Annotated in this window: 54 protein-coding genes and 1 pseudogene (2 of these 55 only partly in view); 28 read left to right on the top strand and 27 right to left on the bottom strand. The window is 71.7% G+C overall.

Going from position 1 to position 55,311, the window contains the following annotated elements:
• The 4 genes from ACNNMR_RS02735 to ACNNMR_RS02720 all read right to left on the bottom strand — a co-directional run.
• Positions 1-153: the 5' portion of a response regulator gene (locus ACNNMR_RS02735; RefSeq protein ID WP_419992863.1), read on the bottom strand. It extends 591 nt beyond the left edge of the window; only the first 153 of its 744 coding nucleotides appear in the window; it begins with the start codon at positions 151-153; its stop codon lies beyond the left edge, outside the window.
• Between the two features lie 133 nt (positions 154-286).
• The gene (locus ACNNMR_RS02730; protein WP_419992862.1) at positions 287-706 is read right to left on the bottom strand and encodes an SRPBCC family protein; all 420 of its coding nucleotides are present in this window, start codon (positions 704-706) and stop codon (positions 287-289) included.
• Positions 707-723: 17 nt separating this feature from the next.
• Entirely contained in the window at positions 724-1,110 is a 387-nt protein-coding gene (locus ACNNMR_RS02725; RefSeq protein WP_419992861.1) for an RNA-binding S4 domain-containing protein, read from the bottom strand.
• Between the two features lie 66 nt (positions 1,111-1,176).
• Complete coding sequence (locus ACNNMR_RS02720; protein ID WP_419992860.1) at positions 1,177-2,577, bottom strand: arylsulfatase; 1,401 nt, start codon at positions 2,575-2,577, stop codon at positions 1,177-1,179.
• 209 nt (positions 2,578-2,786) lie between these two features.
• On the opposite strand from ACNNMR_RS02720, the gene ACNNMR_RS02715 reads away from it, so the two are divergent.
• A complete protein-coding gene (locus ACNNMR_RS02715; protein WP_419992859.1) occupies positions 2,787-3,752 on the top strand; it encodes an alpha/beta hydrolase family esterase in 966 nt (321 codons plus the stop codon).
• Positions 3,749-5,113, top strand: coding sequence for a tannase/feruloyl esterase family alpha/beta hydrolase (locus ACNNMR_RS02710; RefSeq protein WP_419992858.1), 1,365 nt, complete (start codon positions 3,749-3,751; stop codon positions 5,111-5,113). The genes ACNNMR_RS02715 and ACNNMR_RS02710 overlap by 4 nt, the downstream gene beginning before the upstream one ends.
• On the opposite strand, the pseudogene ACNNMR_RS02705 reads toward ACNNMR_RS02710, so the two are convergent.
• Positions 5,097-6,074, bottom strand: a pseudogene (locus tag ACNNMR_RS02705) (chitinase); the annotation flags it as partial. The gene ACNNMR_RS02710 and the pseudogene ACNNMR_RS02705 sit on opposite strands and share 17 nt — an antisense overlap.
• Before the next feature lie 215 nt (positions 6,075-6,289).
• Here ACNNMR_RS02705 and ACNNMR_RS02700 point away from each other — a divergent pair.
• Together ACNNMR_RS02700 and ACNNMR_RS02695 are read left to right on the top strand one after the other, a co-directional pair.
• Positions 6,290-6,583 (top strand): YiaA/YiaB family inner membrane protein, encoded by a 294-nt coding sequence (locus ACNNMR_RS02700; protein WP_419992857.1) that lies wholly within the window; start codon positions 6,290-6,292, stop codon positions 6,581-6,583.
• Between the two features lie 37 nt (positions 6,584-6,620).
• Positions 6,621-7,379, top strand: a complete 759-nt coding sequence (locus ACNNMR_RS02695; RefSeq protein WP_419992856.1) for an ankyrin repeat domain-containing protein — start codon at positions 6,621-6,623, stop codon at positions 7,377-7,379.
• Here the strand turns inward: ACNNMR_RS02695 and ACNNMR_RS02690 are convergent.
• From ACNNMR_RS02690 to ACNNMR_RS02675, 4 genes are all read right to left on the bottom strand, one after another.
• On the bottom strand, positions 7,357-8,808 hold the full coding sequence (locus tag ACNNMR_RS02690; RefSeq protein ID WP_419992855.1) for an amino acid permease: 1,452 nt from the start codon (positions 8,806-8,808) through the stop codon (positions 7,357-7,359). The genes ACNNMR_RS02695 and ACNNMR_RS02690 overlap by 23 nt on opposite strands.
• An 87-nt stretch (positions 8,809-8,895) precedes the next feature.
• Positions 8,896-11,217 (bottom strand): alpha-L-fucosidase, encoded by a 2,322-nt coding sequence (locus tag ACNNMR_RS02685; protein ID WP_420000243.1) that lies wholly within the window; start codon positions 11,215-11,217, stop codon positions 8,896-8,898.
• Positions 11,218-11,364: 147 nt separating this feature from the next.
• A complete protein-coding gene (locus ACNNMR_RS02680) occupies positions 11,365-12,321 on the bottom strand; it encodes an acyl-CoA dehydrogenase family protein (protein WP_419992854.1) in 957 nt (318 codons plus the stop codon).
• The gene (locus ACNNMR_RS02675; RefSeq protein WP_419992853.1) at positions 12,321-13,490 is read right to left on the bottom strand and encodes an acyl-CoA dehydrogenase family protein; all 1,170 of its coding nucleotides are present in this window, start codon (positions 13,488-13,490) and stop codon (positions 12,321-12,323) included. The genes ACNNMR_RS02680 and ACNNMR_RS02675 overlap by 1 nt, the downstream gene beginning before the upstream one ends.
• Positions 13,491-13,547: 57 nt before the next feature.
• Here ACNNMR_RS02675 and ACNNMR_RS02670 point away from each other — a divergent pair, with 57 nt between their 5' ends.
• Genes ACNNMR_RS02670 through ACNNMR_RS02660 form a run of 3 tightly spaced genes read left to right on the top strand, consistent with a single transcriptional unit; the run spans position 13,548 to position 16,145 of the window.
• Positions 13,548-14,333, top strand: coding sequence for an SDR family oxidoreductase (locus tag ACNNMR_RS02670; protein WP_419992852.1), 786 nt, complete (start codon positions 13,548-13,550; stop codon positions 14,331-14,333).
• 39 nt (positions 14,334-14,372) lie between these two features.
• Positions 14,373-14,963 (top strand): TetR/AcrR family transcriptional regulator, encoded by a 591-nt coding sequence (locus ACNNMR_RS02665; protein ID WP_420000242.1) that lies wholly within the window; start codon positions 14,373-14,375, stop codon positions 14,961-14,963.
• 24 nt (positions 14,964-14,987) lie between these two features.
• Complete coding sequence (locus ACNNMR_RS02660; protein ID WP_419992851.1) at positions 14,988-16,145, top strand: acetyl-CoA C-acetyltransferase; 1,158 nt, start codon at positions 14,988-14,990, stop codon at positions 16,143-16,145.
• On the opposite strand, the gene ACNNMR_RS02655 is transcribed toward ACNNMR_RS02660, so the two are convergent.
• Both ACNNMR_RS02655 and ACNNMR_RS02650 read right to left on the bottom strand, forming a co-directional pair.
• Positions 16,129-17,910, bottom strand: a complete 1,782-nt coding sequence (locus ACNNMR_RS02655; protein ID WP_419992850.1) for an exo-alpha-sialidase — start codon at positions 17,908-17,910, stop codon at positions 16,129-16,131. The two genes, ACNNMR_RS02660 and ACNNMR_RS02655, sit on opposite strands and share 17 nt — an antisense overlap.
• Positions 17,911-18,000: 90 nt before the next feature.
• On the bottom strand, positions 18,001-19,326 hold the full coding sequence (locus ACNNMR_RS02650) for a deoxyguanosinetriphosphate triphosphohydrolase family protein (RefSeq protein WP_419992849.1): 1,326 nt from the start codon (positions 19,324-19,326) through the stop codon (positions 18,001-18,003).
• A 68-nt stretch (positions 19,327-19,394) separates the two neighbouring features.
• Here ACNNMR_RS02650 and ACNNMR_RS02645 point away from each other — a divergent pair, with 68 nt between their 5' ends.
• The gene (locus ACNNMR_RS02645) at positions 19,395-20,180 is read left to right on the top strand and encodes an SDR family oxidoreductase (protein WP_419992848.1); all 786 of its coding nucleotides are present in this window, start codon (positions 19,395-19,397) and stop codon (positions 20,178-20,180) included.
• Here the strand turns inward: ACNNMR_RS02645 and ACNNMR_RS02640 are convergent.
• Genes ACNNMR_RS02640 through ACNNMR_RS02625 form a run of 4 tightly spaced genes read right to left on the bottom strand, consistent with a single transcriptional unit; the run spans position 20,167 to position 23,573 of the window.
• Positions 20,167-21,225, bottom strand: coding sequence for an NAD(P)H-dependent flavin oxidoreductase (locus ACNNMR_RS02640; protein WP_420000241.1), 1,059 nt, complete (start codon positions 21,223-21,225; stop codon positions 20,167-20,169). The genes ACNNMR_RS02645 and ACNNMR_RS02640 overlap by 14 nt on opposite strands.
• Before the next feature lie 10 nt (positions 21,226-21,235).
• On the bottom strand, positions 21,236-21,979 hold the full coding sequence (locus tag ACNNMR_RS02635; protein ID WP_419992847.1) for a CoA-transferase subunit beta: 744 nt from the start codon (positions 21,977-21,979) through the stop codon (positions 21,236-21,238).
• On the bottom strand, positions 21,976-22,827 hold the full coding sequence (locus ACNNMR_RS02630) for a CoA transferase subunit A (RefSeq protein WP_419992846.1): 852 nt from the start codon (positions 22,825-22,827) through the stop codon (positions 21,976-21,978). The genes ACNNMR_RS02635 and ACNNMR_RS02630 overlap by 4 nt, the downstream gene beginning before the upstream one ends.
• Positions 22,824-23,573, bottom strand: a complete 750-nt coding sequence (locus ACNNMR_RS02625; protein ID WP_419992845.1) for an enoyl-CoA hydratase family protein — start codon at positions 23,571-23,573, stop codon at positions 22,824-22,826. Before ACNNMR_RS02625 ends, ACNNMR_RS02630 begins: the two co-directional genes overlap by 4 nt.
• Positions 23,574-23,628: 55 nt before the next feature.
• On the opposite strand from ACNNMR_RS02625, the gene ACNNMR_RS02620 reads away from it, so the two are divergent.
• The 3 genes from ACNNMR_RS02620 (at position 23,629) to ACNNMR_RS02610 (ending at position 26,648) form a co-directional block, all read left to right on the top strand.
• A complete protein-coding gene (locus ACNNMR_RS02620) occupies positions 23,629-24,381 on the top strand; it encodes an SDR family oxidoreductase (RefSeq protein WP_419992844.1) in 753 nt (250 codons plus the stop codon).
• Position 24,382: 1 nt separating this feature from the next.
• Positions 24,383-25,300 (top strand): SDR family oxidoreductase, encoded by a 918-nt coding sequence (locus ACNNMR_RS02615; RefSeq protein ID WP_419992843.1) that lies wholly within the window; start codon positions 24,383-24,385, stop codon positions 25,298-25,300.
• Positions 25,301-25,439: 139 nt separating this feature from the next.
• Positions 25,440-26,648: a cytochrome P450 family protein gene (locus ACNNMR_RS02610; RefSeq protein ID WP_419992842.1), complete on the top strand. Its 1,209-nt coding sequence runs from the start codon at positions 25,440-25,442 to the stop codon at positions 26,646-26,648.
• A gap of 168 nt (positions 26,649-26,816) precedes the next feature.
• On the opposite strand, the gene ACNNMR_RS02605 is transcribed toward ACNNMR_RS02610, so the two are convergent.
• Entirely contained in the window at positions 26,817-27,416 is a 600-nt protein-coding gene (locus ACNNMR_RS02605) for a ScbR family autoregulator-binding transcription factor (protein ID WP_420000240.1), read from the bottom strand.
• 293 nt (positions 27,417-27,709) lie between these two features.
• Between ACNNMR_RS02605 and ACNNMR_RS02600 the strand changes: the two genes are divergently transcribed.
• The 3 genes from ACNNMR_RS02600 (at position 27,710) to ACNNMR_RS02590 (ending at position 30,272) form a co-directional block, all read left to right on the top strand.
• Positions 27,710-28,726 carry a ScbA/BarX family gamma-butyrolactone biosynthesis protein gene (locus tag ACNNMR_RS02600; RefSeq protein ID WP_419992841.1) on the top strand — a complete coding sequence of 339 codons (1,017 nt, stop codon included), beginning with the start codon at positions 27,710-27,712 and terminating at the stop codon, positions 28,724-28,726.
• Between the two features lie 22 nt (positions 28,727-28,748).
• Positions 28,749-29,435, top strand: coding sequence for an HAD family phosphatase (locus ACNNMR_RS02595; RefSeq protein WP_419992840.1), 687 nt, complete (start codon positions 28,749-28,751; stop codon positions 29,433-29,435).
• Positions 29,436-29,519: 84 nt separating this feature from the next.
• Positions 29,520-30,272 carry an SDR family NAD(P)-dependent oxidoreductase gene (locus tag ACNNMR_RS02590; protein ID WP_419992839.1) on the top strand — a complete coding sequence of 251 codons (753 nt, stop codon included), beginning with the start codon at positions 29,520-29,522 and terminating at the stop codon, positions 30,270-30,272.
• Here the strand turns inward: ACNNMR_RS02590 and ACNNMR_RS02585 are convergent.
• Positions 30,266-30,880 (bottom strand): TetR family transcriptional regulator, encoded by a 615-nt coding sequence (locus ACNNMR_RS02585; RefSeq protein ID WP_419992838.1) that lies wholly within the window; start codon positions 30,878-30,880, stop codon positions 30,266-30,268. The genes ACNNMR_RS02590 and ACNNMR_RS02585 overlap by 7 nt on opposite strands.
• Before the next feature lie 235 nt (positions 30,881-31,115).
• On the opposite strand from ACNNMR_RS02585, the gene ACNNMR_RS02580 reads away from it, so the two are divergent.
• The 10 genes from ACNNMR_RS02580 (at position 31,116) to ACNNMR_RS02535 (ending at position 40,934) form a co-directional block, all read left to right on the top strand.
• Positions 31,116-32,300, top strand: a complete 1,185-nt coding sequence (locus tag ACNNMR_RS02580; protein WP_419992837.1) for an IS701 family transposase — start codon at positions 31,116-31,118, stop codon at positions 32,298-32,300.
• Between the two features lie 189 nt (positions 32,301-32,489).
• Positions 32,490-33,407 (top strand): helix-turn-helix transcriptional regulator, encoded by a 918-nt coding sequence (locus ACNNMR_RS02575; protein ID WP_419992836.1) that lies wholly within the window; start codon positions 32,490-32,492, stop codon positions 33,405-33,407.
• Positions 33,408-33,415: 8 nt separating this feature from the next.
• Entirely contained in the window at positions 33,416-34,855 is a 1,440-nt protein-coding gene (locus ACNNMR_RS02570; protein ID WP_419992835.1) for an MFS transporter, read from the top strand.
• A 101-nt stretch (positions 34,856-34,956) separates the two neighbouring features.
• Entirely contained in the window at positions 34,957-35,808 is an 852-nt protein-coding gene (locus tag ACNNMR_RS02565) for an MBL fold metallo-hydrolase (RefSeq protein WP_419992834.1), read from the top strand.
• A 164-nt stretch (positions 35,809-35,972) separates the two neighbouring features.
• Complete coding sequence (locus tag ACNNMR_RS02560; RefSeq protein WP_419992833.1) at positions 35,973-36,755, top strand: HAD family hydrolase; 783 nt, start codon at positions 35,973-35,975, stop codon at positions 36,753-36,755.
• A complete protein-coding gene (locus ACNNMR_RS02555; RefSeq protein WP_419992832.1) occupies positions 36,752-38,098 on the top strand; it encodes a class I adenylate-forming enzyme family protein in 1,347 nt (448 codons plus the stop codon). Before ACNNMR_RS02560 ends, ACNNMR_RS02555 begins: the two co-directional genes overlap by 4 nt.
• Positions 38,095-38,856, top strand: a complete 762-nt coding sequence (locus tag ACNNMR_RS02550) for an SDR family NAD(P)-dependent oxidoreductase (RefSeq protein WP_419992831.1) — start codon at positions 38,095-38,097, stop codon at positions 38,854-38,856. The genes ACNNMR_RS02555 and ACNNMR_RS02550 overlap by 4 nt, the downstream gene beginning before the upstream one ends.
• A complete protein-coding gene (locus ACNNMR_RS02545; protein WP_419992830.1) occupies positions 38,850-39,137 on the top strand; it encodes a phosphopantetheine-binding protein in 288 nt (95 codons plus the stop codon). The genes ACNNMR_RS02550 and ACNNMR_RS02545 overlap by 7 nt, the downstream gene beginning before the upstream one ends.
• A 2-nt stretch (positions 39,138-39,139) precedes the next feature.
• Positions 39,140-40,165, top strand: a complete 1,026-nt coding sequence (locus ACNNMR_RS02540; RefSeq protein WP_419992829.1) for an AvrD family protein — start codon at positions 39,140-39,142, stop codon at positions 40,163-40,165.
• A gap of 10 nt (positions 40,166-40,175) precedes the next feature.
• Positions 40,176-40,934, top strand: coding sequence for a thioesterase II family protein (locus tag ACNNMR_RS02535; protein WP_419992828.1), 759 nt, complete (start codon positions 40,176-40,178; stop codon positions 40,932-40,934).
• On the opposite strand, the gene ACNNMR_RS02530 is transcribed toward ACNNMR_RS02535, so the two are convergent.
• The 10 genes from ACNNMR_RS02530 to ACNNMR_RS02485 are packed head-to-tail and all read right to left on the bottom strand — an operon-like array spanning position 40,912 to position 49,821.
• Positions 40,912-41,673, bottom strand: coding sequence for a 4'-phosphopantetheinyl transferase family protein (locus tag ACNNMR_RS02530; RefSeq protein WP_419992827.1), 762 nt, complete (start codon positions 41,671-41,673; stop codon positions 40,912-40,914). The genes ACNNMR_RS02535 and ACNNMR_RS02530 overlap by 23 nt on opposite strands.
• Positions 41,670-42,047: an acyl carrier protein gene (locus ACNNMR_RS02525; protein ID WP_419992826.1), complete on the bottom strand. Its 378-nt coding sequence runs from the start codon at positions 42,045-42,047 to the stop codon at positions 41,670-41,672. The genes ACNNMR_RS02530 and ACNNMR_RS02525 overlap by 4 nt, the downstream gene beginning before the upstream one ends.
• 17 nt (positions 42,048-42,064) lie before the next feature.
• Positions 42,065-44,392: a xanthine dehydrogenase family protein molybdopterin-binding subunit gene (locus tag ACNNMR_RS02520; protein ID WP_419992825.1), complete on the bottom strand. Its 2,328-nt coding sequence runs from the start codon at positions 44,390-44,392 to the stop codon at positions 42,065-42,067.
• Positions 44,389-44,874, bottom strand: a complete 486-nt coding sequence (locus tag ACNNMR_RS02515) for a (2Fe-2S)-binding protein (RefSeq protein ID WP_419992824.1) — start codon at positions 44,872-44,874, stop codon at positions 44,389-44,391. Before ACNNMR_RS02515 ends, ACNNMR_RS02520 begins: the two co-directional genes overlap by 4 nt.
• The gene (locus ACNNMR_RS02510) at positions 44,871-45,752 is read right to left on the bottom strand and encodes an FAD binding domain-containing protein (RefSeq protein WP_419992823.1); all 882 of its coding nucleotides are present in this window, start codon (positions 45,750-45,752) and stop codon (positions 44,871-44,873) included. The genes ACNNMR_RS02515 and ACNNMR_RS02510 overlap by 4 nt, the downstream gene beginning before the upstream one ends.
• Before the next feature lie 11 nt (positions 45,753-45,763).
• Positions 45,764-46,204, bottom strand: coding sequence for an ester cyclase (locus ACNNMR_RS02505; RefSeq protein WP_419992822.1), 441 nt, complete (start codon positions 46,202-46,204; stop codon positions 45,764-45,766).
• A complete protein-coding gene (locus ACNNMR_RS02500; RefSeq protein ID WP_419992821.1) occupies positions 46,201-47,697 on the bottom strand; it encodes an MFS transporter in 1,497 nt (498 codons plus the stop codon). Before ACNNMR_RS02500 ends, ACNNMR_RS02505 begins: the two co-directional genes overlap by 4 nt.
• A 28-nt stretch (positions 47,698-47,725) precedes the next feature.
• Entirely contained in the window at positions 47,726-48,445 is a 720-nt protein-coding gene (locus ACNNMR_RS02495; protein WP_419992820.1) for an AAA family ATPase, read from the bottom strand.
• Positions 48,446-48,458: 13 nt separating this feature from the next.
• The gene (locus ACNNMR_RS02490) at positions 48,459-49,067 is read right to left on the bottom strand and encodes an AAA family ATPase (RefSeq protein WP_419992819.1); all 609 of its coding nucleotides are present in this window, start codon (positions 49,065-49,067) and stop codon (positions 48,459-48,461) included.
• Between the two features lie 49 nt (positions 49,068-49,116).
• Entirely contained in the window at positions 49,117-49,821 is a 705-nt protein-coding gene (locus ACNNMR_RS02485; protein WP_419992818.1) for an AAA family ATPase, read from the bottom strand.
• Between the two features lie 361 nt (positions 49,822-50,182).
• On the opposite strand from ACNNMR_RS02485, the gene ACNNMR_RS02480 reads away from it, so the two are divergent.
• The 4 genes from ACNNMR_RS02480 to ACNNMR_RS02465 all read left to right on the top strand — a co-directional run.
• The gene (locus ACNNMR_RS02480; RefSeq protein WP_419992817.1) at positions 50,183-50,842 is read left to right on the top strand and encodes a ScbR family autoregulator-binding transcription factor; all 660 of its coding nucleotides are present in this window, start codon (positions 50,183-50,185) and stop codon (positions 50,840-50,842) included.
• Between the two features lie 71 nt (positions 50,843-50,913).
• A complete protein-coding gene (locus tag ACNNMR_RS02475; RefSeq protein ID WP_419992816.1) occupies positions 50,914-52,026 on the top strand; it encodes a ParB/RepB/Spo0J family partition protein in 1,113 nt (370 codons plus the stop codon).
• A 13-nt stretch (positions 52,027-52,039) separates the two neighbouring features.
• Positions 52,040-52,858 (top strand): metallophosphoesterase family protein, encoded by an 819-nt coding sequence (locus ACNNMR_RS02470; protein ID WP_419992815.1) that lies wholly within the window; start codon positions 52,040-52,042, stop codon positions 52,856-52,858.
• Positions 52,859-52,977: 119 nt separating this feature from the next.
• Positions 52,978-55,311, top strand: the 5' portion of a protein-coding gene (locus tag ACNNMR_RS02465) for an AAA family ATPase (RefSeq protein WP_419992814.1). It continues 393 nt past the right edge of the window; only the first 2,334 of its 2,727 coding nucleotides appear in the window; it begins with the start codon at positions 52,978-52,980; its stop codon lies off the right edge, out of view.

Raw genomic sequence — 55,311 nt, 5'->3', positions numbered from 1 at the left:
CAGCGCCTGCGCGAGGGTGGCGGCCTCGCCGACCACTTCGATGTCCGGCTCGGCGCCCAGCAGGTCGGTGAGTCCGCGGCGCACCACCTCGTGGTCATCCACCAGGAAGACCCTGATGGGCGTGCCTGCCGAGAACTCCCGTGTGTCCCCCATAGCGGCGCCTCCGGGCGGTTGATCGATGCTCTGCGGCGATCGTGCACTGTAGTGGGGCCGCGCGCCAGGGCCGAACGGACCCTGGACGGCGCGGATTCGCGGCTCGGTCCGGGCACCGGGCCGCGGCCTCACCTTAGGCCTGCTCGGCGCGCGCCTTCAGGCTGTTCAGCTCCGTGGTGACATAGCGGCGGGTGCGGGCGCCGGAGAGCAGCGCGATCAGCGGCGCCAGCGGTCCGGTCTGCTCGACCCACAGGGTGACGTGCGAGCCGTCCCCTTCCGCCCGTACGGTATGCCCGCCGACGGTGGCGACGCCCGGCGACTTCGTCCGCCAGTCGAAGGTCGTGCCGTCCTTGTAGTCGATGACCTCCCACACCATCTTCGGCATCCCGGGCTGCTTGAGCCGCGCCTTGCTGCCCATGCCGAACTCGCCCTCGTCCAGCCGCTCGACGGCGGTCACCGCCGGATTGAACTCGGGCCACCGCGCCACATCGGCCAGTACCCGCCACACGTCCTCGGGCTTCGCCGCTATCGCCGCGCTGATCTCGAACCGCATGCCTCAGCCTCCCCTTGTCACGGTCTCGTCGGCCGCCCGTGCAGCCGGTCCAGCTCGCGGCGCTCGCGCTTCGTCGGCCGCCCGGCGCCGCGCTCGCGGACCGCGACGACCGGCACCTCCACCTTGGGCGGGGGCGGCGGGCTGTTGTCCACGTAACACTCGACGGCCACGGGGGCGCCCACCCGCTTGCGGATGAGCCGCTTCACCTCGACGATCCACTCCCGGCCCGCCCGGAAGATCCGCACCTCGTCGCCGGGCCGCACCGGCTGCGCCGGCTTGACCCGCTCGCCGTTCACCTTCACATGCCCGGCCTTGCAGGCAGCAGCGGCCTGGGACCGCGTCTTCGTCAGCCGGACGGCCCAGATCCAGCTGTCGACCCGCACGCTTCCCTCGTCAGCAGCCATGCCCCCGACTCTAGACCGCGCCGCCGACAGCCGGGCCGGGGACGGCCACCCCAAGCCGGCGGCCCGTCACCTCCACGCCGCCCGCATCCCCGCCACCAGCCGCTCCGCGACCTCCGGATACAGCCCGGCCACGTCGACCCGCTCGCCCGGATCCGCGGCCACGTCGTACAGCTCGACCTCCCACTCCTCGTCCGGCACCGTACGATCCCGCCCCGGCGCGAAGCGCACCGCCTTGAAGTCACCGGACCGCGCGGCCTCCGCGAGCCGCAGGATGCGCCCCTCGTCGGCCTCGTTCGCCCGCCGGGTGGAGCCGGGGTCGTTGCGGTACCAGTACAGGAGCCGGTGCTCGGGGGCGGGCCCCGCGCCGGTGAGGAGCGGCGCGACCGAGCGGCCGTCGATGCCGCCTGGCGCCGGGGCGCCCGCGAGGTCGGCGAAGGTCGGGAGGAGGTCGATGAGCGGCGTCGGGCGGTCGGCCGAGCCGGGGGAGATGCGGCCGGGCGACCAGGCGATCAGCGGGACCCGGATGCCGCCCTCGTACAGATTCCGCTTGTAGCCGCGCAGCGGCCCGTTCGCGTCGAAGAGGTCCGGGTTGAAGCCGCCCTCCTCGTGCGGGCCGTTGTCGCTGGTCACCAGGACGACCGTGTCGCGCGCGAGGCCCCGCCCGCGCAGCCGGTCCACGATCGCGCCGACCGTGCGGTCGAGATACGAGACCTGCTCGGCGTGCCCCTTGTCGGCGGCCGGCCAGGGCTGGTCGTCGTAGTCGCCGGTGTGCGGGGCGTCGCTCGGGGCGTGCGGCACATTCGGCGTGAGCAGCAGCAGGAACGGGTCGCCGTCCGCGTCATCGATGAAGTCGAGCGCCCGGGAGGTGAAGAGATCGGGCGCGAAGGTCCCCTTCTTGCCACCCGCGTTCTCCGGCAGCTCGACCCGCTCCCCGTTGTGCCACAGGTAGTCCGGGTAGTAGTCGTGCGCATGCCCGTGCGTGATGTACCCGAAGAACTCGTCGAAGCCCCGGGCATTGGGATGGCTCTCCTGCCCCGCCTCCTCCGGCCCGAAGCCCCACTTCCCGAAGCACCCCGTCCGATAGCCGCGCCCCGCCAGCACCTGCGCGAAGGTCGTATCCCCGGCCGTCAGCGACCCCTGCGGCCCGCCGAAAGGATTCTCCCGTACGGTCGCATGCCCGCCGTGCAGCCCGGTCAGCAGCGACGCCCGGGACGGCGCGCACACGGCGGCGGCCGCGTAGGCGCTGGTGAAGCGCAGCCCCTCGGCCGCGAGCCGGTCCAGTCGCGGCGTACGGATCTGCCCCTGCCCGTACGCGCCCAGCTCCCCGTATCCGAGGTCGTCGGCGAGCACCAGCACCACATTCGGACGCCGCCTCCGCCCCGCCGCCTCGGCAGGGCGCGACGGCAGCGCGGCGAGGCCGAGCGTGGCGGCGGCTGAACCGGCGAGGAACTGACGGCGATTGGGCACCTTGGGGCTCCCGGGGTCGGTGGGGCGAGGCATGGCCGCCAGTCATCCTCTTGCCGTACGTCCCGGATGACCATGACCGCCGCATGAAGTTCTTGTGGCGCGCCACCACACCCGCGCCCCGGCAACTGTGTGCGCCGCTCCCCATGGCGGCCGCTCCCCACCGCCCTACGGTTCCCCGAACCAGCCAACCCCCCACGGGAGGACCGCACATGACGGTTCGCAGCCGCACCCGCTGGGCCATGCTCCTGGCCCTGCTCGCCTCGCTCTTCTTCCTGCCGCACAGCTCCGCCGCCCCCGGCCTCACCCCGGTCACGGGCTTCGGCTCCAACCCGGGCAACCTCTCCATGTACGCCTACGTGCCCGAGGGGCTGCCGCAGGGCAGGCCCGTCGTGCTGGCGCTGCACGGCTGCACGCAGAGCGCCGAGGACTACTACAGCCATTCGGGCTGGCAGAAGTACGCCGACGCCCACCGGTTCGCCGTCGTCTTCCCGCAGACCACCGCGGCCAACAACGCGAACTCGTGCTTCAACTGGTTCCAGCCCGCCGACACCGCCCGCGACAAGGGCGAGGCGCTGTCCCTGAAGCAGATGACCGACTACGCCAAGAAGACGTACGGCAGCGACAAGGCGTACCTCACCGGGCTGTCCGCGGGCGGCGCCATGACGGCCGCCATGCTCGCCGCGTATCCCGGCGAGTACGCCGGCGGCTCCATCGCCTCCGGCCTCCCCGCCGGCTGCGCCACCGATGTCACCTCCGCCTATACGTGCATGTACACCGGCGCGAGCAAGACCCCGCAGCAATGGGGCGACGCCGTCCGCGCCGCCGCCGGCGGCCACAGCGGCCCCTGGCCGAAGGTCGCCATCTGGCACGGCACCGCCGACACCACGGTCAAGCCGTCCAACGCCACCGCCTCCCGCGACCAGTGGACCAACGTGCACGGCATCAGCCAGACCCCGACCCGCACCTCCACGCTTCCCGGCGGCACCGACGTGGCGGAGTACGACGACGCCCAGGGCAACCCGGTCGTCGCCACCTACACCATCTCCGGCATGCGCCACGGCCTCGCCGTGGACCCGGGCTCGGCCGCCGAGCAGTGCGGCAGCACCGGCACCTACTACCTCGACACCGTCTGCTCGACCTACTACACCGCGAAATTCTGGGGGATCACCGGATGATCAGGCCTCGCATGGCCGCCCTGCTCGCCGCCGCCGCGCTCGTCGCGGCGGCGGCGCCCGCCGGGGCCACGCCGACCACCACCGCCGGATGCGCGGGCATCCGCACCCCGTACGTCCCCGGCGCCGCCCATCAGACGGCGGCCTGCCTCAACGACCTCACCTCCGCCGCCCTCTCCGGCACCGCCCACACGGACCCGGCGGACTGGGCGGGCCTCGCCGCCAAGGGCACGGTGAACCCGCGCGGCGTGCCGGGCCTGCAGCTCGACGGCTACTTCCCCGACACCTCCCGCACCAACACCCACCACGGCTGGGACCACGACTCCCAGTTCGTGCTGCGCCTGCCCGCCCGCTGGAACGGCGGCCTCGTCGTCACCGGCGCCCCCGGCAACCGCCGCCAGTACGCCCTCGACCCGCTGCTCTCCGACTGGGCCCTCGCCCACGGCTACGCCTTCGCCGCCACCGACAAGGGCAATACGGGCCCCAGCTTCTACGCCGACGGCCGCCGCCCCGGCGACGCCGTCGCCGAGTGGAACCACCGCACCACCCAGCTCACCCGCGCCGCCAAAGCCGCCGCCACCCGCGCCTACGGCCAAGCCCCCCGCCGCACCTATATGGCGGGCATCTCCAACGGCGGCTACCTCACCCGCTGGCAGCTCGAAAACCACCCGGCCCTCTACGACGGCGGCGTCGACTGGGAGGGCACGCTGTGGACCGCGAAGGGACCGAACCCCCTCACGAGCCTCCCCACCGCCATCGCCCACCAGCTCGGCAAGGCCACCGACGCCGACCTGCACGCCGCCGGCTTCCCGCCCGCGACCGAGTTCCTGTGGCCGTACCACCGGCAGAACTACTGGGGCATCACGCAGAAGACCTACCGCGCGGAATTCGACCCGGCTTACGACCCGGCCTGCCCGGGCCCGACAGCCGGCTCCACCCCCGCCGAAATCCTGGCCCCCTGCCCGTCCGACGCCGCTTACGACTACGCGGACCGCCCGGCCTCCGTGCACCGCGCCGTCGAGCGCATCGCCCTCACCGGCCGCATCGGAAAGCCGCTCCTCACCCTGCACGGCGACCTCGACACCCTGCTCCCGATCGGCACCGACTCCGACGTCTACGCCCGCATGGTCGCCGACCAGGGCCGCGCCGACCGCCACCGCTACTACACCGTCGCCGGCGGCACCCACGTCGACGGCCTCTACGACACCTACCCCGACCGCCTCCGCCCCCTCCTGCCCTGCTTCCGCTCGGCGTTCGACGCGCTGACCGCCTGGACGCGGAACGGCACCGTCCCGCCGCACAGCGGGACGGTGCCGTATCAGAAGGGCGCGGTGAACGACTGCGCGCTCAGAACCCGGCGGTGATCTTCGTGAACTCCCACTCCTGCTGGTCGATGCCGCTGCAGTTGGAGGTCACGCCGCCGCCGGCGCAGGGCCGGTCGCGGTTGACGGACCAGTACGCGAGCCGGGTGAGGCCCTTGTCCTTGGCCCAGTCGCGGATCTTCGTCCAGGTCTCCGGGGAGGTGGTCTCCTGCTGGTCGGAGAGGCCGTTCATGCCGGAGATGCCCATGTGGGCGTACGCCTCGGCGTCCGACCAGCCGAAGGCCGACTTGAGGGTGTCCTTGAGGCCCTCGGAGGCGCTGACCGTGTCCTGGTAGATGTCGCTGCCGCCGAAGTCGAACGGCATGATCGTGTAGTTGTCTATACCGGTGTCGAGCTCCTTCGACTTCTCGATGAGCCGCTTGCCGTGGGCGTTCGGGCCGCTGGTGGTGGTGCCGAAGGTGACCACCACGGCGGTGTCGGGGTTCTTCTCCTTCACGATCTTCAGCCCGGCGAGGATGCGGTCCTGCACCTCGTAGTTCTCGAACTCGTCGGTGTTCTCGATGTCGAAGTCGACCGCCGCCGGCTTGTAGGCGTCGATGACTTTCTGCACGGCGCCCGCGTACGCCTCGGGGCTGGAGCAGTTGGGGCCGAGCTTGTTGCCCTGCCAGCCGCCGAAGGAGATCTGGACGTTGCCGCCGGCGCCCTGGATGTCCTTGATGGCCTTCTCGTCGACGCCGCCGGTCAGCGGGCGCTGGCTGTCCCAGGACGGCTCGCAGCCGCCGCCGGAGAGCATGAACGCCATCGTGAAGGCCTTGATGCCGGTGTCGCTCATGACGGAGGCGGCGTTCGGCGGGTCGCCCCAGCCCTCGTAGAGGTACGGGGCGCCGGGGAGGGCGGCCTCGGGCTGCGGGTCCTGTTCCGGTCCCGCGAGGGCGGAGTTGGCGCCGAAGGCGCCGGCGAGAAGGGTCGCCGCGGCGGCGGCCGCGAGGATGGAGCGGCTGGCTTTCATGGGGGGGTCTCCAGCTTGTCCGGTGCCTGTGGGGAGGCGTGGTCACGACAAGCGAAGAACGTAGAAGTGTGGTCTGGACCTGTCAATGGTCCGGACCAATTTCGTTCACTTTCCGTCCCGTTGGCCCCAGCCGCGCCATGATGGGACCCAGCCGCGAATGAGTAGCCGTACTCATGCGGTCACCCGGCGTGCGCGGAAGGCTGGCGCACATGAGTACACCACCGAACACCCAGCGGCCGACCGCCGCCTTCCTGGTGCAAGCCGCGCTCTCCTTCGGGATCGCGCTCCTGGCAGTGGCGTACGGCATCGCCAAGCTGCCCCTCGACGGCTGGGCCCGTGGCTTCCTCGGCCTCGGACTCGTCTTCGTCACCTCCTCCGCCTTCACCCTCTCCAAGGTCATCCGCGACCGGCAGGAGACGGAGTCGGTCACCTCGCGGGTGGAGCAGGCCCGTATCGACAAGATCCTCAGCGAGCACGACCCGTACGACACCAGCAAGCTCTGAAGGGCGCGAAGCCCCTGCGCAGCGCATACTCGGGGGCATGGAAGACCGCAGCGCCCGCCTCATGGAGGCCGTTTACGACGGTGATGCCCAGGCCCTCGAGCGACTGCTCGCCGAGGGCCCGGACGCCGTCGCCATCCTGCGCGGCCCGCTGTACGAGGCGTCGGTCGAGGGCCGCGCCGACCTCGTCCGGCTGCTCCTCGACGCCGGCGCCTTTCCCGACGCTCCCGGCGCGAACCCCGACGACGGCCTGCCGCTGTGCGCCGCTGCCGCCTGGGGATACACCGACGTCGCCGCCGTCCTCCTCGACGGCGGCGCGGACGCCGACCTGGTCGAGTGGGACGGCCATACCGCGCTGCTGTGGGCCGCGGGCAATGGCCACACCGCCACCGCCCTGCTGCTCCTCGACCACGGCGCCCGTACCGACGTCACCGACAGCACGGGCCGCACGCCGCTGCACCGGGCCGCCGAGCGCGGCTCGCTGCGCATCGTCGAGGCGCTGCTGGCCGCCGGAGCCGAGCGCGACGCCCGCGACGACGAGGGCCTGACGGCCCGTGAGCTCGCGCTGCCGCTGGTCGGCGCCGACCTGGAGGGCCAACTGCGCCACCAGGTCCGCTTCGGACACGAGCCGCAGCCCGGCGACCGGGTGGTGGTGCGGGAGGAGACCGCGGACGACGACTCGCGGGTGCTCGTGGCCGAGCTGATCCTCGGCGGCGAGGACCAGCCGCGCGCCTGGTCCGACATCCAGACCGGGCACGCGGCGGTCGTCGACCTGCTCAGCGGGGTGCGGAGTCAGTGACCTCGCCGGAATCCGGGCCCCGCCGCGCCATCACCGAACGCCGGTAGGAGTACCCGAAGTACACCACCATCCCGATGGCGAACCACACCGCGAAGCGCACCCACGTCTGCCACTGCAGGTACGTCACCAGCCAGATCGAGAATCCGATGCCCAGCAGCGGCACCACCGGCATCCCCGGACAGCGGAAGCTGCGCGGCAGGTCGGGGCGGCGGTAGCGGAGCACGATCACGGCGGTGCAGACGACCGCGAAGGCCAGCAGGATGCCGATGTTGGTGAGCTCGGCGGCCTCGCCGATCTTCACAAAGCCCGCGATCAGCGCGGAGCCGACGCCGACAATCCAGGTGACGCGGGTCGGCACCTTGCGCTGCGGGTGAGTCTTGGCGAACCACGCGGGCAGCAGCCCGTCCCGGCTCATCGAGAACCACACCCGGGTGACGCCGAGCATGAAGGTGAACATGACGGTGAGGATGCCGATGATCGCCCCGACCGCGATGACGTCCGCGAGCCAGTCCAGGCCCACCGACTGGAAGGCGGTGGAGAAGCCGCTCTCCGGGTCGACCTCCTTGTAGTTCTGCATGCCGGTGAGCACCAGGCAGGCGAGGACGTACAGCACCATCGAGATGGCGAGCGAGTAGATGATCGCCTTCGGCATGTGCTTCTGCGAGTCCTTCGACTCCTCCGCGGCCGTCGACATCGCGTCGTAGCCGAAGACGGCGAAGAAGACCGTGGCCGCGCCGGTGAAGGCCCCGCCCACGCCGTACGGGAAGAAGGGGTTGTAGTTGCCGGTGTCGATGTGGAAGACGCCGACGCCGATGACCAGCAGCACCACCAGGACCTTCAGGACCACGACGATGGTCTCGAAGCGGGCCGCGGACTTGATGCCGAGGTTCAGCAGATACGCGACCAGGAGGCACAGCAGCATGGCGAAGAGGTCGACCTTGTGGCCCTCGCCGGTGCCCGGGGCGCCGAGCATCCAGGCGGGCAGGTCGGCGCCGAAGGAGTCGACCAGGAAGGAGAAGTAGCCGGAGATGCCGATCGCGACGACGGCGACGATCGCGGTGTACTCCAGCAACAGGTCCCAGCCGATGAACCAGCCCGCCAGCTCGCCGAGCACGGCATAGCCGTAGGTGTACGCCGAGCCCGCCTTCGGGATCATGCCGGCGAACTCGGCGTACGACAGCGCCGCCGCCGCGCTCGCCACGCCCGCGATCAGGAACGAGATCAGCACGGCCGGGCCCGCCGTGCCATTGGCGACCGCACCGGCGAGGGCGAAGATCCCCGCACCGATGATGCCGCCGACGCCGATCGCGGTCAGCTGCCACAGGCCGAGCGCCTTGTGCAGCTCGGTGCCCTCGGCGACCTCGGTCGCCTCGATGTCTTCGATCGGCTTTCGGCGCAGTACGCCTTGGGTGCTCCAGAGCCCTGCCATGGTGTCGGGTCCTCTCCGTTGAGGCCGTCAGGGTATGGATCAGGTGGAGCATCATGGCGGAAGATCACGCTCCGGCGTAACCCCGTGTCAGCGCGCCCAGGTCACCTTGAAGACCCATGCGTGCTCGCCCGCCCGCCGCGCCGCCGCGGGCACGTCGATGACCAACGCGCCGTTGCGGATGGTGAAGTTGAGCGGCCGGGGATAGCCCAGCATGGTCACCTTGTCGCCCTCCCTGACGGGCACCGGAGCCGCCACCGTGAGGGTGGCGCCGGGCTCGGCAAGCGAGTGAATGTAGAAGGCGTCCGGCTTGACGGTGAAGCGCAGGTCCTCACCCAGCTGGGCCATCCGCGACCAGTAGGTGGTGCCGTAGATCGCCTCGCCGTTCACCTTCAGCCAGGCGCCGGCCTCGCGCAGCCGCCGCTCCATGATGGCGGGGATGGTGCCGTCGGCCTTGGGGCCGATGTCGAGGAGGAAGTTGCCGTTCTTGCTGACGATGTCGACGAGGGTGTGGATGATCTCCTCGGCGGTCATGTACTGGTCGTCGGGCGTGGCGGCGTTGTAGCCGTACGAGTAGGGGTCGAGGCCGCGGCTGGCCTCCCATTTGGCGACGACGGTGTTCTCGTACGTCTCGTACTCGGGCGTGGTGAAGTCGTGCGGGCCGATGCCGGAGCGGTTGTTCACCGCGACCTCCAGGGGCCGCGGCCGGTTCTTGGCGAAGTTGAAGTACTCGGCCAGGACGCGGTGGCTGTCGTTGACGCCGCCGATGTCGCACCAGAGGACCTGCGGCTCGTAGCCGTGGATGAGCTCCAGCATCTGCGGGGCCTGGAGGTCCTTCACGTAGTCCTTGCCCGCCGTGTGTCCGGTGTACGGGACGGGCTCGCCGGTGTACGGGTTGCGGGGCGCGTGCCCGGCCCACGGGTTGTCGGGGTTGAACCATTCCGGCATCGAGAAGTACAGGCAGCGGTGCAGCTCGGGGGTGTGCTTGCGGGAGGCGTCGAAGAGCTCCTTGATGAGGTCGCGCCGCGGGCCCAGCTTGGCCGAGCTGCGGTCGGAGATCTTGGTGTCCCACAGGGCGAAGCCTTCGTGGTGCTTCGAGGTGAGGACGTGGTACTGCGCGCCCGCGTCGCGGAAGAGCTCGACCCAGGAGCGCGGGTCGAAGCGCTCGGCCTTGAACTGCGGGATGAAGTCGTCGTAGACGAAGTCCTCGCCGTAGACCTCTTTGTGGTGCGCGTAGGTGGCGTTGTTCGGGTCGTCCATGTGCCGCCAGTACCACTCGGCGTACTGCTTGCCGACCGGCGCCCAGGCGGGGACGGAGTAGACGCCCCAGTGGATGAAGATGCCGAATTTGACGCGATGGAACCAATGCGGCGCCTGATGGGTGCTCAGGGAGGCGTCCGTCGGCTGGTAGTCGGGGACGCCGAGGGTGAGCTTGCGGGCCGTCTCAGCCGCGGTCTCGCCCCGGCCCGTGGCGATGACCTTGCCGTCTTTGGCGGTGCCGGGGGAGGTGCCGGCGCGGTTGCGGATGCCGATGTGCACCCGGGCCTGCTCGCCGGGGCCGAGGTGGCCGACCTCGGCGGGGGCCACGGTGCGGGCGCCGTCGACGTCGACCGTCAGCCTGATGCGGTCGGCGGGGGTCAGCCAGACCGCGCCCGCGTTGAGGAGGGTGGCCTCGACGCTCTGGGCGCCGCTCTCCTCCAGCAGCGAGGTGGTCGAGGCGGCGTTGCGGATCGCCACCGCGCGGCCCGCGGCGGCCGGCTGGGCGGAGAGCGCAAAGATGTGCAGCGCAGCCTTGCCCTCCTGGGCGGGTCCGGTGGTCGGGAGGGTGAGCGCTTCCGCTTCCTTGGCCGGGTCGAGGCCGAGCTCGATCACGGCGATGGCGACCTGGTGGTCGTCCTTGGTGCCGTCGGGCTTGTAGCGGTACGGGGCGGTGAGCTCGCCGCCGCCCGAGTACCAGTCGGGGGCGGAGATCTCTGCCTCGGCCTTGCTGCCGTCGGCGTAGTGGACGGTGGCCTTGCCGGAGGCCGGGCCGTAGCTGGAGGAGGCGAGGAAGTGCAGCGACAGATAGCGGCCTTTGGGCAGCTCTACGCGCTGGCCTGCCGCCACGACGTTGTTCTTCTCGCCCGCGGCCGTCGTGGCCGGGAAGTCGAAGGCGATGCCGCCGGCCTCGACGCGGCCTGACGGCAGCTCCTCTCCCGGGTAGGTGTAGCCGGTGCCGTCGAAGCTGCCGCCGCCCGCGCCGGAGCGGTCGATGCCGTCGTTGTCGAAGTGGCCGGTCAGCGTGACCGGCACCGGGTCGGGGACCGGGCCCCATTCGCCGCCTGCGCCGTCGGGCACGTCCGCGGCTCCGGCCGCGGGCGCGTAACCGAAACTTGCCGCTCCGAGCGCTGTCCCGACGCCGAGACCGAGCACCGTACGCCGTGCGAACCTGCCCACGTTGACCTCCCGATGGCCGTATCCATCCGATGAATGCCGGGGTGTTGTGCACATGCCGAGGCAACCGAGGGTGGAACGTAGAGAAACATCGGAGGTGCGTCAAGGAGGGTTGCAGGAGGCCCGTCAGGAACCCGCCACCACCGCGCGGCAGCGCGCCGGGGTGCCCCAGGCGTCGCGGAGCGCGCGGGCCTTGCGGATCCACAGCGAGAGGTCGAGCTCCTCCGTGTAGCCGATCGCCCCGTGCACCTGCAGCGCGGTCCGGGCCGCGGCATAACAGGCCTCGCCCGCCGCCGCCTTCGCCGCCGCCAGGTCGGCCGCCGTCATCGTCACCGCGGCGCCGTAGACGAGCGGCTGCGCGAACTCCAGGGCGATCAGGGTGTCCGCGAGCCGATGCTTGATCGCCTGGAAAGATCCGATCTCAATGCCGAACTGCCGGCGCTCCTTTGCGTACGCGACGGTCTGCGTGAGCAGCGCCCGGCCGAGGCCGAGCGCCTGCGCGGCGGCGGCGAGGCGGGCGAGATCCGCCGCTGGCGCGTACGCCGCCGTCACCGCCGGGCCGTCGGCGGGCACCGCGCCGCCGCGCGGGTGCGACAGCTGCCGCGCCGGGTCGAGGGTGGGCTGCACGGGACCCGCCCCGTCGGCGAGCCGCAGGGTCTCGCCCTCCACCACGAACACCGCGTCCGCCGCGTCCGCGTCCAGGGCGTACGGACCCTCGGCCAGGGTGGCGATGGCCTTGCCCTCGGCCAGCGGGCTCAGCCAGTCGGCGGCCGGCGCCCCGCCAAGACGGGCCAGCAGCGCCCCCGCCGCGGCCGTTTCGACCAGCGGCCCCGGCACCGCGTGCCGCCCCAGCGCCTCGTACGCCACCGCCAGCTCTACGGGCAGCGGCCCGAGCCCGCCCTGCTCCTCCGGGATCGCGAGCGCGAACACCCCCGCGTCCGCGATCCGCGCCCACAGCGCCCGCCCGGGCCCGAAGTCGCCCGCGGCCCAGGAGCGGGCCACGCCAGGGGTCCCGGCGGCACCGAGCATCTCGTCCAGCGACGTCGCGAACTGCCGCTGCTCGTCGTCCAGCAGAAAGCGCATCAGCGGCGTCCCTTCGGCAGGCCGAGCAGCCGCTCGGCGATGATGTCGCGCTGGATCTCGTTGGTGCCCGCGTAGATGGGCCCGGCGAGGGAGAAGGTGTAGCCCTCCGACCAGGTGCCGTGTGCCGGGGCGTCGTCCGCGCCGTCGGCGAGCTGGCCGTACGGGCCGAGGAGGTCGAGGGCGGTCTCGTGGAGGCGGATGTCGAGTTCGGACCAGAAGACCTTGTTGAGGCTGGACTCGGCGCCGATGGAGCCGCCTTCGGCGAGGCTGGACGCGGCGGCGTGCGTGAAGAGCTCGTACGCCCGCGCGCCGATCAGCGCGTCCGCCACCCGGTCGCGGTACTCCGCCGGGGCGCCCTGGTCCCGCCACAGCGCCTGGAGGCGGGACGCCGACGCCATGAAGCGGCCAGGTGAACGCAGCGTCAGCCCGCGCTCGTTCCCCGCCGTCGACATCGCCACCCGCCAGCCCTGCCCCGGCTCGCCGATAACGTCCGCGTCCGGGACGAAGACGTCGTCGAGGAAGATCTCCGCGAAGGCGGGCTTGCCGTCCAGGCGGCCGATCGGTCGTACGGTCACCCCCTCCGCGTCCAGCGGGAACATCAGATACGTCAGCCCGCGGTGCGGCTTCTCCCGCCCGGCGTCCGGGTCGCTGCGGAAGAGCCCGAAGGCGCGGTCCGCGAAGGGCGCCCGCGACGCCCACGTCTTCTGCCCGCTCAACCGCCAGCCGCCCTCGGCCCGTACGGCCGTCGAGCGCAGGGCGGCCAGGTCGGAGCCCGCGCCCGGCTCCGACCAGGCCTGCGCCCACACCACTTCCCCGGCCGCCATCGGCGGCAGGATCCGGGCGCGCTGCTCGTCGGTGCCGTGCGCGAAGAGGGTCGGGGCGAGGAGGCTGATGCCGTTCTGGCCGACGCGGCCGGGGGCGCCCGCTGCGTAGTACTCCTCCTCGAAGATCAGCCACTCGGTGAGCGAGGCGCCGCGGCCGCCGTACGTCTCCGGCCAGGAGACCACCGACCAGCGGTCGGCGTGCAGGACGCGCTCCCACTCCCGGTGCCGGGCGAAGCCGGCCTCGGTCTCCAGGGAGGGGAGGGGAGTTGCGGGCACGTGTGCGGCGAGCCAGGCGCGGGCCTCGGCCCGGAAGGCGTCCTCGGCGGCCGTGAAGGCGAGGTCCATCGGTCTCCTTCTTCCCGAGCTTCCCTAACAAGTGTTTGGTAGGTTAACGTAGCCGCCATGGAGAGCACGAGCCCCGCGTACGTACCCGGGCACAATCTGCTCGCCGGGCGGAGCGCGGTGATAACCGCCGCCGCCGGCAGCGGCATTGGCGGTGCCACGGCGCGCCGCTTCCTGGAGGAGGGCGCGGATGTGGTCCTCGGGGACGCGCATGCGCGGCGGTTGAAGGAGACCGTGGCGGCGCTGGGCGAGGAGTTCGGCGCCGGGCGGGTCGACGGGCAGGTCTGCGACGTCACCGACGAGGAGCAGGTGACGGCGCTGCTCGGCCTGGCCGAGGAGCGGCACGGCGCGCTCGATATCCTGGTCAACAACGCTGGGCTCGGCGGCACCGCCGACGTCGTCGACATGACCGACGAGCAGTGGACGAAGGTCCTCGACGTCACCCTCAACGGGACCTTCAGGTGCGTACGGGCCGCCCTGCGCCGGATGAAGGACACCGGCGGCGGGGTCATCGTCAATAACGCCTCCGTCATCGGCTGGCGCGCCCAGCGCGGCCAGGCGCACTACGCCGCCGCGAAGGCCGGCGTCATGGCGCTCACCCGCAGCGCCGCCGTGGAGGCCGCCGACTACGGGGTCCGTATCAACGCGGTCGCCCCCAGCCTCGCCATGCACCCGAACCTCGCCAAGGTCACCAGCGACGAGCTGCTGGCCGAGCTGACCTCCCGCGAAGCCTTCGGCCGCGCCGCGGAGCCTTGGGAGGTCGCGAACGTCATCGTCTTCCTGTGCACCGGCTACTCCTCGTACATGACCGGCGAGACCGTCTCCGTCAGCAGCCAGCGGGCGTGAGGTGAGAATGAAGCCGTGCCGAAAAAGACCGAGAAGAACATGGTGAGCGCCTCGCCCGAGCGCCGGGCCGAGCTGCTCGCGACGGCGGCGGAGGTATTCGCCGCGCAGGGCTACAACGCCACCACCGTACGCAAGATCGCGGACGCCGCCGGCATGCTCGCGGGCAGCCTCTACTACCACTTCGACTCCAAAGAGTCGATGATCGACGAGATCCTCTCGACCTTCCTCGACGAGCTGTGGGCCGGCTACGACGCCGTGCTCGCGAGCGGGCTCGGGCCGCGGGAGACGATCGAGGGGCTCGTCACGGAGTCGTTCAAGCAGATCGACCGGCACCGCCCGGCGGTCGCCGTGTACCAGAAGGAGTCCCGGCACCTCTCCGTGCAGCCGCGCTTCTCCTATCTGGGCGATCTCCAGCAGCGCTTCGAGAAGGCCTGGCTGGGCACGCTCGAGCGCGGCGTCGAGGAGGGCGTCTTCCGGTCCGACCTGGATCCCCGGCTGACGTACCGCTTTGTGCGCGACACCGTGTGGGTGGCGGCGAACTGGTACCGGCCGGGCGGGCGGCACAGCCCGGAGGAGATCGCGCGGCAGTACCTGTCGATGGTGCTGGACGGGATCGGCGTACGCACATAAGGCACGTCTGACAAGGGAGTTCCCATGGCCGAGGCCTACATAGTCGAAGCGGTACGCACCCCTGTGGGGAAGAAGAAGGGCGGCCTCGCCGCCGTCCACCCGGCGGACCTGGGCGCGCATGTGCTGAAGGCCCTGGTCGAGCGGACCGGCGTCGACCCGGCCGCGGTCGAGGACGTCGTCTTCGGCTGCTTGGACACGGTCGGCCCGCAGGCGGGCGACATCGCCCGTACGGCATGGCTGGCCGCCGGCCTCCCCGAGGAGGTGCCCGGCACCACCGTGGACCGGCAGTGCGGCTCGTCCCAGCAGGCCGTGCACTTCGCCGCGCAGGGCGTGCTCTCGGGCACGCAGGACCTCGTCGTCGCGGGCGGCGTGCAGAACATGTCGATGGTCCCGATCGCCTTCGCCTCCCGGCAGGCGGCCGAGCCGCTGGGCCTGACCGAGGGTCCGTTCGCGGGCAGCGAGGGCTGGAAGGCGCGGTACGGCGACAAGCCGGTGAACCAGTTCTACGGGGCCGAGCTGATCGCCAAGAAGTGGGGGATCTCCCGCCTCGACATGGAGGAGTTCGCGCTGCGCTCGCACCAGCGGGCGACCCGCGCCATAGACGAGGGCCGCTTCGACCGCGAGTTGGTGTCGTACGGCGATGTCACGCAGGACGAGGGCCCGCGCCGCGACACGACCTTGGACAAGATGGCGGGCCTGAAGCCCGTGATGCCCGAGGGCTCGATCACCGCCGCCTGCTCCTCCCAGGTCTCCGACGGCGCGGCGGCCCTGCTGCTCGCCTCCGAGCAGGCCGTACGGGAGCACAAGCTGACGCCGCGCGCCCGCGTGCACCACCTTTCCGTACGCGGTGAGGACCCGATCAAGATGCTGACGGCGCCGATCCCGGCGACGGCGTACGCGCTCAAGAAGTCCGGCATGTCGATTGGAGACATGGACCTGGTCGAGATCAACGAGGCCTTCGCCCCGGTGGTGCTCGCCTGGCTGAAGGAGACCGGCGCCGACCCGGAGAAGGTCAACGTCAACGGCGGTGCGATCTCCCTCGGCCACCCGCTCGGTGCCACCGGCGCCCGCCTGATGACCACGCTCCTGCACGAACTGGAGCGCACCGGCGGCCGCTACGGCCTGCAGACGATGTGCGAAGGCGGCGGGCAGGCGAACGTCACCATCATCGAGCGGCTGTGACCGTATCGAGCGGCAGGCGGAGCCGGAGGCCGTCGGGCACGGCGGCGTTGGCGGTGCGGATGCTGCTCAGCTCGGAGTTCGACAGCGCCCGACCGTAGACCCGCAGATCGTCCAGGTAGCCGTGGAAGCGGTCCCGGCCGGCCACGCTCTGCCCGAAGTGGATGCCGTCGATGCCGAACTCCCTGCCGATCGTCACCGACCCCGGCGGCGCCGCGACGCTCACCGCGGTGCCGTCGACGGCGAGGGTGAGCGTGCCGCCGGCGCGCCGCAGGCTGAAGAAGTGGAAGGCATTGTCGTTGTACGCCGCGGCGGTGCGCACCTCCGCGTCGTCCTGCTCGGTCTGCAGGTAGCCGCGGATGCGGCGGTCCGCGGGCTCGGCGCGCAGCCAGATCTGCGGCTCGACGATGCCGGTGCCGTGCCGGTACGCCCAGACGATGGCGTGCCGGCCGGTGGTGCGCCCGTACTTGAACCACCCTGTCCAAGTGAAGTCGCCGCCGCCGAGGTCGAGGGAGTCGTGGTACGGCACCTCCACGCGGGCGTCGATGTGGTCGTCGGCGTTGTCGAGGAAGAGGGCCTTGCCGTAGCGGCCGGTGCGCAGGGTGGCGTGGCCGCGGACGTAGGCGGGGTGGCCGTGGCCGGAGGTGTCCGGGGTGGTCGGCCCGGGCGCGGGTGGGGGCGGGAAGCCGGGCGGGGTGCCGTTCGGCTGCTCCAGGTAGGCGTCGTTGAAGCGGGCGAAGCGGATGCCCTCGTACGCGGATGCCGTGCCGCCTTCGTAGAGCAGCCCGACGCGGCCGTCGCCGAGGTCGGTGAGGGACGAGTAGGCGGCGAGACCCCAGTTGATGATCCGGCCGTCCTGCCAGGACTCCCAGGTCGCCCCGTCGTCGGCGGAGGCACGTACGGACATCGCCTCGCGCTCCACCGGATGGGCCGGGCAGGACAGCAGCACGCGGTCGCCGTGATTCACGGTCGAGCCCTGCACGACCGGGCTGGAGACGGACGGGTCGGTACGGAACGGGGCGTCGAAGCTCTCGCCGCCGTCGCTGCTGGTGGCGAAGGCGCGGTTGCCGCCGTCCGTGCCGCGCTCGTCGCGCGCCTGGATGCCGAGCACGCCGCCGGGCTTTTCGAAGAGGCTCAGCTCCTGCGGCTTGACGGTGAGGTCCGAGCGGTTGTCCTCGGCGCCGAGCCGCCAGGTGACGCCTTCGTCGTCGGAGAGCAGGAGATGCGCGCCCTGGGTACCGTCGGTGCCCTCGTGGTTGCCGCCGACGAGCAGCCGGCCGGTGTGCGGTCCCGAGGTCAGTTCGAGGCCGTGGTTGGGGCCGGTGGCGTACCAGCGGTTCCAGCCGGGTCTGGAGAGGGTGGCCCCGAGGTTCTGCGGCTCCGACCAGGTGAGGCCGTGGTCGGTGGAAACCTGCAGGTACGGGGTGCGTCTGGTGTCGTCCGCGCCGGGATTGTGGGTGGAGAAGAGGCAGATGCGGCCGCTGGCCGCGTGCACGACCGGCGCCGGGTTGCCGCGGGTGTCGCCGCCGCCCGGCAGCACCACCTGCAGTGCCGACCAGGAGCGGCCGTCGTCGCCGGAGCGGCGCAGCACGATGTCGATGTCGCCGTCGTCCCCGCAGTCCCGCACCCGCCCCTCGGCGAAGGCCAGCAGGCTGCCGTCCTGGGCGCGCACCAGGGCGGGGATCCGGAAGCAGCTGTAGCCGCCCGTCCCGGCCGCGAAGATCACCGTCTCGCTGAACTCCGGCGCCGCGGCCGCTTCTCGGGGCATCCCTGCACTCGCAATCTGGAGGTCGGACGTCCCACGTAACCTAGGGTCACTGCACCGGGAGCCGGTAGACCGGATTGAGCCACCGCGCCCTCAGAGCCACACGTTGTCGCTGACCGAGCCGAGGCCGGCGCCCGACAGGCGGCGGTGCAGCGCGATGGCCTGATCCTCCGTCAGCGAGGAGATGTGGTCGGCGGCCGCCCGCAGCGGGTCGCCGTGGAGCTCGAGCTCCTCGGCGCGGTCGGCGGGCAGCAGGGACGGGGACTCGTGGGTCCAGCGGAGCAGTTCGGAGACGATGCGGCGCTTGCCGTGCTGCTGGGTGGCCAGGGCCGGGCGGTCGATGACGTAGCACCAGACCAGCTCCTTGAGCAGTTCGCAGGCGGCGCGGCGCTCGGCGGGGACGACGAGGCGGGCGCCGTAGCGGATGGCGGCCGTGCCGCCGATCTCCAGCTCTATGTCGCGGGTGAAGTGGTCGATGAGCTTGGCGGTGCGGGCGTTGACGGCGACGTCGTCCTCGTGGCGGCCGCCGTAGGGCTCGGCGATCGACAAGGCCTTTGCGATGTCGGAGAGCAGGCCGGCGGCCTCGGCCCGGTCGAATCCGGCGCGGGCGCGGTGCCGCTTGGCGGCCACGTAATCGAGGAAGCGCCGCGTCTCGCGCTCCGTGTCGGCGCCCGCGGACCCCGGCGGCGGGAACAGGGCGGCCAGGGGGATCAGCCCGGTGCGGTAGAAGTCCTCCACGTCATGGCAGGCGTACGTGACGTCGTCCGCCCAGTCCATCAGCTGCTCCTCGACCGGCACCGCATCGTCGCGGCGGCCTGCCCGCACCCATGCGAACGCCTGCCGGTCGACCGCGTAGACACCCCACTTCGCGTGCCGCGCGGCGGAGACATCGCGCGGGGCGCGCTCCCACGGGTACTTCGTGGCCGCGTCCAGGCAGGCCCGGGACAGGTGCAGGCCGCGATGGCCCGGGTACTTGTGCGCGGCGAGGAAGGTGAGGATGCGCAGGGTCTGCGCATTGCCCTCGAAGCTGTCCAGGACGCCGTCCCCGGCGTGCAGCTCGTCCATGGTCGTGCGCAGCGCCGTCTCGCCCGCGTGCCCGAACGGCGGATGCCCGATGTCGTGCGCCATGCACGCCGCCTCCACCAGCGCCGGATTCGGCCCGCCGTAGCGCCGCTCCAGCCGCTCGGCCATCCGCCGCCCCAGCTGCGCCACCTTCATCGAGTGGGTGAGCCGGGTGTGATACGCGCCGAGCTCCCCGCTCGCGACGACCTGGCTCTTGCCCGCGAGGGCCCGCCACTGCGTCGAATACGCGATCCGGTCCACGTCGTGCTCGAACCCGGACCGCTGGCCGTCGTCGGCGACCCGCCGCTGGAGGGAGTGCTGTTCGAGGTCCGCATCCGTGTAGTGGGCAGGTCGCATGGACCGGATGCTACCCGTAGCGTCATCCGTGCCGCGCTTGCGGCGTTGTAGCTGAAGAAGGGTGTTCCATGGATCTGCAGCTTTCCGGCAAGACGGCCGTCGTCACCGGTGCCGGCCGAGGCATCGGTCTCGCGGTCGCCCAGGCGCTGGCTGCCGAGGGGGTGCGCGTGCTCGGCGCGGCCCGTAATCCGACGCCGGAGCTGGAGACGGCCGCGACGGCGATACCGGCCGACCTGTCCACGCGCGAGGGCGCCGAAGCCGTCGTCGACGCGGCGCTGGCGGAGCTGGGCGGCATCGACATCCTGGTGAACAACGTCGGCGCCGGAGACGCCGACTCCTTCGCGCTCGGCGGGTTCCTGGACGCGGACGAAGAGCAGTGGCGGCGGCTGCTCGACCTCAACCTCTACAGCGCGGTCCGGACGACCCGCGCCGCCCTGCCGAGCATCATCGAGCGCCGCGGCGCGATCGTGAACGTCTCCTCCGTCAACTCCCGCACCCCGGCGACAGGACCGGTCGGCTACAGCGAGGCCAAGGCCGCCCTGACCGCGCTGAGCAAGCGGCTGAGCGAGGAGTTCGGGCCGAAGGGGGTACGGGTGAACACCGTCACTCCTGGCGTCGTCGGCAGCTCGCTGTGGCGTGGCGCGGACAGTTACGGGGCGCGGGTTGCCGCCGCCAACGGAGTCCCGCACGAGGAGTTCCTGGCGGCGATCCCGCAGCAGTTCCAGATGGCCTCCCCGCGCATCACGGAGCCCGAGGAAGTCGCCGCGCTCGTCACCTTCCTCGTCTCCGGCGCCGCGACCAACATCCTGGGCGCCGACATGCTGATCGACGGGGGCCTCATCAAGACTTGCTGACCGGGGCGGGCAGCGTGTCCAGCACCTCCTCCGCCTGGGCGATGAGGCCCTCGATCAGCTCCGCGCAGCTCGGCAGGTCGTCGATCAGTCCGGCGACCTGCCCGGAGGCCATGACGCCGAGGTCGGTACGGCCGTCGACCATGGCGGACTTCAGCAGCATCGGCGTATTCGCGGCGAGCAGGACCTGGCTCCATGTCAGGTCCTTGCCGTGTTTCATGGCCAGGCCGTCGCGGACCAGTTGCGGCCACGACGTGCCGGTCAGGCGGCGGAAGCGGGCCGCGCTGCGGACTGCGGTCAGCAAGGAGCGGGTGCGGCCCGAGCGCTCCAGGGTGCTGACCAGGTCGCTGCGCAGCATCCGGTGCGGCATTCCGTCCACCGCCGTGGTGACCGTCACGTCGCCGACCGCTGCCGCCAGATAGCGGGCTTTGACCGCGTCCGGGACGGTCGAGTCCGACGTGAGCAGGAAGCGCGTCCCCATGCCGATCCCCGCCGCCCCGTACGCCAGCGCCGCGACCAGGCCGCGGCCGTCGTAGAAGCCGCCCGCCGCGATGACCGGGATGTCGACGGCGTCGACGACCTGGGGGAGGAGCACGGTCGTCGCGACGGCGCCCGTGTGGCCGCCGCCCTCGCCGCCTTGTACGAGGACGGCGTCCGCGCCCCAGGCCGCCACCTTCTCGGCGTGCCGGCGGGCGCCGATCGACGGGATGACGACGACGTCCGCGTCCTTGAGCTCGGCGATCAGCTCCTTCGACGGCGCGAGGGCGAAGGAGGCGACCCGTACGCCCTCCTCCACGATGATCCGCACCCGCTCGCGTGCGTCACCCGCGTCGGCGCGCAGGTTGACCCCGAAGGGCGCTTCCGTACGGGACTTGACCTCCCGCACGGCGGCGCGCAGCTCCTCGACGGTCATCGTTGCGGAGGCGAGGATGCCGAGCGCCCCGGCGTTCGCGGTCGCGGAGACCAGGCGCGGGCCCGCGACCCAGCCCATGCCCGTCTGCACGATGGGGTGGCGGACGCCGGTGAGGCGGGTGAGCGCTGTTTCCATCATGACTCCATCAGGACGGCACCTCGCGGTCGCGGCCGCCCTTCGGGTCGAGGACGTCGCGGATCAGGCGGAGTTCGTCGGCGGTGGGCTCGCGGGTGTACGGGATGTCGTCGCCGATCGCGAGCTCGAAGCCGGTGGCCGCCCGCACCTCGTCGGCCGTAACGCCGGGGTGGAGCGATGCCAGGCGCATGGATCGGTCGGGGGTCTCGAAGTCGAGGACGCCGAGGTTCGTCACCACCGCCGGGATGCGGTGGAAGCGGGTCGCGGAGGGGCCCGCGGCGGCGGCGTTGTCGTAGCCGACGCCGCTGACCATGTCGACCTTCTCCACGAAGACCCGGGTCGAGTGCCGGGCGACGAAGTAGCTGACCGGGTGGTTGAGCGTATTCATGGGCGCGCCGCGGACGCCGAGGAGCTGGCGCTTGGGCTGCTGCCAGTCGCCGATGCAGGAGATGTTCTGGTTGCCGAAGCGGTCCAGCTGGCTCGCGCCCATCATCTGCTGCCGCTTGCCGCCGGTGGCCAGAGCGAGGTGCTGGCGGTACGGGAGCCAGCCCTCGACCGTGCCGTCGGTGCCGACCAGCATCGCCTCGCCGTCAGTGAGCAGCAGGTCCGGCGCGCAGGTGCGCTTGGCGAGGCGGGCGCCGAGGAGCGGGATGAGGCCGCCCATGGGGCTGGCGAGGACTTCGCCGGCGCCGCGCCAGGTGTCGGCGCAGGCGGTCACGCAGTATTCGGCGCGGGTGGCGGTCGTGGTCTTCATGAGCGCGTCTCCTCGTGCCAGGCCTGGACCGCGGCGTGATAGTCCTGCTCGCCCCCGGCGAGGAAGCGTGCGGCGAACTCGGGCCAGGGCGTCGTCGCGTAATGCTTCTGAAAGGCCTCGTCGCGGTCGTGGTCCGGCGGGCAGTAGGTGAAGTGCGCGCCGCCGGGCGTCTCCACGACGCCGGTGACGGTGTGCCGCTTGATCAGCAGCGTCTGCGGGGCGGCGCTCTTGGTGAGCTCGGCGGTCTCCACCACCTGCTCGCAGCTGACGTACGCCTCGTCGGCCGCCTCGCAGAAGAGGTCGTCGAAGTACGGGTCGGGGCCCAGGTACTGGCCGTTCCCCAGCCGGTCGGCCCGGTTCACGTGCACCAGCGCGGCGTCCAGGCGCAGCGCGGGCATCGCCACGAACTCCTCGCCGTCCTCGTACGGCGAACGCACCGTCTTGAGCTCCGGGTTCACCCGCATCACATCGGAGCCGATCCCCGCCCGCACCGGCAGGAACGGCAGCCGGTTCGCCGCGGCGTGCAGGCCCCACATGAACATCGCCTCGTCGACCTCGCTGAACTCGAAGGCGCCGCGCTCGCGGGCGGCGCGGAAGTTCGGCTCCAGCGGGATCGAATCGAGCGTCGCGAAGGGGGCGATCAGCTTACGGATCCGGCCCTCGGCGGCGAGCATGCCGACGTCCGGGCCGCCGTACGAGACGACCGTGAGGTCGGTCAGCCGGGACCGCAGGATCGCCCGTACCAGCGCCATCGGCTTGCGCCGGGAGCCCCAGCCGCCGATGCCGAGCGTCATGCCGCTGCGCAGCCGCGCGACGACCTCGTCCGGCGTCATCGTTTTGTCCGTCACGCCTTGTCCTCCTTGCCGAAGGTGTTACGAACCCGGTCCGCCGTCCCGGCCAGCGCGGCCTCGAAGGTGAAGCCCTGCTCGAAGCGGTAGCTGCGGCGCACGTCCACCGGGTCGATGCCGTTGATCGCGGCCTTGGCGAGGCGGATGAGGTGGGGGTCCTTGGCGGCGATCTCGCGGGCCAGCTCCAGGGCGGCCTTTTCGAGGTCGCCGCGTGGTACTACCTGCCAGACCGAGCCGTGGGCGTGCAGCTCGGCCGCGCCGATGGTGCGCGAGGTGAAGTAGAGCGCGCGCATCACGTGCGGCGGCACCAGGCGGGCCAGGTGGGTGGCCGCGCCCAGCGCGCCCCGGTCGAGCTCGGGCAGGCCGAAGGTGGCGTCGTCGCTCGCCACGATCGCGTCGGCGTTGCCGACGAGGCCGATGCCGCCGCCGAGGCAGTGGCCCTGCACGGCGGCGACCACCGGCACCTCGCACTCGTAGACGGCGGCGAAGGCCTCCGCGCAGCCGCGGTTGACGGCGATGAGCGCGTCGTGGCCCGGGTCGCGCTGCAACTCCTTGATGTCCACGCCCGCGTTGAAGCCGCGCCCGGACGCGGCGAGGACGACGCAGCGGACTTCCCGGTCGCGGCCCGCGGCGCGGATGGCGTCTGACAGGTCGTACCAGCCCTGTACGGGCAGCGCGTTGACGGGTGGGAAGTCGGCGGTGACGACGCGGACGCCGTTCTCCGGTGCGGAGGTGGAGACACCCATACGAGGATCAGCTACCTTTCCACCAAACGTTTGTTAGGTGGGAAGGTAGCAGCGGATGGAGATGGACGGGAAGGTCGCGGTCGTCACCGGCGGCACGCGCGGCGTCGGGGCCGGCATCGCCCGCGCCTTCGCCGACGCGGGGGCCCGCGTGGTCACTTGCGCCCGCCGACCGCCGGAACAGGAGGTCAAGGGGATCGAGTACGTACCCCTCGACCTGCGCGAACCCGAGGCGGTCCAGGGATTCTTCGACGAGGTGGCGGACCGCTGCGGCGGCCTGGACGTGCTGGTGAACAACGCGGGCGGGGCCCCGTACCGGCTGCTCTCCGACGCCCCGGCGGCGAAGCACGCCCGCGTCCTGGAGCTCAACCTGACCACGCCGCTGACGGCTTCACTCGCCGCGTATCCCCATCTGCGCGCCGCCCGCGGCTCGGTGGTGATGATCGGCAGCGTCAGCGGCGGGCGGCCCTCGCCCGGCACGGCGGCGTACGGCGCGGCGAAGGCCGGCCTGGAGAACCTGGCCGCGTCGATGGCGGTGGAGTGGGCGCCGGACGTACGGGTGAACACCCTGGTCCTCGGCATGGTCCGGACGGAGCTGTCCCATCTGCACTACGGCGACGCGGAGGGGGTGGCGGCGGTCGGCCGGACGGTGCCGCTCGGCCGCCTCGCGGAGCCTCAGGAGGTGGGGGACGCGGCGGTCTTCCTGGCCTCGGAGCGGGCGGCGTACATCAGCGGCGCCTCCCTGCACGTCCACGGCGGCGGCGAGCGACCGGCCTTTCTCGACGCGGCAACGGCGAACAAGGAGCGGTGACATGACGGACGGAATCTGCGGCGGACGCGTCGTGGCGGTAACGGGCGCGGGCCGCGGCCTCGGCCGGGCGCACGCGCTCGCCTTCGCGGCCGAGGGCGCGCGCGTGGTGGTGAACGACCTCGGCGTAGGCCTCGACGGCACGCCCGGCGGTGCGGGCAGCCCGGCGGCGGAGGTGGCGGCGGAGATACGGGCCGCGGGCGGCGAGGCGGCGGTGCACGCCGGGGACATCGCCACGGCCGAGGGCGCCGCGGCCCTGGTGAGCACGGCGCTGGAGGCCTTCGGCCGCCTCGACACCCTGGTCAACAACGCGGGCTTCCTGCGCGACCGGATGCTGGTGAACCTCGACGAGGACGACTGGGACGCGGTCATGCGCGTCCACCTCAAGGGCCACTTCCTGCCGCTGAAGCACGCGGCGGCTCACTGGCGCGCGGAGGCGAAGGCGGGCCGTACGGTCGCCGCCCGGGTGGTCAACACCAGCTCCGGCGCCGGGCTGCTCGGCAGCGTCGGGCAGGGCAACTACTCGGCCGCGAAGGCCGGAATCCTCGGCCTCACCGCCGTCGCCGCGGCCGAGATGGGGCGGTACGGGGTCCAGGTGAATGCCATCGCGCCCGCGGCCCGTACGCGGATGACGGAGGACGTCTTCGCGCAGACGATGGCGGCGCCGGGGGAGGGGGAATTCGACGCGATGGCGCCGGAGAATGTCTCCCCGCTGGTGGTCTGGCTCGGCTCGGAGGCGAGCGCGGGCGTCACCGGGCGGGTCTTCGAGGCGGAGGCGGGGCGGATCACCGTCATGGAGGGCTGGCGCCCCGGCCCGACCGCCGACAAGGGCGCCCGGTGGTCGCCGCGCGAGGCGGGCGAGGCCGCGCAGAAGCTGCTGGCCGAGGCGGAGCCGCCGGGGGCGGTGTACGGGGCGCAGTAGTGCCCGTCATTCCATGCCCGTCCAGTACTGCGCGGGGTAGACGTGGCGCAGGGGGGTGAAGGAGGTGAAGCACCGTGTCAGGATGCCGTGGGCGAGAGCGGTCGGGTCACATTCCAGTCGGTCTATCGAAGGAGCCAAGGTGGCGGATTCCCGGTTTCTCGATTTGCTGCAGGCAAGCCCGGACTTCATCCGCAACCCCTATCCGGCCTATGCGGAGCTCCGTGCGCAGGGGCCGGCGCACCGCGTGCGGCCGCCCGCGCGGGAGGACTCCTGGCTGGTCGTGGGGCATACCGCGTGCCGGGATGCGCTGGCCGACCCCCGGTTCAGCCGGGACTGGCACCGCAACGGTCAGATAGGGCGGATCATCCAGGCCGATGAGGACAACGCGGCGCTCACCCACATGCTGCTGAGGGATCCGCCCGATCACACCCGGCTCCGCAAGCTGGTGGCCAAGGAGTTCAGCATGCGCCGGGTGGACGAACTGCGGCCGCGCATCCAGCAGCTCACCGACGAACTGCTCGACGCCATGCTTGATTCACCAACCCGGCAGGCAGACCTCATCGCCAGCTTTGCCCTGCCCTTACCGCTGCGCGTCATCTGCGAGCTGCTCGGGATACCGGCGGCCGATCAGCCGGCCTTCAGCGGCTGGTCCAACGAGATTGTGGCGCGCACCTCTCCCGAGGCTGAGCAGCGTACCTACGCCGAACTCACCCCGTACCTGGCCGGATTGATCGCCGCCAAGCGGAACGACCCGGGTGACGACTTGATCAGCGCGCTGATCCACACCGTCGATGACGATGACGGCAGGCTCACCGAGGCCGAACTCATCGGCACCTGCATGGTGCTCGTGGTCGCCGGGCACGAGACCACGGTCAACCTGATCGGCAATGGCGTACGGGCGCTGCTCGCCCATCCCGGCCAACTGGCGCTGCTCCGCTCGGATCTGGACGGGCTGCTCCCCGGCGCGATCGAGGAGATGCTGCGCTACGACGGCCCGGTCGAGACCTCCACCCCGCGCCTGACCCGGGAACCCGTCGAGGTCTCCGGCTGCGTGATCCCGGCCGGCGAGACGGTCCGGATGGGGCTCGCCAGCGCCGGCCGGGACCCGGACCGCTTCGCGGACCCCGACCGCTTCGACATCACCCGCAATGCCCGCGGTCACATGGCGTTCGGGCACGGAATCCACTACTGCCTGGGCGCTCCGCTGGCCCGCCTGGAGTCGCAGATCGCACTGCGCGCCTTGCTGGAAAGGTGCCCGCAGCTCACCGCCGTGGTGCCGGAGGAGGAGCTGCCGTGGGTCGAGGGGTTCCTGGTCAGAGGGGTGCGGAGCCTCCCGGTGCGGTGGTGATGCCGCACCGAGCAAAAAACCGGTCGGCCGCTTTCTGCCCGTTGCGGTGACGACCGTGGCCGACTGGCCCAGCGCCCGCTCATCGCATCGCAGTTGGTAGGCAAAGCGCCCGTAAAATACCGGAGGAACGGTTTGTTGCGCAGGGGGAGCCAACCAGCCCCGAAGTGATCAAGGGAGCTGGAGCGTCCACTTCGACTGCGTGAGTACTTGCGTGATCGTGGCCGGCACGGCCACACCAGGAAGCAGGTAACGCCACATGCGCTCCACCCAGGAGGGAAGATCTTGTCGCCGGCTGGTGACGGCGGCGTACATCTGCATTCCCGTGCAGGCTTCGAGTACGAGTTCCGCCAGCTCCCGTGGCACGACCCCGGGCTGCAGTTCCCCTGCCTGCTGAGCCTCCGTCAGGGAATCACTCAGGATGGCGACCCAGGATTCATACGGTGAGATCTCGCGGACCTGGTAGGTGCCGCGCTCGCTCGTCAGACGGACACCGGCACGCAGCAGGGGATCGACCTGAAGCTGATGCGCCCAGACGATGGTGGCGTCGATCACCCGCTGCAGGCGCCGCGACTCCAGCTGCGGGAGGACCGTGCGCGGTTGGGCCGCCATCACCGCATCGGCAAGAGACTCCTTCGACTTGAAGTGGAAGTAGACGGCCCCGGGGGTGGTCCCGGCCCGCTCCACGATCTTGGCGATGCTCGATCCGCTGTAACCGAGCTCATCGAAGACTTCGGCCGCAGCAAGCACGATGGCCTCTCGTGTCTGCATGGCCCGGGCCTGTTTCAATACGCGAGCCGTCACAGGTCCCTCCATTCAAAAACAGAACGACCGCTATCATTCCATCCCCGAGTGACCCCTGCCAAGCCCCTGGCAGCCACTGACAACTGGCCAACGCCGCATTGGGCGATGGGTGAATTGCAGCTGCGTATGCGGAACCTGCAGGTCCGATCGCAGGTCTTAGGGATCATGTCAAGACACTCGACACGCAAACAGAGTGTCCTTTATTTTTTACGCCAGCACCTTGCGCTCCATCGGATCCGTCCTCTCACACGGGAGAGATCATGCTGAGTTCCGCTGAACGCGCTCTTCAGGTCCCACTGTCCGGCCTCACCACCACCGTCCCCAGGGAGTACGTCCATCGTGCCGCAGTCGCCGAGGTCTTCTTGACCAGCTGGCATCAGACCGGGCCTGATGCCTTCACCGTCACCGCGCAGTGGCCGCGCAGCCACAGCTTCTACGGAGCGCGCCGCGCCACGTACGACCCGCTGATGCTGTGTGAAACGATCCGGCAGGCGCCGGCGCTGCTGATGCACGCCGCCTACCGCATCCCGTCCGGGTACCAGATGATCTGGACGCACTTCCGGCTCACCGTCAATCCGCGGGGTCTGCGCGTCGAACGCTCGCCCGCGGAGCTGCGGATGCACGTCACCTGCTCCGAGATGCGTCGGATACGTGACCTGCCGGCCGTCGTCACCATGGACTTCGAGGTCATGCGTGGCGCGGAGTTGCTCGCCGTGGCCTCCACTCGCTTCTCCTGCCACTCCCCAGCTGTCTACCGCCGGATGCGCGGGGAGCGGGGTGACACGGCGAAGGTCTTCGCCGCGGCGCCGGCCCCGGCGCCTCCTGTGCCGCCGAGCACCGTGGGGCGCCTGGTCTCCGAGGATGTCGTCCTGTCGCATCCCACCGCGGCCGGCCCCGGGCAGTGGCAGTTGCGGCTGGACACCAGCCACCCAGTCCTGTTCGATCACTCGGTCGATCATGTGCCGGGCATGGTGCTGCTGGAGGCGATACGGCAAGTGGTGCACGTCCTTCACCCTGGCGATGACATGTGCATGCTCACGGGGATGGATGTCGCGTTTCACCGCTACGTGGAGTTCGACTCCCCTTGCGCTGTCACGGCGGAGCCGGCGCAGCCCGGTTGCGTCGACCCCCAGGGCAGGATCCGCATCCAGGGCGTGCAGGGTGAGGCGATCGCCTTCACCGCGACCGCGGAGGTGAGCAGCGCGCTGCCCGAGGCACCGGTGGAGGAGCCCGCGGTGTGCGCTTCCACAGCGCCGGTTCCGGACCGGACCGCGTAGCTCCCGCTGCAGAGGAGGGGCCATGTCCGCCCAGCTGCACCATCTGCGTGCGGCAGCCGTCAACATCGATGGCGTGCTGCTGACCGACAGTTTCAGCCCTGTGATCCATCAGTTTGTGGTCAGCCGCGGAGGCGAGTACACCCAGGCGGTCGAGCAGAGCGTCTTCTCGAGGACGCCCGAGACGGCCGCTCGTGCGCTGGCCCGGGCTGCCGGTGTCGCCATGGAGACGGGCGAAGTGCTTCAGACGTACTTCGCCGAGCGCGAGAAGTACCTGATCGACCACCCGGTGCGGCAGCTGCCCGGAGCCCGCGAGCTCCTGATCCGCCTGCGCGCGCTGGGGCTGGAGGTGGTCTGCTACGGCGGTCTGAGCCGTGACCACTTCTCCCGTTACCTTGAGGACTGCGCCGGCCTGTTCACGACCGGCTACATCTGCACGGCCGAGTTCCGGCCCGGCATGCGAGAGATCACCACCGAGTTGGGCCTCCGCTACGACCAGATGCTGTTCATCGACGACGTCGCGCAGGTGGCCGAAGAGGCCAAGAGGCTCGGTGCGGCCTTCATCGGGCATCCCAGCGATTTCGTCCACGGATTCCAGCGTCAGCTGATGGCCGCATGCGGCGTCCGGTACCTGGTCGATCGGCTGGAGGACATCGATGAGTCCCTGCTGCACCGAATCGATGCTGAGATGGCGGCCGCCGCCTTCGGGTGACCGCGCCGCGGGTTGCACACAGTAGACGGCACCTGGGGAGGAAACGCAGTGGCACAGGCCCTAGCGGGGGAAAAGGGGACGGGCATGGTCAGCGGGCGGGTGATCATGATCACGGGGGCCTCGAGCGGCATCGGTGCCGCCGCGGCCCGGCTGTTCGCGGCGGAGGGCGCGTCCGTGGTGCTCATGGCGCGACGCGAGGAGGCCCTCCGTAACGTCGCCAGGGAGATCACCGAGGCCGGCGGCATCGCGGTCTGCGCACCGGGCGATGTCGTCCGGTCGGTGGACGTCAGGCAGGCAGTGCAGACAGCGATGACGGCCTTCGGCAGGCTGGACTGCGCCTTCAACAACGCCGGGTGGGGCACGGTCGGCCACCCGCTGCATGAGGTGGATGACGAGATCTACGACCAGATCATGGACGTCAATCTGCGCGGCGTGTGGAATTGCATGCGCGCACAACTCCCGCCCATGCTCGAAACAGGTGTCGGTGCCATCGTGAACACAGCAAGCGTTGCCGGTGTCAGGGCCACCCGCGCCTCGGCGCCGTACATCGCGGCCAAGCATGCCGTCATCGGCCTGACCCGGGCAGCGGCCGCCGACTACGGGCAGCTGGGAATCCGGGTCAATGCGCTGGTAGTGGGCAGTACGCGCACGGAACTGCTGGACCATGCCATTGAGGTCTCGCCCGGCGGTCAGGCGGCACCCGCCGGACTCTCGGCGCAGCAGCGGATGGCATCTCCGGATGAGATCGCCCAGGCGGCGGCCTGGCTCTGCAGTGGACGCTCCTCGTTCGTCACCGGAACCGCGCTTGCCGTGGACGGAGGACGGACAGCTCAGTGAGCGGGCTCCGGCGGCTCTGCCGCCGGAGCGATTCCCTCGAGAACCAGGTGCCAGCTGCGTCGGAGCCGGGCGACGGCGCTGTTGTAGTCGGACGTCGCCGTCGTGCCGTCGCTCCGCACGTACAACTCGGATCCGCCGACCAGCAGTCGGACGAGCTCGGTCAAGTCGTCCGGCGGCGTATGACTGCTCAGTTGACCGCTCTCGTGTGCCTGGCTGGCCAGGCTGTTCGCCAGTGGCAGCCACACTTCGGCCCACTGGGTGGCGCTGTGCCGCTCCCGGGACAGGCCCACCGCGCAGCGTACGAGCGCGTCCTCCTCGAGCAGCCGGGTGAGCTCCAGGGTCAGCTCGATCGTGCGCTGGAGCGGCGAGGTCGGCTGGTGGGCGATCCGCTCGACCGCCGCCCTTGCCGTGGACCAGCCTTCCTCCGCGACCGCGTCGGCGAGCTCGGCCTTGTTCGGGAAGTGGAAGGTCAGCGCCCCCATCGAGATGCCCGCGGCCAGGGAGATCTGAGCCAGCGACGCGCCGTGGTAGCCATCCCGGTTGAATTCCACGGCAGCCGCATCGATCAGCGTTCTGCGAGTGCGCACCGCGCGGTTTTGCCTGGCCATGTCCTCCGTGGCTCCCTGTCGACGGTCCTACCCCCACGGCCAGCCTTGCCTTCTGGTCGCGTCGCGGCAAGATCAAGTTGCCTGAGTTGCAACGTCGTTCAGGCTTACCGCTCGGCTCTTCAGCCAACTTCCCGAAGTGGGACGCAAGTCGTGAACGCCCTGGTTTAAAAAAGAGGTTGACCGTTATTCTTTATAGGTGCTCTTCAGCCATCGCGCCGACAGGGGGAGTCACGCTGTGATCACGACTGGTTCGCTCCGCCCGCAAGCTTCGGCCTTCGACTTCGCCGAGCAGATCTTCGGACATCTGCCCCGTGCGGATCAGCGGCGCTGGGCGCATGCCTATCTGGTGGGTCTGTTGCGCACCCCGGGAAAAAAGTCGGTGCGCCGGCTGGCGGCAACCATCTCGGACTCCCCGACCGCCGCTCAGTCCCTGCATCAGTTCGTCAATGCCAGCCCCTGGGAGTGGGAGCCGGCCTACGCCGAGCTCATGCAGTGGGCCGAGCGGCGGCTGACCCCCGTGGCATGGACGGTCGACGTCGCCGTCATGCGCAAGCGAGGCGAGCACTCGTGCGGAGTCCACCGGCGCTTCGTGCCGGGTACGGGCAGATCGGTGAACTGCCAGGTGGGCATCGGCGGCTTCCTCGTCACCAGGCAGGAGGCGATTCCCGTCGACTGGCGGTTGCTCCTGCCGGGAGCATGGGCCCGGGACGACGAACGGCGGGCGCGGGCGCGCGTACCGCGCGAGGTCACCGCCCGCGGGCTGGAGCGGCTGGCGCTGGATCTGGTCCACGACATGAGTGAGCGGACCCGCCTTGCGTCGGTGCCGGTCATCGCCGACCTCAGTGCACACTCCGGGACGGGAGCGGTCGTACACGGCCTCAGCCAACGCGGTGACGACTTCGTCGTCGCGGTACCGGGCAACTTACCCTTAGTGGTCGGCCGCCACCTGAAGGCCCAGCGCCGGAACTGCGCGGGCCCGCCTCTGCTGCTCGAGGCCGGGAGGTTCTTCGACCCGGCGTTCTGCGGTTGCGGCAGCCTCGAAACGCTGACCTGCCACGACCTGCAGGGCGGCCAGCTGGCGGTTCAGACCGGTCTCGTAGGCCTGCCGCGCAACGGCTCGCCCGACTTGCCGCCCCAGCGGACCTACCGGCTGATCTCCGTCCGCAGCAATCGCCAGCGACGCGCCGGCAGGCTGTGGCTGAGCAGCATGGTGCACCGGCGAACGGAAGAAGTGGTCGGCATGGTGCAGCTGCTGGCCCGGACGACGCAGACGATGCAGGCCCTGGACGGCAGTTTTGGGCTGCAGGACTTCGAGGGGCGCTCCTATCCCGGCTGGCACCACCATATGACGCTGGTCACTGCGGCTTACGCGCACAGCGTGCTGAACATGCCGGGGCGTAAGGCCGCATTAGCCTCCTGACGTCGGGCCCCCGCACCCGTTCCGGCGGCCCGTTCAGCCCTTAAGCCCCGTACAAGGTCCTCTTCATACGGTCCAGGCGACGGCAAGCAGCCGACCCGGCTGGGTGCGCGCCGACCGCTGAGGAGGAATGCCCTGATGGCTGGTACCGGAGCTCCGGCACACGGCGTCACATCATCAGCTGTCCAGCGGATGAGCCGGGAAGCGGGCTCCGGTGCCGGCCCCGGCGGCTCCGTCGAGATGGCCGACTCCCGGCCCGCCGACCTGAGATTCGCCGAACTCGGCAGCTTCCTCTCCGCCCGCCGCGCCGAGATCACTCCGGACCAGGTCGGGCTGCCCGGCGGCAGATCGCGCCGGCTGACCGGGCTGCGCCGCGAGGAAGTGGCCATGCTCGCCGGCATCGGGGCGTCCTGGTACGCGTGGATCGAGCAAGGCCGCGCCAAGAACGTATCGCCGGAGATACTCGCCGCCATCGCCCAAGTCCTGCGGCTGGACGGGGCGCAGTGCCTGTACATCATGCGGCTGGCGGGCTATGCCGGCCCGCGGTCGCCGGAGGGTGACGGGGACGCGGACCGGCAGCTGCACCGGGAGATCGCCGACGGCTTTCTGCCCTCTCCGGCGTATTTCCTCAACCGCTACTGGGACATCACGGCGGCCAACTCCACCGCCGTCGGCCTGCTGGGCATCGATGAACCGCACCCCAACTACCTGGAGATGCTCTTCCTCGACCAGAGCGCACCGGAGCGCTTCCCGTGCTGGGAGCGCGACGTCGCCGAGGCCGTGGCGCGGTTCCGCACCCAGAGCAGCGAGTTCCTCGGCGACCCCCGGCTGGCGGCGCTGACCGGCTATCTGCGCGAATGCAGCCCGGTCTTCGCCGACCTGTGGGAGCAGCACCGCATCAGTGACGGCGCGAGCACGGCCCAGGTGCTGCAGCACCACGAACTGGGCCAGGTGTCCTTCACCCGGACCGGACTCGACCTGGGTGTCCGGCCCGGCTTGCAGCTGATCCTGCTCAGCCCGCAATCCCACGGCACCATCGCGCGGTTCGCCGGCTGGTCCCGCGCAGCGCAGCACATCGTCCGCTCAAGCAAGATCCATCCAGAAAGGTGACAAGAGCCATGACTTCGTCGGGTTCTGTACAGCGCAAACCCCTCATCCTGGCGGCATTGGCGCTGGCTCAGCTGATCATCGCGCTGGACTACAGCATCGTTTTCGTCGCCCTGCCGGATATCGGCGACGGCGTGGGCTTCTCGGACCAGCAGCTGCAGTGGGTCATCGGCGCCTATGCCGTCGCGTTCGGCGGCTGCCTGCTGCTGGGCGGCCGGCTGGCCGATCTCCTCGGCCGCCGCCGGATGTTCATGACCGGCCTGGCGCTGTACGCCATCGCCTCGGTCGCCGGCGGCCTGGCCGAGAACCCGGGCCTGCTGGTGGCGGCCCGTGCGGTGCAGGGCATCGGTGGCGCCTGCCTGGCGCCGGCCACCCTGTCGCTGCTCACCGGCACCTTCGAGGAAGGGCGCGAGCGCAACCGGGCGCTCGGCGTGTGGGGCGCCACCGGCAGCAGCGGCATGGTGCTCGGCTCCCTCCTGGGCGGAGTGCTGACCGAGATCTGGGGCTGGGCCGCCGTCTTCTACGTCAACGTCCCGCTCACCGCCGGGGTCGCGCTGCTCGCCCTGCGGGTGATCCCCGCCGACGGCGTCATCGAGCGCCGGCAGGGATTCGACCTGGCCGGCGCCGTCACGGTCACCGGTGGCGCACTGCTGCTGGTGTTCGGACTCGTCCAGGGACCGGAGAGCGGCTGGGGCGCCCCCAGCACCGTCGTCAGTTTCATCGTCGCCGCGCTGCTGATCGCCGCCTTCGTCGCCGTCGAGTCGCGTACCGCCGACCCGCTGGTGCCACTGCGGGTGTTCTCGTACCGCAGCCTGCGCCTCGGCTCGATGATCACCTTCAGCTTCATGGCGACCTTCGGCGCGAGCGCGTACTTCATCACCCTGGCGCTGCAGACGGTGCGCGACTGGAGCGCGCTGAGCACCGGCCTGGCCTTCATCGTGCCCTGCGCCTGCATCCTCGTCGGCACCGTCATCGGGGCGAAGATGTCGACGGCGATCGGCGTGCGGATGACCCTGGTGGTCGGGCTGATCGTCGGCGGCATCGGCACCGCCGTCTTCGCCGCCTATCTGGACAGCTCGTCGTCGTACGCCGCGATGACCCCCGGCATCGTCATCTTCAGCGTGGCGCAGGGCGTGGTCTGGACGGCGATGTTCGCCGCGGCGACCACCGGTGTCGAGGAGAAGCTGCAGGGCCTGGCCTCCGGCCTGGCCACCTCCGGCCAGCAGGTCGGCGCCGCCGTCGGCCTCGCCGTCCTGGTCGCCGTCTCCAACGCGGTCACCGGCAAGGACCCCGCGCCGTCCGAGCTGTCCGACGGCCTGCAGGCGGCCACCTACACCTCGGCCGCGCTGATCGTGCTCACCGTGGGGCTCGCCCTCATGCTCCCCAAGGTGGCCGCCGCCCCGGCCCCGGCAGAGGCCGAGGCTCCCGCCCGGGTGGGCGAGGCAGCCTGACGCACCCCCGGCGGCGGGCGCCGCACCTGGCGCCCGCCGCCGAAGCCGGACCCTCGACCCCCGCCGTCCCGCCGGGACAGCCGCACGAACAAGGGCTCGCCATGTCACCCACCGCGGACTCGACTCCGACATCCCCCGTACTGCCGACGCTGCGCCTGGGACGGCACACCGTCACCGTCATCCCCGATGGCTCGGTCCAGCTGCACCCGCGGCGCTGGCTGCCGGACTCGACGCCCGGCGACTGGCAGGGCGTCAACGCCGGCCTGCTGGACGACGACGGTTTCATCGAGGCGCCGATCACCGCCCTGCTCGTGGAACACCCGGACGCAGAGCGGGCGCTGCTGATCGACACCGGCTTCGGACCGCACGACATTCCCGGCGGCAACACCGTCTCCATCATCGGGGCCCTGCGCGGCGGCGGGCTGCCGGACGCCCTCGACCAGGTCGGCTGCGGCACGAAGGGCGTCGGCACCGTGGCCTTCACCCACCTGCACGACGACCACTTCGGCTGGGCCTTCCGGGCCGGGCCGCAGCACCCACCGCCCTTCGCCGAGGCGACGCTGGTGGCGTCCGCCGACGAATGGGCGGCGGCGCAGGACCGGCCTTCCCGTACCCGCACGGCGACCACCGGCGAGGAGATCTATCCCGGGGTCACCGCCTGGATCACCCCGGGGCACACCCGCGGCCACACCTCGTACGTGATCTCCGGCGGCGCCCGGCGCCTCATCGCCTTCGGCGACGTCTTCCATACCCCCGCTCAACTCACCCGGCCCGATTGGCGGGTGTCGATGGATTCCCAGCCGGAGCAGGCCGTACGCACCAGATACGAAATGCTCGCCGAACTCAATCGTCCGGACACCCTCGCCTTTGCCAATCATTTCGGTCCGGGACAGCTGGGCCGGGTCACCGAATCCGGCGGAGGTCTTCGGTGGGAGCGATACAAGGGGCTCTGACCTCCCTGTACGCCCTGTTGCTGGCGGCGGCAGTATCCCGGGTGATGGCGTCGGTGAAGCCAGTGATATTGCAGTCTGGGGAACTGGCCGACGGGCTGCGATGCTTTTGTATATGAGCGAGATAATCGCCGGAATGCCGATACGAGGGGGGGGGTGACTTGGACGTGCAGCGGAGGCTTGCGTTTTTCGATGTGGACGGAACCCTGACGACGTCCTCCAGCATGTTCCGCCTGCTGGCCTACTACCTCGACGCCACCGGCCGCCCGCGCCGCGACTACGAGGAACTGATGCTCCAGCTCAAGGCGATGTTCGCGATGGGCTGCTCCCGTGAGGCGACCAACCGCGCCTATTTCGCCTCCCTCCAGGGCCTGGACGCCGATCTCATGTCCCTGGTGGCGGGGGAGTGGTTCACGGCGGAGACCGCGACCGGGCACTACTACCACGAACCGGCAACGGCCGAGCTGCGCAGGCATCAGCAGCGCGGCGACCATGTGGTGCTCGTATCCGGCTCGTTCCCCGCCCCGATCAGCCTCGTCGCCGCCGACCTCGGCGTCGACGAGGTGTGGTGCACCGAGCCGCAGATCGTCCACGGACGCTACACCGGCGACCTCAAGGGCCCGCCGATGATCGGCCGGGCCAAGGCCGACGCCGTCCTGAAAGCCACCTCCCGGCAGGGCTCCGACCCGTCCCGGTGCATCGCCTACGGAGACCACGCCTCCGACCTGCCGATGCTGCAGGCGGTCGGCTCTGCCGTGGTCGTCGGTGGCGACGCGGGCCTGCGCTCCGTCGCCCGCGCCCGCGGCTGGCGGCAGCTGCCCGGCGTGCTGCCCGCCCCGGAGCCGGCCCCGCTGCCCCGGCGGATCCTGCAGGAGACGGCATCCAGGGGCCGCCAGTTCATCAACCCGTACGGCACACCGGCCTGTCACACACTTCCGGAGACCTCATGACCACGTGGTTCTTTGAACGCATGCACGGCTTCGGCGACGCCGACGCGATCATCTTCGAGGGCGAGAGCAGCAGCTACGCACAAGTGCTCGAGCTGGTCGCGCGGTGGGAATCCCTCCTCGACGCGAAGCACATCGGCCCGGGCCAAGTGGTGGCCCTGGAGGGCGCCAGCAGCGTCGAGGCCTGCGCCGGACTGCTGGCCCTGGTGGCCCGCGGGGCGATCGCCGTGCCTATGGCGCCGCTGCCGGAGAGCAAGCGGGCCGAGTTCCACGACATCGCGGAGGCCGAGGTCGTCATCACCCTCGGCGACCGGCACGACGGCCATCGCGTTCACCGCACCGGCCGCAGCTCGCACCACGAGCTCTACCGCAGGCTGCGCGACGCCCGCACCCCCGGCCTGGTGCTGTTCAGCTCGGGCACCACCGGCCGCAGCAAGGGCACCGTGCTGGACTTCTCGAAGGTGCTCGGCAAGTACGGGGCGGCGCAGCGGCCGAAGCGGACCCTCGGCTTCCTCAACCTCGACCACATCGGCGGCATCAACACCCTGATGCACACGCTCAGCCAGGGCGGCGCGATCCTCACCGTCGAGGAGCGGACCCCTGAGACCGTCTGCGCGGCCATCGCCGCCCACCGCATCGAGGTCCTCCCCACCACCCCGACCTTCCTGAACATGCTGCTGATCTCCCGCGCCTACGAAGAGCACGACCTGAGCACCCTGAAGCTGATCACCTACGGCACCGAGCCCATGCCGATCGGGGTACTCAAGCGTCTGGGCGCGGCCCTCCCCGGGGTCCGGCTGAAGCAGACCTACGGGCTGTCGGAGCTCGGCATCCTGTCCACCAAGTCCCGTGACAACGGCAGCCTGTGGGTCAAGCTCGGCGGCGAGGGATTCGACTATCAGATCCGTGACGGCATTCTGTGGATCCGCTCGGACATGGCCATGCTCGGCTACCTCAACGCCGACGCCCCCTTCGACGACCAGGGGTACTTCAACACCCAGGACGCGGTGGAGACCGACGGCGACTTCGTACGGATCCTCGGCCGCAAGTCCGAGATCATCAACGTGGCCGGCGAGAAGGTCTACCCGACCGAGGTGGAGAACGTACTGCTGGAGATGGACCTCGTCGCGGACGCCACCGTCTCCGGCCGTCGCTCCCACGTCACCGGGGAGGTCGTCCAGGCCAAGGTGAGCCTGACCGGACCGGCCGACCCGCGGGAGGCGACCCGGAAGATCCGGCAGTACTGCGGCGAGCGCCTGGAGGCGTACAAGGTGCCGCTGCTGGTCGAGGTCTCCGAAGCCGCCCACCACTCCGACCGGTTCAAGAAGATCAGGAGCGCGGTGTGAGCCCCGACGTCCCTCCGGCAGATGCGCCCGACGAGGCAAGGGTCGGTGTGGTCTCCGGCGGCAGCCGGGGGCTCGGCCGGGTCCTCGTCGAGCGCCTCCTCGGCCACGGCTGGCGCGTGGCGACCTTCAGCAGGAAGCCGAACGACTTCACCGCGGACATGGCCGACAAGCACAAGGACGCCTTCTACTGGCGGTCCGTCGACCTCTCCGACCCCGCCGCACTGCGCCGCTTCGGCCGCGACAGCGCCCGGCACTACGGCCGCATCGACCTCCTGGTCAACAACGCCGGCGTGCTGCACAAGGAGCTGTTCGTGACCACCGCCCCCGGCCGCATGGACGACCTGGTCAACGTCAACCTGCTGGCGCCCATGCACCTGGCGCAGGTGTGCGCGCGCTACATGATGCGCGCGGGCGGCGGCAGCATCGTCAACATCTCCTCGATCAACGCGATTCGCGGCTACCGGGGCGTCGCCGTCTACGCGGCCGCCAAGGCCGGCCTGGAGGGTCTCGGCCGCAGCCTGGCCAGGGAACTGGGCCCGCTGGGGATCCGGGTCAACACCCTGACCCCCGGCTTCTTCGACAGCGACATGACGGCGGAGGTCACCTCGAGCAACCGCGAGAAGATCCAGAACCGCACGCCGCTCGGCCGGCTGGGCAACGTCGAGGAGGTCGCGGACGCGGTCGAGTTCCTCGCGTCCGGCAGGGCCCGATTCATCACCGGACAGACACTCGTAACCGATGGAGGCATCACATGCTGAACGCATCCCAGGCAGACGACGGCAAGGTCGGGCAGATCGTCCAGCGCGAGATCGACAGCGTGCTGCTGGGCGCCGACGACGCCGAGGGCTACTCGCTCGACGACGCCCTGATGAAGATCGGACTCAACTCGCTGCTGCTCGCCCAGCTGCTCCTGCAGCTCGAGACCGAGCTCGGCGTCGACCCCTTCGAAGGGGACCGCTCCGTCTCCGACATCCGGACGATACGCGAGCTCGTCAGCGTCTACGAGGACGCGGTCCGTGACACCTCCGAAGGGGCGTGAGCGTGGGCACCGGACAGCAGCTGCTGCTGGAGTCGATCGACGACTACCTCGGCCCCGGCGAGAGCCGCTTCTTCTCCCGCGGCTACCAGCGCGCTGAATACCAGGTCGGCGGCATCACCGTCACCCCGCCCGCCGGGGCCGGCGTCAGCGCCACCGCCGATGTCGGCTACCCGGCCGACTGGTCGCGCAAGAAGGACACCGACCTGCGGCCGCATCTGAGCACCATCGACGCCCTGGTCCTCGGGGTGCAGCTCGCCGAGCTGCACCTGGCCCACGGCTACCGGCTCGACGGCCCGGCCCGTACCCGGATGCGGCTGTGCCGCGTGGTCCTGCGGGCCGGCGGCGCCCCGCAGGAGGACCTGACCGGTATCGAGCTGTCGGCTCGACTGGTGAAGACCGAGCAGCTCCCCGAGACTCCCGCCCGCTCCCGGTCCGTGCACGACTGCACCGTCGGCAGCCTGAAGGTGCGCTGCGAGATCGAGCACGACGTGACAGGCCGCGCGGAGCAGGACGCCCGACACGACAGTCTTGACGCCGCGCTCGGCGCCGGCGCACAGCGCTTCTGGGGCGAAGCCTTCAAGGACCGGCGGCACTTCATCCGGAGCGTACGGGTGGACACCGAGGCCCTGACCGCCGGAGCCGATGTGCACTTCGCCCCCGACCCAGGGCCGGCCCCGGCGGGCATCGAGGGCGACGCCCAGCCGGCGGTCTCCCTGATCGACGCCTTCGTGGTCAATCTGCAGCTGGCCCAGGTCCTGATGTACGAACTGGACTCCATCAGCCGTGCCGACAGCAACACCCTGTGGATGATGCAAACCGTCCTGGAGGCCGCCGCCGTACCCACCGCGCTGCCGGACCGGCCCGAGGCGGCGGCCGCCGCACGGGCGGCGCTGACCGGCAAGCGGCTGCTCCCGCTGCGCGGCGGCACCTGGCGCAGCGTGGAGATCGAGGGGGAGTTCGCGGGCGCCTCGCTGCGCTGCAGCTTCGCCCACGAGCTGCCCGCCCAGGCCGCCGCCGTCGCCCGGTGACCGGCCGACCATGCCCCTGCACGTGCTCGGCCCGGGCGATCGCACGGCCGACTCGATCACGCTGGTGCTGCTGCACCACGCGGGCGGTTCCGCGCTGAGCTACGCCCCGCTGCTGCCGCACCTGCCGCGCGCATGGCGGGTGCTGGGCGCCGACCTGCCAGGACGCCTGCTGGACCGCGACCCCGCCAGGTGCCGGACGGTGCACGACGCCGTCCGGCATCTGAGCACTGAGCTGCGGCCCGAACTCTCGGGCCCGTACGCCCTGTTCGGACACAGCATGGGCGCCCTCCTCGGCTACGAGCTGGCCCGCACGCTCGAGGACGAGGGCAACCGGCCTCGGTGGCTCGGCGTGTCCGGCAGTCCGGCACCCGCCGACTGCGGCGGAGAGCGGGCCGCGGAGCGGCGCCGGGACCACGTCGGCCACCACCATGCCGTATCCCCGCGGCGGCCGGACGGCGCCGCCGTGCCCGCCGCCCTGGAGCGCCGGATCGCCCGTACCGTGCAGCACGACCTGTCGCTCCTCGACGACTACGAGTACGCGCCGGCGCCGCCACTGCGCACCCCGGTCACCGTCTTCGGCGCCGTCGACGACGAACTGGCGCCGACCCGGCTGCTCCGCCGATGGTCCGCCTACAGCCACGCCCCGGCCGCCCGGCACCTGTGGCCGGGCGGCCACTTCTACCTCTTCGACCGCGCCGAAGAGGTGGCGGCCCGCCTCGTCGGGGGCTGCCGGGCGCAGCCGGGCGTCACGCCGCCGCGGTCGCCATGAGCGCGCCCACGCCCGGCGGCTCGCCGACCCCGTAGGGCGCGCCGCCCTCGTCGGCGAGCAGCCACTCCGGAGCCAGCCAGCGCACGCGGACCGCCTCCGGCCCCGCTATGGCGACCGCGGCGGTGTGCTGGGGCCCGCAGGCGATGTCCCGCATGGTCCAGCCGGCCGGGCGGCGGCGCCGGTCCGCTCCCGCGTAGTCCGCCGCCAGCGGCCGGGCGAGACCGGTGCCGATGCCCTTGAGATACGCCTCTTTACGGGTCCACAGCTGCCCGAAGGACACCCGCCGCCGCGGCCCTTCCTCCACCTCGGCGAGCTCGGCCTGCTCATCCGGGTGCAGCGCCGCGGTGCATACCCGGACCGTCTCCGAGCCGGGCACCAGCTCCACATCCACACCGACCGGCGCCGCGGCCGGGCCCGTGGCCACCCCGATCAGCACCATGCCGTTGGTGTGGGAGAGCGAGAAGCGCACCGGGCGGGGCGGGCGGTCGACCTCGGGTCTGCCGTGCGGGCCCGCCGCGCGGGTGAAGGCGACCTCCCGCGCCGGGATGCCCAGGCCGGCCGCCAGCAGCCGGCGCAGCATGATGTGGGCCGTCGCGTACAGCACCCCGCCCGCGGTGCGGCGGCAGTTGTCGGCGCGGTGGCGCTCCTGGGCGTCCAGCACCGAGCGGTCCAGCGACGCGAGCGGGCTGTCCGGCTCGGGCTGCGGCAGCAGCCAGACCTCGGGCCGGTCGGCGCTCATCCCGCCGCGGCCGTCCCTGATGCGGCGAGCAGATGCCAGGCGAGATGCCCGGCGAGCTCGTCGTTGCTGCGTGCCAACAGCACCTGCTGCACGCTGACGTCGACGCCGAGGGCCTCGGCGATCCGCTGTCTGACCTCCAGGCCCTTCATCGAGCCCAGCTGCGCCAGGCTCGGCGGACCGCCGTCCGCCGCGTACGGGCCCAGCGCGCGCTCCAGCTCCAGCTGTACGTACCGGGCCAGTTCCTGCCGCAGGGCCGCCGGATCCAGGGTGGTGAGCGCCCGCACGTCGGGGGCGGGCACCGGCGGGCGCAGCGGCGGTTCCGGCAGGACGGCGAGCGAGGTGTACGGCGTATCGCTCAGGGGCAGATCGGGCATCGGCTGCGGCTCCTTCTTCACGGTCGGGTCGGGGCGGCGGGTCGTGCGGTGGGCCGGTCCAGCAGGGCCAGCACGCGGGCCGGGTGCAGCGGCAGGGCGCCGACGCCGTCGGGCAGCTGCAGCGCGTCGCGCACCGCGCCGGCGACGGCGGCACCGACGCCGGCGGGACCGCCCTCACCGGCCCCGCGGACCCCCAGCGGGTTGCCCGGCGCGGGCGAGTCCTCGTACAGCTTGATCTGGATGTCGGGCAGGTCGTCGGCGCGCGGCCACCGGTAGTCGTCGAGGGTGGTCGACAGCGGCCGGCCGGCCTCGTCGTAGCGGAACTCCTCCAGCAGCGCCCCGCCGATGCCCTGGACGGTCCCGCCGAGCAACTGGCCGTGCGCCATCCGCGGATTGACCGCCCGGCCGATCTCGTACGAGACGGCGTAGCGCAGCAGCCGCACCCGGCCGGTGCCCGGATCCACCTCCGCCTGCGCGTAGTGCGCGCCGTACGGATAGGTCATGCCGTCGGCCACGAAGGTGGCGCGGCCGATCAGGCCCGGTTCCTCGCCGCCGCGGATGTGGGGCGGGGTGAACGCGGCCGCGGCGATCGCCGCCAGCGGTGCCGCCACCTCCGGGCGGTGCCGGTGCACGAGGGCGCCGCCCCGCGGCACGAGGTCGTCGGGGGACACGTCCAGCATCGCCGCGGCCACCCGCCGGGCCTTGGCCAGGGCCGCCTCGGCGGCCATCTTCGCGGCCGTCCCGCCGACCACGGTGGAGCGGCTGCCGAAGGTCCCGGCGCCGTCGGGCAGGATGTCGGTGTCGGAGAGCACCACGGCGACCTGATCCGCGGCGATGCCGAACTCGGCGGCGACGATCTGCGCCATGACCGTCTCGATGCCCTGTCCCGAGCTCGCCCCGCCCATCGCGACCCGCACCGCACCGGTGACGCCGATGTCCACCACCGCACTGTCGTGGCCGAGCCCCGCCTTCTCCAGGATCACCGCGCAGCCGGTCCCCACCAGCCGGCCGCGCCGCCGGGCGAGCCGGGCCTCGGCCCGCCACCGCTCGTAGCCGAAGTGGGCGCGCGAGGCGTCGAAGTGGCCCAGGTGGTCGCTGCCGTCGAGCTCCATGGGGGAGCCGAAGATCTGCACCGGCCGGCGGGCGGGCAGCTCGCCGCCGTGCAGCAGGTTGCGCCGGCGCAGCTGCACCGGGTCGATGCCCAGCCGGTCGGCGGCGATGTCGAGGGCCTGTTCGCGGACGAAGTTGTGCTGGAACCGGCCGGGCGCGCGGTACGTGCCGATGGGGGTCTTGTTGGTGGTGACGATGTGGATCCGGCTGCGGCAGGCCGGCAGCCGGTACGGGCCCGCGATCATCGCGGCTGTCAGCGTCGCCACCACGGCGCCGTGGGTGCGCACATAGGCGCCGTTGTCCAGCCAGCCCTCGTCGCGCAGTGCGAGCAGCCGGCCCTCCTCGTCGAGGGCGAGCTCGATGCGGTGCTGCTGCTCGCGGGCGTGGTTGGCGGCGACCAGGTGCTCGCCGCGGTCCTCCGCCCACTTCACCGGCCGCCGGGTGGCCCAGCACAGCCAGGGCACCAGCAGGTCCTCGGGATAGAACTCGCCGCGGATGCCGAAGGAGCCGCCCGCGTCCGACTGCGGCATGTGGATGCGGTGTTCGGGCAGGGACAGCATGCCCGCGAGGACCCGGCGGTTGAAATGCGGGACCTTGGTGGCGCCCCAGATGGTCATCCGCCCGGTGCGCTCGTCGTAATCCGCGACCAGGCCGCGCGTCTCCAGCGGCGTGCCGCTGTGCCGCCCGACCGAAAGGTCGGCCGCGACGACGTGCGGGGCGGCGGCGAAGACCTCGTCCACGTCGCCGTAGCCGAACTCGACGACCCCCACCTCGGCCGCCGCCTCGGGCCGGCTGGCCAGTCGGCCCGAGGCGGCGGCACGCGCGTCCAGGACCACGGGGAGCCCGTCGAAGTCGCCGGTCACCAGCTCGGCGGCGTCCTCGGCCGCGTACGGGTCGTCGGCCAGCACGGCGGCGTACGGCTCGCCCACGTAGCGCACATGTCCCGTGGCCAGCGGCGGCTGCAGGTAGGGGGAGAAGTCGATGCCCGGATGCGGCTGCCGGACCGGGATGCGGCAGCCCGCGGGCAGATTGGCCGCGGTGACGACGCGGACCACGCCCGGGGCCTTCGCGGCCGCGGAGATGTCCACGCCGCGCAGCGTCGCGTGCGCGACGGGGGAGCGGACCATGCGCAGCCACAGCTGACCGGGGCGGTGCACGTCGTCGTGGAAGTGCCCGCGGCCGCGCAGCAGCCGGTCGTCCTCCAGCCGGGGTACGGATTCGCCGATGGGGCTCATGCGCCGGCCTCGTTCCCGGCGGCCGCGCGGATGGCCGCCTCGATGGGGGCGTAGCCGGTGCAGCGGCACAGGTTCGCCGCGACGCAGCCGCGGATCTCGTCGTCGCCGGGGGAGGGGCTGCGGCGCAGCAGCTCCGTGCCGAGCATGAGGAAGCCGGGGGTGCAGAAGCCGCACTGCAGCGCACCGGCGTCGGCGAAGGCCTGCTGGAGCGGGGCGAGTTCACCGTCGTCGAGGCCGGCGTCGAGGGACTCGACCGTCTCGACGCGGGCGCCGTCCGCCTGCACGGCGAGCAGCACGCAGGCGCGTACCGGGGCGCCGTCGACCAGCACGGTGCAACTGCCGCAGGTCCCCTGGTCGCAGCCGACGGTGGTGCCGGTCAGCGCCAGCTCCCGGCGCAGCACATCGGCCAGGCTGCGCCACGGCTCCACCGACAGCGGGTGGTGGCGCCCGTTGACCGTCAGCTGCACGTCCACGGCAGTCATGCGTGCCCCCCTGCGGGTACGGCGGCAGCTCGGCGGGTGGCCGCGCGGGCGGCGCGCGCCGTGAGGGTCTCGGCGAGCCGGAGCCGGTACGAGGCCGGCGCCCGGGGGCTGTCCGCCGCATCGAGCAGACCGGGCACCGCGGCCGCGGCCGCGGCCACCGCGGCATCGTCGGCGCGGGTGCCGACCAGCGCCTTCGCCGCCCGCGGCAGCGCGACGGGCCGCCCTTCGACGCCACTCACCACGATCCGGGCGGCGGACACGGTGCGCTCGGGCGTGAGTTCCACGGTGGCGGCCGCGGTGACCAGGGGCATCGCGCCGTCCTGCGCGCCGAATTGGGCGATGGCCGCGCTCGGGGCGGGACGCGGCAGGCTCACCGCGACCACCATCTCGTCCTCGCCGAGCGCGGTGCGGTGCGGGCCCGTGAAGAATTCCGCCGCTTTGAGGGTGCGCGAGCCCAGCGGACCCGCTGCGGTGATCTCCGCGTCCAGCAGTACGGCCAGCACCGGCCACTGTGCGGCCGGGGCCGCGTGCGCGAGTGAGCCGCCGAGGGTGCCGCGGGTGCGCACCGGCAGGTGGCCGATCAGCCGCGCGGTCTCGGTGACGGCGGTGAAGCCCGGCGGCAGCGCGGCCGTCTCCAGGGTCCGGTGGGTGGTCAGGGCGCCGATCCGCAGGCCCTCCTGCCGCGCGGTGAGGAACCGCAGCTCGGTCAGCCGGCCCACGTCCACCAGCACCGCGGGGCGCACCAGGCGCCGGTACATCAGCGGCAGCAGGCTCTGCCCGCCCGCGAGCACCCGGGCCCCGGGCCCGTACCGGCGCAGGCAGGCTATGGCCTCATCGAGGCTGTCGGGCCGCAGATACCTGAACGGTGCGGGACGCATCTGCCGCCCGCCTACGGCTTGTTGACGGCGGGCACGGACAGGCTGGTGTGGCCGAGCTGCCGCATCAGGTCGACGATGTCGAAGTGGGCGGCGCGCTCGATCACCTTCTCGCCGCGGAAGCGGTCGATGCCGATGGCGGTGAAGGTCGCCTTGCGGCCGGACGGCGGCAGCCCGCGGAACGGACCGAGCTGGGTGCCGATGCACTCGACCCGGGTGACCACCACATCGCCCTCGGCGGTCTGCTCCTGGACCATGTCGCTGATGTCGGGGAACGCGGTACGGAAGGCCCGCACCCAGGTACGTACGCCCTCGGGGCCGTGCAGACCGAACTGCGGCCAGGTGAAGTCCGGGTGGAAGATGTCCTCGGCGAGCTCCAGCCGGTTGTTGGTGATGATCTCCTCGAAGAGCAGCGCGATGCTCCGCTTGCGCGCGGCGAGGACGTCGGCGGTCATGTGGCCTTCTCCTTAACGGGGGAGGGAAGCAGCAGGCTCGCGGCGCAGGCGAGCAGGGCCAGGCAGAATCCGCTGACCGCCACCCACTGCAGCGCGTCCGCGTAGCCGCCGACGCCGTGCCGGGAGCCGAGGGCGGCGAAGAACAGCGTGCCCACCCCCGCCACGCCGACGGCGGAGGAGAACTGCTGGCTGGTGGTGAGCACACCGGCGGCCGCGCCGGCCTGCCCGGTGCCGATGCCGGCCAGCACCACACCGGTCAGTGCCGGTACGGCCATGCCGTTGCCGAAGCCGATGAGCACCATCGGCGCGAGCAGCCGGCCGACGCTCGTCTGCTCGCCGGACAGCTGCAGGACGAAGAACAGGGCGAGCATGCCGGTGCAGGCGATGGCGGTGCCGCCGGTGACGAGCCGGGCGCCGTACCGGCCGGCGAGCCGCGGGGAGGCGATGGAGGCGCCGGCGAAGGCGACGCCGAGCGGGGTGAAGGTGGCACCGGCGGCCAGGGGCGAGAGCCCCAGGCCGGACTGCAGCACCATCGTGAGCGCGAACATGAAGCTGAAGAACGAGCAGAAGGTGCCCAGGCAGACGAGCAGGCCACGGACGAACACCCCGTTGCGCAGCAGCGAAGGCTCCAGCAGCGGCTGTCCGCCGCGCCTGGCCACCCCCCGCTCCCAGCGCAGCGTCAGCGCCATCGCCGGCGCCGCGGCGGCCAGGCACACCCAGCACCACACCGGCCAGCCCTCGCCGCGGCCCATGGCCAGCGGCACCAGGACGAGGGCGAGCGAACCGGAGACGCCGGCCGCGCCGAGCGGATCGAGCCCCGGCCGGCTGCCGGGCCGCAGCGCCGGCAGCAGCCGGGGCGCGAAGGCCAGCGCGGCCAGGCCGAGCGGCACGTTCACCAGGAAGATGACCCGCCAGCCCAGGCCGAGTACGTCCACCTGCAGGAGCGCCCCGCCGAGCACCTGCCCGGCGACGGCGCCGACGCCGAGGGTGACGCCGAACCAGGCCAGGGCGCGGGCGCGTTCGGCCGCCGGGAACGCCGCGGTGATCAGCGCGAGCACCTGCGGCACCATGGCGGCGCCCGCGAGGCCCTGCAGCAGCCGGGCCGCCACCAGCCAGCCCGGCGTCGGGGCCAGCCCGCACAGCAGCGACGCGACGGTGAAGGCGAGCACACCGGCCAGGAACACGGTGCGCGGACCCAGCAGGTCACCGAGCCGGCCACCGGTGATCAGTCCGCTGGCGTAGCTGAATCCGTAGCCGGCCACGATGAGTTCGAGCGCCGCCTCGCCCGCGCCCAGGTCGTGCGCGAGCGAGGGGGCGGTGACGTTGACCACGTAGAGGTCGAACTGGGTCATGAACAGCGCGGCGAGGAGGACCGGCAGCATCGCCCAGCGCCGCGCATAGGGCGCGTGAGCGGCAGGCGCCGTCCGGTCGGCCTGTTCGGCGTGCGGGACGGTGCCCGGCTCCCGGGCGGTGGCGTTGGTGTCGTGGCTCACGAGCTCTACCGCTTCCTTCCCGGCCGCGTCAGCCGGCGGCGGCTGCCGTCGAAGCCGCGCTCTGCCGCCGGTTCTGCTCCAGGCGCCAGTCGACCTGGGCATAGTCGGCCTCGGCGCGGGCCACGGCCTCGTCCACCGAGCACACCACCGGCAGCCCGAAGTGGTCGGTGATCCTGCGCAGTCGCTCCGGCGTCGTGCCGCTGACCGCCAGATACGGCATCCCGAGATCGTCGAGCGTCCGTAGCAGCATGTCATCGCAGGCCGCCCGGAACTTCTCGTTCATCGGCCGGTGGCCGTCCGCCCCCAGCGGGAGTTCCTTGCGCAGGTGGACGAAGGCGTCGAACGACTCCATCACATGCTGGCGGAAGGCATGTCCCAGCTGCGCGGTGACATCGGCGAAGAAGCCCATCTCGGGGGTCTTCGGGGGCGGCACGTCCCGATGGGCGCCCGGGTCCATCCCGAAGTCCACCCGTACGGCGGCGTAGATCCACTCCTGCAGCGAGGAGCCGTCGGCGATGAAGCTGTCCCCGAGCACCGCCTCGTTCGCCGCGCGGTCGGTGTGCCGGCGGACCGCGAGCTGGAGGTACTCCGCCGGAGTCACCTCGGCGAGCGCCTTGCCCGGCACCGCGTCCGGCAGGATCTCGCGGATGGTCTTCGCGGGTGAGCGCGGAATCCCGGTGTAGTGGGACAAGGCCATCGACGTGAAGGTCTTGCCTGCCGAATAGGTGCCGGATACGGACAGTCGCATGGCGTGCCGCCTCCTACGAACCCTGGGGCACGCCGGGGAGCTTCAGGATCTGCTCGATCCGCTCCTCCACGGTCCCCGACACGATGTGCAGTGGGATGTCCAGGGTCCGCACGACCTTGAGCATCAGCTCGTCGGACAGCGTCCGGAACGGCTCACTGATGGGGCTGTGCCCCTCGGGGAGCGGGAACTCCACCGGGCAGTGGATGAAGAGGTCGTATCCGGTACGGGCCTGCTCCCTCGCCAGCAGCGCGAGCTGGCCGACCACCTCCTCGTAGATCTCCGTCTGCTTGGTCCGGGGCGCCTTGTCCAGGTCGGCCGACGGCTCCGGATGCCGGCCCACGGCCAGCCGCACCTTGGTGTAGACCCACTCGTGCAGCACAGAGCCGTCCGACAGGAAGCCGTCCTGCTGCAGAGGCGTCTCCTCGGAGACCCGCTCGGTGTAGCGGCGCACCGCGAGCTGGATCAGCTCCGGCTCGTTGGTCTCCTCCAGCGCCTTGGGGCTGCCGCCGGCGGGGTCACGCATGGCGCTTCCGTGGGTGCGCTCGAGACCGAGCCGCTTGGAAAGCTCGGTGGTGAGTGTCGTCTTGCCGTTTCCGTACGCTCCGACGAAGGCGATTCTCACAGTCGCCCCTCCGTTTCTTCTGTGCGTTGTACGTACGTTGCCGTGGAAGTCACGCGACGGTTTCCGCGACCCGCTCCAGTTCATTCCTGGTGTCGATCAGGGCGTACTCCGCTTCGGCCTTGGCGATGGCCTCCTCGATGCTCATCTTCTGTTCGAAGCCGAAGATTTCGATGATCTTCGCGAGCCGCTCGGGGATCGTGCCGCCGACGATGTGCACCGGAATTTCGAGTTCCTCCAGGGTCTTCAGCAGCAGCGACTCGGCGAGCGCCCGGAACCGCTCGTTCACCGGCCGGTGGCCGTCCTCGACGATGGGGAACTCGATGGGCAGGTGCACGAAGGCGTCGTACGCCTTCTTGGTGTGCTGGCGGGCCGGGATGCCGATCTTCTTCATGACCTCGGCGTAGAAGCGGACCTCGTCCGTCATCTCGACGTTCTCGAGGTTCACGGACTCGTTCGGGTTGATGCCGACGGTCACGCGCACCATCGCGTACGACCACTCGTGCAGGGCAGAGCCGTCCGAGATGTAGCCGTTCGGCAGGTGGCTTTCGGCGACCGCTCGCCCCTGGATCCGCCGGGTGATGAGCATGATGAGCTCGGCCCCGTTGCACTCCTCGAGGGTCTTTCCCGGGAGCGATATGGGAAGGAGTTCGCGCATCGTCGGAGCGGCCGTGCGAGGGATTCCGGTGAGATGCGCTATCGCCATGCTGGTGAGCGTTTTGCCGACGGAATAGGTCCCGGATATGGACAGATTCATGGACGCTCCTGGTGACTGTGGTGGGCGCGCTGGAGGCAGGAATTCGGGCAGGCTTGACCCGCCATGAATCATTGCATCGGTCCCAGGAGTTACCCAGACTGCTGGTCCAACAGCGCCGCGGAACGCAGTGTCACGGACAGGCTTGTCGTCACCAACATGAAGTTCTGGCGAGCGGCCGGACGGTCGCGTACTACTTCGGCAAGTCGCAGGAGTCGCAGCGAACCCGGACCGCGGGGTCGACCCCGTCGTCGTGCCGGGGCAGCATGGAAGAAAATCCCTGACGGCAGGTTTTGTTTCCTATGATCCACGGGGGCTGGTAAGTTCCATCGAGGCCGCGATTCAGGTGGGGTTGGGAGTGCGCGTGGCGAAACAGGAAAGGTCTGAGAGGACGCGCAAAGCACTCGTCGAGGCCGCTGCTGTCGCATTCGACCGCGACGGTTTCACGGGCGCCTCGCTGACCCAGATAAGCGGTGACGCAGGTGTCACCAAGGGCGCTCTTTCCTTTCATTTCGCATCCAAGGACGACCTCGCGGATGCGGTGCAGGAGCTTGCCGTCGTGCGGACGCGTCAGATCATGGACTCGGTCATCAGACGCCCGGCTCCGGCCCTGCAGTCGGTGATCGACGCCACCCATGTGCTGGCCCGGCTGCTGCACGAGGACGTCACCGCGCGGGCCGGTGTCCGGCTGTCGCGGGAGCGCGACCGCCCCCATCCGCAGGCAGATTGGTACACCGCATGGCTGCAGCCCATGCGCGGGCTGCTGCTGCGCGCCGGCTCGGATCACAGCCTGCGCCCGGACGCCGACATCCAGGCGGTGTCCGTCCTCGTGGCCTACGTCGTGACCGGCTGCGAACCCTCGGCCCGCAACCAGCTGAAGCTGTCGGAGATCCTGCCGTTGGAAGGACCGTCCGCATCGGTGGCAGGATCTCCGCGGCAGTGGCTGGAGCGCATTTGGCGGCTACTGCTGCCGGAGATCGCGGGCGAATCGGAATCGCTGCGGCCGGAAGGGATGTTGCGCTGAAGTGCCGTAGTCGTCGTGAATCCCCGGCGGCATGTTCTCGGGCACCCCGGAGAAGGCTACGGTCACGAACTATGGAATCCAGCGAGGCGCGGGCGGACAAGCCTGCCGTCCAGTACGAGACCGGGGTCCGGGTGACCCGGACGACCCTTGTCCGTACGCCGGCCGCGGGAGCCGCCGCGCTGACCCCTGTGCAACCGCCGCATTCTGCGCGGTTGCACGGCCTCGAGCGAGTTCCGCTGTCCGCGCTGCTGCCGGCTGATTCCCCGCGCATGGGAGGGGAGGAGCCCGAACATGTCCGGGCGCTGGCCGCGGCCGGCGATGGGCTGCCGCCCATCGTCGTCCACCGCCAGACGATGCGCGTGATCGACGGGATGCACCGGCTGCGCGCCGCCGAGCTGCGCGGCGACCAGGACATCGCGGCCCGCTTCTTCGACGGGGCGCAGCGGGATGCGTTCGTCCTGGCCGTGGAGGCCAACCTCGGCCATGGCCTGCCGCTGACCCCGGCTGAACGCTCCGCGGCCGCGATCCGCATCATCGCCTCGCACCCCGACTGGTCCGACGGCCGGATCGCGAACCGTACGGGAATCTCCGCACGCACCGTGTCGGCGCTGCGCCGCCGCAGCACCGACACCGTCCAGCCGGTGGCCCGGATCGGCCGCGACGGCAAAGTACGGCCGGTCGACAGCTCCGACGGGCGCCGCACGGCCGGTCGCATCCTCGCTCGGCAACCGGACGCCTCCCTGCGCGAAGTCGCCACCCAGGCCGGCATTTCCCCGGGCACGGTGCGCGACGTCCGCGACCGGCTGCGCCGCGGCGAGGATCCGGTGCCGGATGCGGCGCCGAGGCGCCGGCCGGCGCCGCCCTCCAGCCCCGCCGCCGGCGGCCGCTCCGCCGATGACCGGCAGCCGGCGGCGGCGCTGGAGGGCATCTTCCAGCACCTGCGCCAGGACCCGGCACTGCGCGGCACGGACAACGGACGGCTGCTGCTGCGGCTGCTGGCCATGCATCTCCCCGCCACCGGCGTCTGGGACCTCGCGCTGTCCTCGGTGCCGGTGCACCAGCGGGCGACGACGGCGGCCGCGGCCCGCGCCTGCGCCTGCGCCTGGGAGGAGCTGGCCGTGGCGCTGACCGGCACGGCCGGCGGAGAACCCGGGCCCGGGGACGGCTCCGCACCGCGGTCGTGAGGTCCCTGCGCCCATGCCCCTGCTGGCCATCAGCGACCTGCACGTGTCACATGCCGCCAACCGCCGCGTTCTCGACGGACTGCTGCCCGTCACCGCAGCGGACTGGCTGATCGTCGCGGGCGATGTGGGGGAGCGGGCGAACGACGTGCTGGCGGCGCTGGCACTGCTCGCCGGGCGCTTCGCGCGGGTGCTGTGGGCGCCCGGCAACCACGAGCTGTGGACCACCCCTTCCGACCCGGTGCGGCTGCGCGGCGAGGCCAGATACCGGTACCTGGTGCAGGGCTGCCGCGAGCTCGGCGTCGTCACCCCCGAGGACCCGTATCCGGTGTGGCACGGCAGCGGCCGGCCCGTCGTGGTGGCGCCGCTGTTTCTGCTCTACGACTACTCGTTCGCGGCCGCCACCGCCCACGGCAGGCGCGCCGCGCTGGCCCGGGCCTACCACCGCAGCATCGTGTGCAACGATGAGTTCCTGCTGCACCCCGACCCCTACCCCAGCCGCGAGTCCTGGTGCGCGGAGCGCGTCTTGCGCACCGAGCGGCGGCTGCGGGCGATCGACCCGGAGCTGCCCACCGTCCTGGTCAACCACTTCCCGCTGTTGCAGGCGCCCACCGGGCGGCTGCGGCATCCGGAGTTCGCCCAGTGGTGCGGGACGCGGCGCACCGCGAACTGGCATGTGCGCTTCCGGGCGGTGGCGATGGTTTACGGGCATCTGCACATTCCGCGGACGAGTCAATACGACGGCGTGCCCTTCAGTGAGGTCTCCCTCGGATATCCCCGCGAATGGCAGCGCGCCGGACACCCCGGCGGGGCGGCCCGCATCATCCTTCCCTGATCCCCCTCCTTTCCCGCCGACTCTGGGAGGAGTTGCTGCCACACAGCTTCTTGCGGGCGCCGAATGGCGCTTGCCGCCCCCGGCCCCTTGGACAGTGGAGGTGTGATCCAGGAGGTGAAATGACGCACTTCCATGGTGCGAAGGAGTGGGACCGGCTGGAGCGTCGCGTCGAGAGGTGTGCCGGCGGCGAGCCGGCGATCGTGCTGCTCGAAGGCCCTCCGGGATGCGGCAAGACGGAGCTGCTGCTGGACCTCGCCCACCATGCCGCGGGCCGGGGAGCCGTGGTGTTGCACGCGGCCGGTTCAGCCGCGGACCAGGACACCCCACACGCATTGGTGCGCGGGCTGCTGAGCGAAATGCCCGCCGGAGAAGCCGGCGAGAACAGCTCCCGGCGGCTTCGTCCGGCACCGGAATTCACCCGCGCCATATGTTCGTTGGCAGCGGGCTCCTTCGTCATGCTGGGCGTTGACGACGTGCATTACGCCGACGGGCCCTCGCTCGGCTACCTCCTGCATCTCTGCCGTAGGCTGCGGCAGGCGGCGGTGCTGCTCGTATTCACCCTGACTCCAGGAGTCCCGGGGCCCGGCAGCCGGCCCGAGGTGATCACCGAACTGCTGCGGCACGAGGGCTTCACGCGTATCACGCTCGGCCGCCTCGGGGAGCGGGGCACGGCCGCGGTCGCCGCCCGGGAGCTGTCCGGCCGGCCCGCCGCCGCAACCACCCGGCGGCTGCTGCGCACCACCGGGGGTAACCCGCTGCTGCTGAAGGCGCTGCTGAGCGAAGAGCGGGCGCGGCCGGAGCCGGGCCGGGGGGCGGCGCCGCGCCGTCCGGAGCCCGCCCCGGGGGGCCCCTTCCACCAGGCCGTCGCCACCTGCCTGGCCCGCTGCGGCCCCGAGGCCGGCCAACTGGCCGCCGCCATGGCCGTACTCAGTGAGGACGCCACCGCCGAACAGGCGGCCACCGTCGCCGGCCTCGATCCGGCGGCCGCCGAGCGGGCCTTCGCCCTGCTCACCGCGAGCGGCCTCACGGACGGCCGTCGCCTGCGCCACCCGGCCGTCGCCACCGCGGCCCTGGACGGCACGGATACGGCGGGCATCGCCCGACTCCACCTGCGGGCCGCGCGCGTCCGCCACGACCACGGCGCCCGGCCCGGCGTGGTCGCCGACCACCTGCTGCCGGCCCGTACGACCGCGGCGCGCGCGGAGCCCGGCGGCTGGACGGTCGCCGTGCTGAACGAAGCCGCCAGGCAGGCCCTGCTGGACGACGACGGCGGGTATGCCATCAGCTGCCTGGACCTCGCCCGGGAGCTGTGCGGGACGACCGCGGACCGCGTCGCCGTCGAGCTCCGGCTGGCCGGCCTGGCGGGCCGTACCGACCCGGCCGCGGCCGAGCGCTATCTGAAGGGGCCGGTCGCGGCCCTCCGCGGCGGGCAGCTGGGCGGCCGGAGCGCCGCCGTCCTCGCCCGGCTGCTGCTCACCCATGGCGCGATCGTCCCGGCCACCGAGGCAGGCGGGTACGCCGAGCGGGAGCGGGAGCAGAGCGAGGCCGACGATCCGCCGCACGGACTGCTCGGCCTGCCCGCACCGGCCCGGCCGCCGGCCGCCGGCGGGCTCCCCGCCGCCCGCGTGATGTGGCCCGACGCGGCAACGGGCGCTGAGGAGCACGCCATCGAGCGGCTGCTGAAGGACACCCCGCTCACGCACAGCACCTTCGACATGATGCTGCAGGCCATTCGCGCCCTGATCCACGCCGACTGCGCGGACCGTGCCCTCGTGTGGTGCCAGAAGCTCAAGGCCGAGGCGGACCGCGGCGGCTCACCCGGCTGGTACGCGGCCGTCGGCCTGCAGCACGCCAAGGTGCTGTTACGCACCGGCGACCTCAGGTCGGCCGCGCACGAGGCGGCCGCCGCGGCCGAGGCGGTGGGCGCCCGCGCCGGGCTGCTGCAGTACGGGCTGGTGGCGGCCGAGGTCACGGCCCTCACCGCAATGGGCAGCCACGAGGCGGCCGCCCGCAGCCTGGAACTGCCCGCCCCCGACGAGCTGTACACCACCTCGTACGCGCTGGACTACCTGCGCTCCCGCGGACTGCACTACGCGGGCACCCGCCGGCCCCGGGCGGCGCTCGCGGAGTTCGCGGAGGCGGGCCGGCTGGCCCGCCGCTGGGGCCTGGACACTCCGCAGCAGCTGCCGTGGCGCACCGACGCGGCCGCCGTCCTGGCGGAGCTCGGCGAGCACCGGCGAGCCGAGCGGCTGGTCGAGGAACAGCTGGCGCTGCCGGACGGCCGTACCCCCCGGGTGCGGGGCGTCAGCCTGCGCGTACGGGCCATGCTCGCACCGCCCGGCGAACGGTCGCCGCTGCTGCAGAGCGCCATGACCGAGCTGCGTCGCTGCGGCGACCGGCTGGAACACGCGCGCGCTCTCGCCGACCTGGTGCAGGCGCTGCAGCTGACCGGC

This window comes from Streptomyces boninensis, assembly GCF_048572725.1.
Lineage (GTDB): Bacteria > Actinomycetota > Actinomycetes > Streptomycetales > Streptomycetaceae > Streptomyces > Streptomyces boninensis.
Note: the sequence above shows the minus strand (reverse complement) of the source record. Positions and strands in the feature narration are given on the sequence as shown.

Bases quoted from the DNA above. Each gene is read 5' to 3' on its own strand.
- ACNNMR_RS02730 (WP_419992862.1), bottom strand. From the start codon at position 706: ATGCGGTTCGAGATCAGCGCGGCGATAGCGGCGAAGCCCGAGGACGTG.
- ACNNMR_RS02725 (WP_419992861.1), bottom strand. From the start codon at position 1,110: ATGGCTGCTGACGAGGGAAGCGTGCGGGTCGACAGCTGGATCTGGGCC.
- ACNNMR_RS02715 (WP_419992859.1), top strand. From the start codon at position 2,787: ATGACGGTTCGCAGCCGCACCCGCTGGGCCATGCTCCTGGCCCTGCTC.
- ACNNMR_RS02710 (WP_419992858.1), top strand. From the start codon at position 3,749: ATGATCAGGCCTCGCATGGCCGCCCTGCTCGCCGCCGCCGCGCTCGTC.
- ACNNMR_RS02700 (WP_419992857.1), top strand. From the start codon at position 6,290: ATGAGTACACCACCGAACACCCAGCGGCCGACCGCCGCCTTCCTGGTG.
- ACNNMR_RS02695 (WP_419992856.1), top strand. From the start codon at position 6,621: ATGGAAGACCGCAGCGCCCGCCTCATGGAGGCCGTTTACGACGGTGAT.
- ACNNMR_RS02690 (WP_419992855.1), bottom strand. From the start codon at position 8,808: ATGGCAGGGCTCTGGAGCACCCAAGGCGTACTGCGCCGAAAGCCGATC.
- ACNNMR_RS02680 (WP_419992854.1), bottom strand. From the start codon at position 12,321: ATGCGCTTTCTGCTGGACGACGAGCAGCGGCAGTTCGCGACGTCGCTG.
- ACNNMR_RS02675 (WP_419992853.1), bottom strand. From the start codon at position 13,490: ATGGACCTCGCCTTCACGGCCGCCGAGGACGCCTTCCGGGCCGAGGCC.
- ACNNMR_RS02670 (WP_419992852.1), top strand. From the start codon at position 13,548: ATGGAGAGCACGAGCCCCGCGTACGTACCCGGGCACAATCTGCTCGCC.
- ACNNMR_RS02665 (WP_420000242.1), top strand. From the start codon at position 14,373: ATGGTGAGCGCCTCGCCCGAGCGCCGGGCCGAGCTGCTCGCGACGGCG.
- ACNNMR_RS02660 (WP_419992851.1), top strand. From the start codon at position 14,988: ATGGCCGAGGCCTACATAGTCGAAGCGGTACGCACCCCTGTGGGGAAG.
- ACNNMR_RS02655 (WP_419992850.1), bottom strand. From the start codon at position 17,910: ATGCCCCGAGAAGCGGCCGCGGCGCCGGAGTTCAGCGAGACGGTGATC.
- ACNNMR_RS02650 (WP_419992849.1), bottom strand. From the start codon at position 19,326: ATGCGACCTGCCCACTACACGGATGCGGACCTCGAACAGCACTCCCTC.
- ACNNMR_RS02645 (WP_419992848.1), top strand. From the start codon at position 19,395: ATGGATCTGCAGCTTTCCGGCAAGACGGCCGTCGTCACCGGTGCCGGC.
- ACNNMR_RS02640 (WP_420000241.1), bottom strand. From the start codon at position 21,225: ATGGAAACAGCGCTCACCCGCCTCACCGGCGTCCGCCACCCCATCGTG.
- ACNNMR_RS02635 (WP_419992847.1), bottom strand. From the start codon at position 21,979: ATGAAGACCACGACCGCCACCCGCGCCGAATACTGCGTGACCGCCTGC.
- ACNNMR_RS02625 (WP_419992845.1), bottom strand. From the start codon at position 23,573: ATGGGTGTCTCCACCTCCGCACCGGAGAACGGCGTCCGCGTCGTCACC.
- ACNNMR_RS02620 (WP_419992844.1), top strand. From the start codon at position 23,629: ATGGAGATGGACGGGAAGGTCGCGGTCGTCACCGGCGGCACGCGCGGC.
- ACNNMR_RS02615 (WP_419992843.1), top strand. From the start codon at position 24,383: ATGACGGACGGAATCTGCGGCGGACGCGTCGTGGCGGTAACGGGCGCG.
- ACNNMR_RS02605 (WP_420000240.1), bottom strand. From the start codon at position 27,416: ATGCAGACACGAGAGGCCATCGTGCTTGCTGCGGCCGAAGTCTTCGAT.
- ACNNMR_RS02600 (WP_419992841.1), top strand. From the start codon at position 27,710: ATGCTGAGTTCCGCTGAACGCGCTCTTCAGGTCCCACTGTCCGGCCTC.
- ACNNMR_RS02595 (WP_419992840.1), top strand. From the start codon at position 28,749: ATGTCCGCCCAGCTGCACCATCTGCGTGCGGCAGCCGTCAACATCGAT.
- ACNNMR_RS02590 (WP_419992839.1), top strand. From the start codon at position 29,520: ATGGTCAGCGGGCGGGTGATCATGATCACGGGGGCCTCGAGCGGCATC.
- ACNNMR_RS02585 (WP_419992838.1), bottom strand. From the start codon at position 30,880: ATGGCCAGGCAAAACCGCGCGGTGCGCACTCGCAGAACGCTGATCGAT.
- ACNNMR_RS02575 (WP_419992836.1), top strand. From the start codon at position 32,490: ATGAGCCGGGAAGCGGGCTCCGGTGCCGGCCCCGGCGGCTCCGTCGAG.
- ACNNMR_RS02570 (WP_419992835.1), top strand. From the start codon at position 33,416: ATGACTTCGTCGGGTTCTGTACAGCGCAAACCCCTCATCCTGGCGGCA.
- ACNNMR_RS02565 (WP_419992834.1), top strand. From the start codon at position 34,957: ATGTCACCCACCGCGGACTCGACTCCGACATCCCCCGTACTGCCGACG.
- ACNNMR_RS02555 (WP_419992832.1), top strand. From the start codon at position 36,752: ATGACCACGTGGTTCTTTGAACGCATGCACGGCTTCGGCGACGCCGAC.
- ACNNMR_RS02545 (WP_419992830.1), top strand. From the start codon at position 38,850: ATGCTGAACGCATCCCAGGCAGACGACGGCAAGGTCGGGCAGATCGTC.
- ACNNMR_RS02535 (WP_419992828.1), top strand. From the start codon at position 40,176: ATGCCCCTGCACGTGCTCGGCCCGGGCGATCGCACGGCCGACTCGATC.
- ACNNMR_RS02530 (WP_419992827.1), bottom strand. From the start codon at position 41,673: ATGAGCGCCGACCGGCCCGAGGTCTGGCTGCTGCCGCAGCCCGAGCCG.
- ACNNMR_RS02525 (WP_419992826.1), bottom strand. From the start codon at position 42,047: ATGCCCGATCTGCCCCTGAGCGATACGCCGTACACCTCGCTCGCCGTC.
- ACNNMR_RS02520 (WP_419992825.1), bottom strand. From the start codon at position 44,392: ATGAGCCCCATCGGCGAATCCGTACCCCGGCTGGAGGACGACCGGCTG.
- ACNNMR_RS02515 (WP_419992824.1), bottom strand. From the start codon at position 44,874: ATGACTGCCGTGGACGTGCAGCTGACGGTCAACGGGCGCCACCACCCG.
- ACNNMR_RS02510 (WP_419992823.1), bottom strand. From the start codon at position 45,752: ATGCGTCCCGCACCGTTCAGGTATCTGCGGCCCGACAGCCTCGATGAG.
- ACNNMR_RS02505 (WP_419992822.1), bottom strand. From the start codon at position 46,204: ATGACCGCCGACGTCCTCGCCGCGCGCAAGCGGAGCATCGCGCTGCTC.
- ACNNMR_RS02495 (WP_419992820.1), bottom strand. From the start codon at position 48,445: ATGCGACTGTCCGTATCCGGCACCTATTCGGCAGGCAAGACCTTCACG.
- ACNNMR_RS02485 (WP_419992818.1), bottom strand. From the start codon at position 49,821: ATGAATCTGTCCATATCCGGGACCTATTCCGTCGGCAAAACGCTCACC.
- ACNNMR_RS02475 (WP_419992816.1), top strand. From the start codon at position 50,914: ATGGAATCCAGCGAGGCGCGGGCGGACAAGCCTGCCGTCCAGTACGAG.
- ACNNMR_RS02470 (WP_419992815.1), top strand. From the start codon at position 52,040: ATGCCCCTGCTGGCCATCAGCGACCTGCACGTGTCACATGCCGCCAAC.